General features: G+C 49.9%; 58 protein-coding genes (1 of these 58 cut by a window edge). 18 read left to right on the top strand and 40 right to left on the bottom strand.

What is annotated here, in order from left to right; genetic code table 11:
* The 3 genes in view from JOD20_RS05990 to JOD20_RS05980 are tightly spaced (at most 17 nt apart) and all read right to left on the bottom strand, a layout consistent with a single transcriptional unit that may run on beyond the window.
* Positions 1–400, bottom strand: partial view of a YigZ family protein gene (locus JOD20_RS05990; RefSeq protein WP_204754390.1) — the 5' portion only. The gene continues 218 nt to the left of window position 1, outside the view; the window shows 400 of its 618 coding nt (coding positions 1–400); the start codon lies at positions 398–400; the stop codon falls past the left edge of the window.
* 17 nt (positions 401–417) lie between these two features.
* Positions 418–1,038: a response regulator gene (locus tag JOD20_RS05985; RefSeq protein ID WP_204754389.1), complete on the bottom strand. Its 621-nt coding sequence runs from the start codon at positions 1,036–1,038 to the stop codon at positions 418–420.
* Between the two features lie 4 nt (positions 1,039–1,042).
* Entirely contained in the window at positions 1,043–2,185 is a 1,143-nt protein-coding gene (locus JOD20_RS05980; protein ID WP_204754388.1) for a GAF domain-containing sensor histidine kinase, read from the bottom strand.
* Between the two features lie 106 nt (positions 2,186–2,291).
* Here JOD20_RS05980 and radC point away from each other — a divergent pair, with 106 nt between their 5' ends.
* Positions 2,292–2,987 carry a RadC family protein gene (gene radC, locus JOD20_RS05975; RefSeq protein ID WP_204754387.1) on the top strand — a complete coding sequence of 232 codons (696 nt, stop codon included), beginning with the start codon at positions 2,292–2,294 and terminating at the stop codon, positions 2,985–2,987.
* Position 2,988: 1 nt separating this feature from the next.
* On the opposite strand, the gene JOD20_RS05970 is transcribed toward radC, so the two are convergent.
* The 9 genes from JOD20_RS05970 to JOD20_RS05930 form a co-directional block, all read right to left on the bottom strand.
* A complete protein-coding gene (locus JOD20_RS05970) occupies positions 2,989–4,218 on the bottom strand; it encodes a bifunctional 3,4-dihydroxy-2-butanone-4-phosphate synthase/GTP cyclohydrolase II (protein WP_204754386.1) in 1,230 nt (409 codons plus the stop codon).
* A 30-nt stretch (positions 4,219–4,248) separates the two neighbouring features.
* The gene (locus tag JOD20_RS05965; protein WP_204754385.1) at positions 4,249–4,995 is read right to left on the bottom strand and encodes a class I SAM-dependent DNA methyltransferase; all 747 of its coding nucleotides are present in this window, start codon (positions 4,993–4,995) and stop codon (positions 4,249–4,251) included.
* Positions 4,996–5,023: 28 nt separating this feature from the next.
* Positions 5,024–5,635 (bottom strand): riboflavin synthase, encoded by a 612-nt coding sequence (locus JOD20_RS05960; RefSeq protein WP_204754384.1) that lies wholly within the window; start codon positions 5,633–5,635, stop codon positions 5,024–5,026.
* 158 nt (positions 5,636–5,793) lie between these two features.
* Positions 5,794–7,803 carry a DEAD/DEAH box helicase gene (locus JOD20_RS05955; RefSeq protein ID WP_204754383.1) on the bottom strand — a complete coding sequence of 670 codons (2,010 nt, stop codon included), beginning with the start codon at positions 7,801–7,803 and terminating at the stop codon, positions 5,794–5,796.
* Positions 7,804–7,820: 17 nt separating this feature from the next.
* Positions 7,821–10,001, bottom strand: coding sequence for a hypothetical protein (locus JOD20_RS05950; protein WP_204754382.1), 2,181 nt, complete (start codon positions 9,999–10,001; stop codon positions 7,821–7,823).
* Positions 10,002–10,096: 95 nt separating this feature from the next.
* A complete protein-coding gene (locus JOD20_RS05945; RefSeq protein WP_204754381.1) occupies positions 10,097–10,765 on the bottom strand; it encodes a hypothetical protein in 669 nt (222 codons plus the stop codon).
* Between the two features lie 14 nt (positions 10,766–10,779).
* The gene (locus JOD20_RS05940) at positions 10,780–11,919 is read right to left on the bottom strand and encodes a WXG100 family type VII secretion target (protein WP_204754380.1); all 1,140 of its coding nucleotides are present in this window, start codon (positions 11,917–11,919) and stop codon (positions 10,780–10,782) included.
* Positions 11,920–12,031: 112 nt separating this feature from the next.
* Positions 12,032–13,291, bottom strand: coding sequence for a hypothetical protein (locus JOD20_RS05935; RefSeq protein WP_204754379.1), 1,260 nt, complete (start codon positions 13,289–13,291; stop codon positions 12,032–12,034).
* Between the two features lie 71 nt (positions 13,292–13,362).
* Positions 13,363–13,746 (bottom strand): cupin domain-containing protein, encoded by a 384-nt coding sequence (locus JOD20_RS05930; RefSeq protein WP_204754378.1) that lies wholly within the window; start codon positions 13,744–13,746, stop codon positions 13,363–13,365.
* A 56-nt stretch (positions 13,747–13,802) separates the two neighbouring features.
* Here JOD20_RS05930 and JOD20_RS05925 point away from each other — a divergent pair, with 56 nt between their 5' ends.
* Positions 13,803–14,471: a Crp/Fnr family transcriptional regulator gene (locus JOD20_RS05925; protein ID WP_204754377.1), complete on the top strand. Its 669-nt coding sequence runs from the start codon at positions 13,803–13,805 to the stop codon at positions 14,469–14,471.
* Here JOD20_RS05925 and JOD20_RS05920 read toward each other — a convergent pair.
* Positions 14,431–14,772, bottom strand: a complete 342-nt coding sequence (locus tag JOD20_RS05920; protein ID WP_239583745.1) for an ATP-binding protein — start codon at positions 14,770–14,772, stop codon at positions 14,431–14,433. The genes JOD20_RS05925 and JOD20_RS05920 overlap by 41 nt on opposite strands.
* Positions 14,753–16,141 carry a multicopper oxidase domain-containing protein gene (locus tag JOD20_RS05915; RefSeq protein WP_204754376.1) on the bottom strand — a complete coding sequence of 463 codons (1,389 nt, stop codon included), beginning with the start codon at positions 16,139–16,141 and terminating at the stop codon, positions 14,753–14,755. Before JOD20_RS05915 ends, JOD20_RS05920 begins: the two co-directional genes overlap by 20 nt.
* Positions 16,142–16,380: 239 nt before the next feature.
* Between JOD20_RS05915 and JOD20_RS05910 the strand changes: the two genes are divergently transcribed.
* The 4 genes from JOD20_RS05910 to nadA all read left to right on the top strand — a co-directional run bounded on the left by JOD20_RS05910 (position 16,381) and on the right by nadA (position 18,876).
* The gene (locus JOD20_RS05910) at positions 16,381–16,599 is read left to right on the top strand and encodes a DUF542 domain-containing protein (RefSeq protein WP_204754375.1); all 219 of its coding nucleotides are present in this window, start codon (positions 16,381–16,383) and stop codon (positions 16,597–16,599) included.
* Positions 16,600–16,619: 20 nt separating this feature from the next.
* Positions 16,620–17,057, top strand: a complete 438-nt coding sequence (locus tag JOD20_RS05905; protein WP_204754374.1) for a hypothetical protein — start codon at positions 16,620–16,622, stop codon at positions 17,055–17,057.
* A gap of 15 nt (positions 17,058–17,072) precedes the next feature.
* Entirely contained in the window at positions 17,073–17,501 is a 429-nt protein-coding gene (locus tag JOD20_RS05900; protein WP_204754373.1) for a heme-copper oxidase family protein, read from the top strand.
* Between the two features lie 247 nt (positions 17,502–17,748).
* Positions 17,749–18,876, top strand: coding sequence for a quinolinate synthase NadA (nadA, locus tag JOD20_RS05895; RefSeq protein WP_239583744.1), 1,128 nt, complete (start codon positions 17,749–17,751; stop codon positions 18,874–18,876).
* A gap of 131 nt (positions 18,877–19,007) precedes the next feature.
* Here nadA and JOD20_RS05890 read toward each other — a convergent pair whose 3' ends face one another.
* Positions 19,008–19,406, bottom strand: coding sequence for a hypothetical protein (locus tag JOD20_RS05890; protein WP_204754372.1), 399 nt, complete (start codon positions 19,404–19,406; stop codon positions 19,008–19,010).
* A 140-nt stretch (positions 19,407–19,546) separates the two neighbouring features.
* On the opposite strand from JOD20_RS05890, the gene JOD20_RS05885 reads away from it, so the two are divergent.
* Positions 19,547–20,350 (top strand): helix-turn-helix domain-containing protein, encoded by an 804-nt coding sequence (locus JOD20_RS05885; RefSeq protein ID WP_204754371.1) that lies wholly within the window; start codon positions 19,547–19,549, stop codon positions 20,348–20,350.
* A 13-nt stretch (positions 20,351–20,363) separates the two neighbouring features.
* Entirely contained in the window at positions 20,364–20,939 is a 576-nt protein-coding gene (locus JOD20_RS05880) for a protein-tyrosine phosphatase family protein (RefSeq protein WP_204754370.1), read from the top strand.
* Between the two features lies 1 nt (position 20,940).
* On the opposite strand, the gene JOD20_RS05875 is transcribed toward JOD20_RS05880, so the two are convergent.
* From JOD20_RS05875 to JOD20_RS05865, 3 genes are all read right to left on the bottom strand, one after another.
* Positions 20,941–21,354 carry a VOC family protein gene (locus tag JOD20_RS05875; protein ID WP_204754369.1) on the bottom strand — a complete coding sequence of 138 codons (414 nt, stop codon included), beginning with the start codon at positions 21,352–21,354 and terminating at the stop codon, positions 20,941–20,943.
* Between the two features lie 84 nt (positions 21,355–21,438).
* The gene (locus JOD20_RS05870; protein WP_204754368.1) at positions 21,439–21,858 is read right to left on the bottom strand and encodes a helix-turn-helix domain-containing protein; all 420 of its coding nucleotides are present in this window, start codon (positions 21,856–21,858) and stop codon (positions 21,439–21,441) included.
* A gap of 397 nt (positions 21,859–22,255) precedes the next feature.
* Positions 22,256–23,938 (bottom strand): alpha-amylase family glycosyl hydrolase, encoded by a 1,683-nt coding sequence (locus JOD20_RS05865; protein WP_204754367.1) that lies wholly within the window; start codon positions 23,936–23,938, stop codon positions 22,256–22,258.
* 221 nt (positions 23,939–24,159) lie between these two features.
* On the opposite strand from JOD20_RS05865, the gene JOD20_RS05860 reads away from it, so the two are divergent.
* The 4 genes from JOD20_RS05860 to JOD20_RS05845 all read left to right on the top strand — a co-directional run bounded on the left by JOD20_RS05860 (position 24,160) and on the right by JOD20_RS05845 (position 27,662).
* A complete protein-coding gene (locus JOD20_RS05860) occupies positions 24,160–25,071 on the top strand; it encodes a sigma-70 family RNA polymerase sigma factor (protein WP_204754561.1) in 912 nt (303 codons plus the stop codon).
* A 13-nt stretch (positions 25,072–25,084) separates the two neighbouring features.
* A complete protein-coding gene (locus tag JOD20_RS05855) occupies positions 25,085–25,462 on the top strand; it encodes a hypothetical protein (RefSeq protein WP_204754366.1) in 378 nt (125 codons plus the stop codon).
* 57 nt (positions 25,463–25,519) lie between these two features.
* Positions 25,520–26,185 carry a DNA-3-methyladenine glycosylase gene (locus tag JOD20_RS05850; protein ID WP_204754365.1) on the top strand — a complete coding sequence of 222 codons (666 nt, stop codon included), beginning with the start codon at positions 25,520–25,522 and terminating at the stop codon, positions 26,183–26,185.
* A gap of 175 nt (positions 26,186–26,360) precedes the next feature.
* Complete coding sequence (locus JOD20_RS05845) at positions 26,361–27,662, top strand: WXG100 family type VII secretion target (protein ID WP_204754364.1); 1,302 nt, start codon at positions 26,361–26,363, stop codon at positions 27,660–27,662.
* Between the two features lie 86 nt (positions 27,663–27,748).
* On the opposite strand, the gene JOD20_RS05840 is transcribed toward JOD20_RS05845, so the two are convergent.
* The 3 genes from JOD20_RS05840 to JOD20_RS05830 all read right to left on the bottom strand — a co-directional run bounded on the left by JOD20_RS05840 (position 27,749) and on the right by JOD20_RS05830 (position 29,906).
* Entirely contained in the window at positions 27,749–28,237 is a 489-nt protein-coding gene (locus tag JOD20_RS05840; RefSeq protein WP_204754363.1) for a hypothetical protein, read from the bottom strand.
* A gap of 65 nt (positions 28,238–28,302) precedes the next feature.
* On the bottom strand, positions 28,303–29,061 hold the full coding sequence (locus JOD20_RS05835; protein WP_204754362.1) for a hypothetical protein: 759 nt from the start codon (positions 29,059–29,061) through the stop codon (positions 28,303–28,305).
* Positions 29,062–29,111: 50 nt separating this feature from the next.
* A complete protein-coding gene (locus tag JOD20_RS05830; RefSeq protein ID WP_204754361.1) occupies positions 29,112–29,906 on the bottom strand; it encodes a DUF6602 domain-containing protein in 795 nt (264 codons plus the stop codon).
* 542 nt (positions 29,907–30,448) lie between these two features.
* Between JOD20_RS05830 and JOD20_RS05825 the strand changes: the two genes are divergently transcribed.
* Positions 30,449–30,865, top strand: coding sequence for a response regulator (locus tag JOD20_RS05825; protein WP_054537482.1), 417 nt, complete (start codon positions 30,449–30,451; stop codon positions 30,863–30,865).
* 63 nt (positions 30,866–30,928) lie between these two features.
* Here JOD20_RS05825 and JOD20_RS05820 read toward each other — a convergent pair whose 3' ends face one another.
* From JOD20_RS05820 to JOD20_RS05780, 9 genes are all read right to left on the bottom strand, one after another.
* Positions 30,929–31,906, bottom strand: coding sequence for an STAS domain-containing protein (locus JOD20_RS05820; RefSeq protein WP_204754360.1), 978 nt, complete (start codon positions 31,904–31,906; stop codon positions 30,929–30,931).
* Positions 31,907–31,927: 21 nt separating this feature from the next.
* Positions 31,928–33,091, bottom strand: coding sequence for an FIST signal transduction protein (locus JOD20_RS05815; protein WP_204754359.1), 1,164 nt, complete (start codon positions 33,089–33,091; stop codon positions 31,928–31,930).
* A gap of 189 nt (positions 33,092–33,280) precedes the next feature.
* Positions 33,281–34,519 carry a response regulator gene (locus JOD20_RS05810; protein WP_204754358.1) on the bottom strand — a complete coding sequence of 413 codons (1,239 nt, stop codon included), beginning with the start codon at positions 34,517–34,519 and terminating at the stop codon, positions 33,281–33,283.
* A 20-nt stretch (positions 34,520–34,539) separates the two neighbouring features.
* Entirely contained in the window at positions 34,540–36,168 is a 1,629-nt protein-coding gene (locus tag JOD20_RS05805) for a hybrid sensor histidine kinase/response regulator (protein ID WP_204754357.1), read from the bottom strand.
* Between the two features lie 38 nt (positions 36,169–36,206).
* Positions 36,207–37,358, bottom strand: a complete 1,152-nt coding sequence (locus JOD20_RS05800; RefSeq protein WP_204754356.1) for a hypothetical protein — start codon at positions 37,356–37,358, stop codon at positions 36,207–36,209.
* A gap of 451 nt (positions 37,359–37,809) precedes the next feature.
* Entirely contained in the window at positions 37,810–39,783 is a 1,974-nt protein-coding gene (locus tag JOD20_RS05795) for an amylo-alpha-1,6-glucosidase (RefSeq protein WP_204754355.1), read from the bottom strand.
* A gap of 39 nt (positions 39,784–39,822) precedes the next feature.
* Positions 39,823–40,287: a hypothetical protein gene (locus JOD20_RS05790; protein ID WP_204754354.1), complete on the bottom strand. Its 465-nt coding sequence runs from the start codon at positions 40,285–40,287 to the stop codon at positions 39,823–39,825.
* A gap of 154 nt (positions 40,288–40,441) precedes the next feature.
* The gene (locus JOD20_RS05785) at positions 40,442–40,855 is read right to left on the bottom strand and encodes a VOC family protein (RefSeq protein ID WP_204754353.1); all 414 of its coding nucleotides are present in this window, start codon (positions 40,853–40,855) and stop codon (positions 40,442–40,444) included.
* 29 nt (positions 40,856–40,884) lie between these two features.
* Entirely contained in the window at positions 40,885–41,112 is a 228-nt protein-coding gene (locus JOD20_RS05780; protein WP_204754352.1) for a helix-hairpin-helix domain-containing protein, read from the bottom strand.
* Between the two features lie 150 nt (positions 41,113–41,262).
* Between JOD20_RS05780 and pdxR the strand changes: the two genes are divergently transcribed.
* Positions 41,263–42,741: a MocR-like pyridoxine biosynthesis transcription factor PdxR gene (gene pdxR / locus JOD20_RS05775; protein ID WP_204754351.1), complete on the top strand. Its 1,479-nt coding sequence runs from the start codon at positions 41,263–41,265 to the stop codon at positions 42,739–42,741.
* 79 nt (positions 42,742–42,820) lie between these two features.
* Positions 42,821–43,309: a carboxymuconolactone decarboxylase family protein gene (locus JOD20_RS05770; RefSeq protein ID WP_204754350.1), complete on the top strand. Its 489-nt coding sequence runs from the start codon at positions 42,821–42,823 to the stop codon at positions 43,307–43,309.
* A 207-nt stretch (positions 43,310–43,516) separates the two neighbouring features.
* Here the strand turns inward: JOD20_RS05770 and JOD20_RS05765 are convergent, their stop codons facing one another.
* The 9 genes from JOD20_RS05765 to JOD20_RS05725 form a co-directional block, all read right to left on the bottom strand.
* Positions 43,517–43,924: a hypothetical protein gene (locus JOD20_RS05765; protein WP_204754349.1), complete on the bottom strand. Its 408-nt coding sequence runs from the start codon at positions 43,922–43,924 to the stop codon at positions 43,517–43,519.
* A gap of 29 nt (positions 43,925–43,953) precedes the next feature.
* Positions 43,954–45,024: a HAMP domain-containing protein gene (locus tag JOD20_RS05760; protein WP_204754348.1), complete on the bottom strand. Its 1,071-nt coding sequence runs from the start codon at positions 45,022–45,024 to the stop codon at positions 43,954–43,956.
* 13 nt (positions 45,025–45,037) lie between these two features.
* Complete coding sequence (locus tag JOD20_RS05755; protein WP_204754347.1) at positions 45,038–45,850, bottom strand: GNAT family N-acetyltransferase; 813 nt, start codon at positions 45,848–45,850, stop codon at positions 45,038–45,040.
* Complete coding sequence (locus JOD20_RS05750; RefSeq protein WP_204754346.1) at positions 45,834–47,186, bottom strand: MFS transporter; 1,353 nt, start codon at positions 47,184–47,186, stop codon at positions 45,834–45,836. The genes JOD20_RS05755 and JOD20_RS05750 overlap by 17 nt, the downstream gene beginning before the upstream one ends.
* A 43-nt stretch (positions 47,187–47,229) precedes the next feature.
* Positions 47,230–47,982, bottom strand: a complete 753-nt coding sequence (locus tag JOD20_RS05745; RefSeq protein ID WP_204754345.1) for a MinD/ParA family ATP-binding protein — start codon at positions 47,980–47,982, stop codon at positions 47,230–47,232.
* 24 nt (positions 47,983–48,006) lie between these two features.
* The gene (locus JOD20_RS05740) at positions 48,007–48,759 is read right to left on the bottom strand and encodes a MinD/ParA family ATP-binding protein (protein ID WP_204754344.1); all 753 of its coding nucleotides are present in this window, start codon (positions 48,757–48,759) and stop codon (positions 48,007–48,009) included.
* Positions 48,760–48,942: 183 nt separating this feature from the next.
* Positions 48,943–50,214, bottom strand: a complete 1,272-nt coding sequence (locus JOD20_RS05735; RefSeq protein WP_204754343.1) for a DNA cytosine methyltransferase — start codon at positions 50,212–50,214, stop codon at positions 48,943–48,945.
* The gene (locus tag JOD20_RS05730; protein ID WP_204754342.1) at positions 50,207–51,244 is read right to left on the bottom strand and encodes a hypothetical protein; all 1,038 of its coding nucleotides are present in this window, start codon (positions 51,242–51,244) and stop codon (positions 50,207–50,209) included. The genes JOD20_RS05735 and JOD20_RS05730 overlap by 8 nt, the downstream gene beginning before the upstream one ends.
* Positions 51,245–51,274: 30 nt before the next feature.
* Positions 51,275–51,541 carry a hypothetical protein gene (locus JOD20_RS05725; RefSeq protein ID WP_204754341.1) on the bottom strand — a complete coding sequence of 89 codons (267 nt, stop codon included), beginning with the start codon at positions 51,539–51,541 and terminating at the stop codon, positions 51,275–51,277.
* Positions 51,542–51,738: 197 nt separating this feature from the next.
* Here JOD20_RS05725 and JOD20_RS05720 point away from each other — a divergent pair, with 197 nt between their 5' ends.
* From JOD20_RS05720 to JOD20_RS05710, 3 genes are read left to right on the top strand one after another with little or no spacing between them, the layout of a single operon-like run.
* On the top strand, positions 51,739–52,749 hold the full coding sequence (locus tag JOD20_RS05720) for a DUF2157 domain-containing protein (protein ID WP_204754340.1): 1,011 nt from the start codon (positions 51,739–51,741) through the stop codon (positions 52,747–52,749).
* A complete protein-coding gene (locus JOD20_RS05715; RefSeq protein WP_204754339.1) occupies positions 52,746–53,810 on the top strand; it encodes a DUF4401 domain-containing protein in 1,065 nt (354 codons plus the stop codon). Before JOD20_RS05720 ends, JOD20_RS05715 begins: the two co-directional genes overlap by 4 nt.
* Positions 53,807–54,289, top strand: a complete 483-nt coding sequence (locus JOD20_RS05710) for a GDYXXLXY domain-containing protein (RefSeq protein ID WP_204754338.1) — start codon at positions 53,807–53,809, stop codon at positions 54,287–54,289. Before JOD20_RS05715 ends, JOD20_RS05710 begins: the two co-directional genes overlap by 4 nt.
* 221 nt (positions 54,290–54,510) lie before the next feature.
* Here JOD20_RS05710 and JOD20_RS05705 read toward each other — a convergent pair whose 3' ends face one another.
* Entirely contained in the window at positions 54,511–55,797 is a 1,287-nt protein-coding gene (locus JOD20_RS05705; protein ID WP_204754337.1) for an MFS transporter, read from the bottom strand.
* Between the last annotated feature and the right edge of the window lie 397 nt (positions 55,798–56,194).

Raw genomic sequence — 56,194 nt, 5'->3', positions numbered from 1 at the left:
GTTCTTTGGTTGGTAAATCGTTGAGCGCTTTTTGCAAGGTTCCGCTATAAGCGCGTACCAAGCCGCCAGTGCCTAATTTGATGCCGCCAAAATAACGGGTTACGACTGCTGCAATATCGCCAATGCCACTGCCCTGTAAGACTTGCAACATCGGGCGGCCAGCTGTGCCAGCAGGCTCACCATCGTCCGACGAGCCAATTTCAGCGTGTGGGCCAAGCCCAATCTGAAACGCCCAACAATTGTGGTTTGCATCGGGATAACGCGCGGCAATTGTGGAAATTGCTTGTTTAGCTTCAGCCAAGGTTGGTGCATGCACCACCGTAGCAATAAAGCGCGAGTGTTTAATATCTTGTTCAAATTCATGCTCGTTGGCAGGAATTTGATAACGAGTTGGAGTCATAACAAATATCAACCTAGCTAAATTAATTGGCGTTCATAGGCAATCGATACCGCTTCGGTACGATTATGTGCGCCAAGCTTTTGAAAAATGCTGTTAAGATGAAACTTAACCGTGCGTTCAGTAATATTCAATGTATAGGCAATCTGTTTATTAGCAAAGCCTTGGGCTAATTCTTGCAAAACTTCGTGCTCACGCGGAGTTAATTCAACCAAGCTGGTATCGCGCTGCACTTGGCGCAACAATTTCGAGGCAATCAACGGGTGCAAAGTAGAGCCACCAGCATGAATCAAACGAATTGCGGCAAATAATTCGTCGCGCGGCGCACCTTTAAGCAAATAGCCCTGTGCGCCAGCCCGCACCGCCCCAATAATCCGCTCGTCAGTATCAAACGCAGTAAAGACTAAAACTCGTAGCTCAGATGCCGCTAAATCGAGCTGTTCGAGCACCGCAACGCCATCTAATTCTGGCAATTCAAGGTCAAGCAGCAGCAAATCGGGCTGAAGTTGCTGGCACAATGCCAAGGCTTGACGGCCATCGCTGGCCTCGCCAATCACCGCAAAATCGGCTTGGGTGCTCAAAATAGCAACCAAGCCCTCGCGCACCACCGGATGATCGTCAACAACAAGCATTCGAATCATGGATTTAACTCCCTAATGGCACGGCAATACAAACCTCGGTACCAGCGCCAAGGGTGCTTTTGATTTCAAGGCTGCCGCCAAGCAAGCGGGTGCGTTCATTCATACCAATTAAGCCAAAATGCTGGGGTTTGGCAAGGGTTGGGTCGAAACCACAGCCATTGTCATGCACGCAAATTTCAATCTGGCTTGGCGTAGCATGATATTCGACCACCACCTGGCTGGCGTGGGCGTGCTGGCGCACATTATTCAAGGCTTCTTGCACAATTCGCAACAAACCAACCTCAATTCGTAAGGGCAACGGCTGCAAGCCACCAATTGTTTGCAATTCAAAGCTAAATGGATCATGTTCGTGGTTCAAAGTTGCCAATGCCTCGACCAAACTCCGGCCTTCCAAGGGCGCGGCCCGCAGATCAAGCACCGAACGCCGTGCCTCATCAAGATTATAGCGCGTCCATTGCAGGGCTTGATGAATTTTCGCGCGGCCCCGTTCAGTTGCACCAACCTCGAGCAGAGCATCGGCGGTTTCGAGTTGCAACAAAACCGCAGTCAGGCCTTGGGCCAAGGTATCATGGATTTCGCGGGCAATTCGGTTGCGCTCCTCGACCGCACCTAAGCTCAGCGAGCGTTCAAACAAACGGGTGCGCTCAATCGCCATGCTCAGCAAATCGCCGACGGTGTGCAATAAGCGCAAATCATCGGCGCTCAATTCGCACCAATCGGGGCTGGCCACATTAAAAACCCCTAGTTTGCGGCCATGGGCCATCAAGGGAATCGACGAATGGAAGCGTACCTCAGCAGTGCCTTGCGGCACATGGCGTAAACGACTACAACGAATCACGCTGATATTGGCCGCGCGTTCCAAATTATCGTCACGAAAACGCTCCAAACAATAACAATCATCTTCCAAGGCTTGGGGGTGGCACAACACCGGAGGCAAATGGTAAGCCGCCGCCAAATAATGGGTCGTTTGATCATCGCGCAGCAGCCAAACCCAACCCGTGTGCAAACCAAGCAACTCTGTCACCAATTCCAAAACGGTTTGTAACGCCTGATCAAGCTGATTGCTCCGGTTAAGGGCCTCGGCAACCTGATTCAAAATCGTCAATTCATGGTTTCGGCGCGCCAACACCGCTGGATCATTGCTCATTATCAACACCTTTTTGGCCAATTTTGCCAAATTCATAGCCAAGCATGCCAAATTTGCCACCGTTGTGGCTCTCCACTACCAACCATTTTAGTGCGAGTTCGATAGTATGAGCAACTATTTTATCTCAATTAAGGAATTACCATCCAGTGAACAGCCACGCGAACGCCTGCGCGACTTTGGGCCGCAAGCATTGTCTGATGCTGAGATTTTGGCGATTTTGCTGCGAGTGGGCGTGCAAGGCATGAATGTGATTCAACTTGCGCAATTATTGCTGCGCGAACATGGCGGTTGGCATGGCCTGCAAAAGATCGAGTTCAGCGATTTATGTCGAGTACGTGGAATGGGCGAGGCTAAAGCAGCCCATATCAAAGCCGCGCTAGAAATTGGGCGGCGTTTGCTGCTGGCAGCACCCAACCAGCCGCTGCAAATTACATCACCAGCCGATGTGGTGGGCTTGCTGCAAGTTGAGATGAGCCATTTGGATAAGGAGCATCTGCGAGTTGTCATTCTCAACACCAAAAACCATGTGCTGAAAATCGAAAACGTGACAATTGGCTCGTTGAATAGCGCCAGCGTGCGCATTGCCGAGGTGTTTCGCGAGCCGATTCGGCTGAATGCGGCGGCAATTATCGTTGTGCATAATCACCCAAGCGGCGACCCAACGCCCTCGCCCGACGATATTTTGGTGACCAAACAATTGATTCAGGCTGGGCAATTGCTCGATATTGACGTGCTTGACCATTTGGTGATCGGTCAAGCACGCTGGGTCAGTATGCGCGAACGGCGCTTGGCTTGGTTGTAAGTTATTCCGCTGAATTCAAATTCGACAAGGTATGGCCCATGCGTTCGCGCTTGGTACGCAAATAAGCTTGGTTTTCGCTATTTGGGTCGGTTTCTAGGGAAAGCTGTTCGACAACGTGCAAGCCATAGCCTTCAAAGCCAATAATCTTTTTGGGATTATTGGTTAACAAACGTAAATCGCGCAAGCCCAAATCGGCCAACATTTGAGCGCCCAAGCCATAATCGCGTAAATCAGCAGGGAAGCCCAAGCGTTCGTTGGCCTCAACCGTATCTAAGCCTTGATCTTGCAGCATATAGGCACGAATTTTGTTGGTCAGGCCAATGCCACGACCTTCTTGGCGCAAATAGAGCAATACGCCACGGCCTTCTTGGGCAATGCGTTGCATAGCTTTTTCCAGTTGCGGGCCACAATCGCAGCGCAACGAGCCAAAGGCATCGCCGGTTAAACATTCTGAGTGAACGCGCACCAGCACAGGCTCGTCGGTTGAAATATCGCCCATAATCAAGGCCACGGCTTCTTTGGCTTGTTGGTCAGGTGTATCGATTTTGCTTTCGTAGGAGATAATTTGAAATTCGCCATAGGCCGTTGGCAAGCGAGCCTCGGCGGTACGCGTCACCAAAAATTCACGTTCGCGGCGATAGCGAATCAATTGCTCGACGCTAATAATTTTCAGATCATGCTTTTCGCCAAAGACGGTGAGGTCGGGCATGCGCGCCATCGTGCCATCGTCATTCATAATTTCGCAGATAACCCCTGCTGGATACAAACCAGCCAAGCGGGCCAAATCAACCGAGGCTTCGGTTTGGCCAACCCGCCGCAATACGCCGCCCTCGGCAGCGCGCAACGGAAACACATGGCCAGGCCGCGAAATATCGCTTGGCTTGGAGTTGGGATTAATCACGGTTTGGATGGTATGCGCTCGATCATAGGCTGAAATGCCCGTGGTTACGCCTTGCGCTGCTTCGATTGAAACGGTGAAATTCGTACCAAATTTGGAATTATTCGAGGTCACCATCATAGGAATTTCCAACTCGTCGAGGCGCTGACCAGTGATGGCCAAACAGATCAGCCCACGGCCTTCTTTGGCCATAAAATTAATTGCCTGTGGCGTAACAAACTGGGCAGCACATGCCAGATCACCCTCGTTTTCGCGATCTTCATCGTCGACGATGATCACCATTTTTCCGGCTGCATAATCTTGCAGTGCTTCTTCGATGCTTGCCAACGGCATAGCTTGACTCCTTATGCGACAATCAAACACTCATTGTTTGGTACAGACCCAAAGCCAGCGATGGCTGATTGGGGTTGGTTCGGTCAGCACGAAACAATCGTACACGGCCTCTATTGTAAACCCGTTTGCCCGTAAAAGTTGCTCTAATGTGGCTTGGCTATAGCCGCGTTCAGCATGCTGCTCGCTAAATCGTTCAAACAAGCCATCATCGCGCTGAGCAAAACCAGTTAATTGCAACCACGAGATGCAGCGTTCTGGCTCGAATTGTGAATGCATAATATGCACGTAGCCATCGCGCTCGTCGATTTCGACTGGTTGCCAAACATGCTCCAAAAAATAGGGCGTGTTAATATCGAAAATCCAGCGCCCACCAGGCTCCAGCGCTGCCGCCACACAGCCAAAAGTAGCATTCAAATCGCTTGCTTCAAGCAAATAATTCAGGCTATCATAAAAACAGGTGACTAATTGCACTGGCTGGCTGACCTGCCAATCGCGCATATCGGCGCGGCGAAAGCGAATTGAGCGTTGCTGAGTAACATCGCCACGAGCCTTGCGTTGGGCAACGCGCAGCATCTCGCGCGAGGCATCAATGCCCAATACATCCCAGCCCAAATCGGCATGCATCAAGGCCAACGTGCCCGTGCCACACGCCAAATCGATCATCGAATGGCCAGGCACTGGGTGCAATTCCAGCACACGCTGCAAATAATCAAACATCAAGACGCTAAAATGGAGCTGCCCGTCATCATAGTAACGGGCATAATCGTTGTACATCATTCATTTATTCCATCTAGGCAAACGGCGCTTATTCTGCAAGCATTTTGCGATCAAAGCGCACGATATTTTCAACATACTTGGCCAAAATATCAACTTCGATATTGACCGTATCGCCAACCTGCTGCTGGCCAATAATCGCCCAAGCTTGGGTGTGGGCAATAATCGCCAAGCCAAAACTATCGTCAGTGGTGCGGGTAATCGTCAAGCTCGTGCCATCAACTGCAATAAAGCCTTTTTCGACGATATAGCGCATCAAACTTGGCGCAACCCGAATCGTAATTGCCTTGGATTCGCCCTCTGGCTCGATGGCGATAATTTCGCCAGTACCATCGACGTGGCCTTGCACATAATGGCCGCCCATCCGTCGCCCAGCGGCCAACGCGCGCTCTAAATTAACTGCGCTACCAACCTTGAGTTGGCCCAAATTGGTGCGGCGCAAGGTTTCAGGTGCTAAACCAACCTCAAACCAATCGGCTTCAAAGGCAGTTACGGTTAAACAAACGCCATTGACTGCAATGCTATCGCCCAATTGGGCATCGCTGGTTGCCACATTACAGCCGATGCGCAAGCTATTATCGCGCTCAAGGCCCGTATTCGCCACCAGAATTGTGCCAATTTCTTCGATAATACCTGTAAACATTGTATATTCCCTTTAGTAAGAACATAGAGCATAGAGCATAGAGCATAAATTTAATTATACTTCATCAATAATTTATAATCACTATGCATAGCATAATTATTAAATAGAGTAAAGAATATTTATAATTTAAGCAGATTCATTCTATGTTCTATGTTCTATCATCCCAATACACTATCCAACAAGGCGGCATTGGTTTTTTCGGCTTCGTTGAGCGTATCGTTGGCTTTGCGTAATTCTTCGCCAAGCAATTCCATTTGGGCACGAATTTCATCAAAGCTCTTCGAATGTAAAATAATATCGGTTATGCGCACTTCAAGGCTTTGTTGTTCGTGCATAAACGAAAGCATTGCATCAATTTCGCCAATCACGGTTTGGAACATATCGATTTTACCAGTCAGCACGTGCAGAATATATTCTTCGATTGTGCCGCGTAAAATCAAGGTATAAATTTCAACAGGCCGTTCTTGACCATAGCGATGCACCCGCCCAATCCGTTGCTCAATCCGCATTGGATTCCATGGCAAGTCGTAATTAACCAAGCGATGACAGAATTGTAAGTTAAGCCCTTGACCGCCACTCTCGGTTGATAAAAAGACTTGGGCTTTGCCATCGCGGAAACGCTCGACCGCACTGCGTTTTTGCATGCCGCTCAGGCCACCGTGAAAGAGCACCGATTCGACTCCGTGATCAGCCAAGAAATCGCGCAGGAATTCCAAGGTTGCCACAAACTCGGTATACACGATAATTTTGCTATCATCGTTTTTGACAATTTTCAATAAAGTGCGAGCTTTGGATGGAATCTGCATCTCATCAACGATTTTAAGTAAGCGATCCAATTCGCCGCTATCAGCACCATCCATTTTGCCCAAGCGTGCGGTCATTGCGCCACGTAACGTATGGCCAACAGCGCGCGGACTAGAAGTCATTTCTTTGAGCAACGTCATGAGCACTAAAACCAATTTTGAAACAACGACTTTGCCATCGATACTTTGCAATACAATTTCGCCTTCAACATAGCGTTGATAGATATGTTTGCAAAATCGCACCATTGCATCGTGAAAATCGTGCTCATCATCGGTTAATTCAATTTCATGATGATGAATTAAGCGTGGTGGTAATTCGGTGAGGGTATTTGAACGCCGATTACGAATCATCACTTCGTTAAGCAACGCCCGCAAATGATCAACATTACGTGCATGGCGACGATCTTCCATAAATAATTTTTGGAATTGACGAGGCCCTTTGAGGTGGCCAGGTCGCGCAACCGTAATCAAGTTATACAATTCGCGCAGCTCATTTTGAACTGGAGTTGCTGAGAGCAATAAACAATGTTTACGATTTAAGTTGAAAACAAATTTATAGCGCCCAGTTCGGTGATTTTTGAGCATATGACATTCATCAATCACCAACATATCCCACGTTCGATCGGTCAAAGCTTTACGATAGGCACCCTTGGCGCGATCAATTGAGCCAACGACCAACGGATATTGGGCAATATCAGTATCATCGCCTAAACGATGAAAATTCATGCCAAACTTATCGTGCATTTCTTCGAGCCATTGCTCAGAAAGCGGTGCTGGAGTCAAAATCAAACATGTGCGAATCATTTCGCGCAAGTGATATTCTTTGATGATCAAGCCAGCTTCGATGGTTTTCCCCAAACCAACTTCATCGGCCAAAATTGCGTTGCCATGCATTTCGCCCAAAACGCGTCGCACAGCGCGCAATTGATATTCCTTGGCATCAATCGCGGCGTATTCGAGCGAAAGCAAGTGATCGAAGCCACCTTTGAGCGTATAATGTTCAGCTTGTTCGCGCACAGCCCAACGATCAGCTGGCGTAACGTGGCCACTCAGCAAGCGCGCGCGTTCGCCATCGGTTGGCGGTCGAAAACGCAATTCATTCAAAATTGGCGGCAAGGCTTGCAAGCGCGGCGGCGCAGCCACCGGAATCTGCGGGCGAGTTGCCCGAGTATTGGGCGTTAATGCTGCTTCAAAATCGGCGCGGATCAAATATTCATCTACTTCAAAGCCCAAATGCAATACATCTGCTTCAATTTCAGGCTGATCAATCTCAGGCAGTGCTTGCACAAGTTGCGCTAGCTCAAAGGCTGGCTCAGGCAAGCTCGCCAAAATCTCAAGATAGCGCTGGCGGCGTAATTCTTCCATTGATATGAACCTATTTTCTACTGATTTGGCTTCTGGTCGTGAGCGGCTTCGCTTAAGCGTAAACGCGCTAAGGGCAACAATAAACTGGCATGGCTGCGTGGATCAAGCTCGGCTGCACGGCGCAAAAAGGCTACCGCTTCGGTTGGCCGCCCTTGATCGAGTGCGTCGGCTCCATAGGTCAAATAGAGTTCGACCAACTGCGGGTCGCTGGCCAATTGCACATAGATTGCCTCGGCTGGGCCATCGCCAGCGTTGGTTGGCAGTTCGGCCAACTCTGCTTGTTCGGCTTCGATTTCCTCGGCGCTCATACGGGCGGTGCGTGGAGCTGAGCGGCGTTGCGCCTTAATTTCTTCTTGGGCTTGACGCGCCACATCGGCAGCAACGCTGACCGCACTCACCACCCGTCGCTTGGAGCGGGTGTAGCTGAAATTCACAATTGGCAAATCGCTGAGCGGGCCATTATCCATTTCCCATTCGCTGAGCAATTGCTCGGCGCGTTCGGCAATTTGGTCGAAGCACTCGCGGGTCAAGGGCGTATGGTTGAAACCGCCAACCCGAGCCACATACAACAAGCCGCGGCCATCAACCACGCCACCTGCATTCCACAACAATTCGAGCAAGCGCGTGGCTTGATCGGGGTTCATCGGCGTGCGGTTGAAGGCAGCATTTGCTCGTTCAACATCACCAAAATCACTATACAACGGCATCAGCAGATCGAGGCCAGCTCGCATCAACGATTCATCGTTGGTCTGATCGAAAATGGTTTCGAGCATGCCTACAATGTTGTGCTTGAGCAAGCGCGGATCGCGCTCATCAAACCACGAATCGGTTTGTTCTTGGGCTTTTTGGGGAGTCAAACGGCTAAATGCTGCCTCTAAGCCTTTGAAACGCACCGACCAAAAAGCCTCCAAGGGCTTGACATCCTCGCCTGCCAGCCAATCCAAATACCACCAGCGTTGCTCTGGAGTTAAGGTTTTATAGGAAGCGACGGCATAGGTTGGCGGCGTTGGGGCATTCCATGGTTCGGGCGAGCTTGGTTGCTTAATCGGCAAACTGCGAATCAACACCGCATCGGGCGAGGTATTTTGGCGGCCACTCCAATAGGAAAAAACATCCCATTCGTTTTTGACGACTTTAACCCCAGGCACTTTTTGAATGCGATTCAACTTTTGCTCTAAGATCTCCTCTTCTTCCTCGGTCATCACATATTCAGCAGAGCCAGAGAGATCGAATTGAACCACACCACCATCGCCCTTGAGAATGCCATCGAGCAATTCGAGGCCATCGAGCGGCGTGCTGCCTTTTTTGTTGGAGCGCACTTGCTCTTGGGCAGCTGCGGCTAAACCGCGAATAAAGCTAGCGGCATCGGAGCGATCGAATAAAAAGACCCCTTGCGAAAGCTCCAAGGCACGGGCAACCCACATCACCAAGGTATCGCTATAGTTCAGTGCAACCGGCATGGTTGGCGTTTGCTCAACCATGGTGCGAATAACGGTGGTCTGATGGCGCTCGCCCCAACGATCAGCAATATCGCGCATAGCTTGTTCGATCGCAGCGCGTTTGCCGCCTAAACCACGGCCAAGCTTGAAATTACAACGTGAAGCAATATCAAAAAGCAACGGGCCACTGGCTTCGATCGAGGCCAAGGCAAAACAGCGAATCAACACATCGGCGGGAATTGCATTTGAGGGAGTAAAAATGGTCAACCACTCGCCTAATAAATCTGCTTGCGAAGCGGCATAGGCCAAGGTCAAAACATTGCCAATTGAGCTTTGGGCCACCGCATCGTTGGCGCTTGAATCGTACAACTGGCGCATGGCCGTAATCGCCTCATCGCGGCGCGTTGTGGTTAATTCGGCGCATAAGGCATACAGCCGCATAATGCGAAACAGTTGGATTGCGCAACTCTCGTCGCCCGCCAACCATGCAATATAATTCCAGCGTTGTTCTGGGGTTAATGAGGCATAGGTCGGCGAATAGGTAAAATAGCCGCCCCACGTTACCCGCCCGCCCGTTGGCCGCATCACCGGAAAACGCACCAAATCGAGCATAATCCGCGTATCCAACATGAAACGCCCAGGCTGTTGATTAATATGTACTCCAACCAACGAACGGATACTCTCAGCCATCCGCTCAAATGTAGCCCGATCTTCAGCAGAAAGTGTACGTTGTGGAATAGCGCGAGTAGTGCGTGCCATCGTGGATTATGTCACCTCAAATTTAAACATCAGCGCTTATTGTAGCATATTTCTAGCTGGCCGTCAGAATTCGCTCTCTCGGGGATTGAACAAATTTATTCAGGCTGCAAGCCAAGCGCAACCATTGGATAGGCTGCATTCGGCAGCCACAACACCCGCACGCGATAGCCTTCGTATTCGATAACTTGCCCAAGTGTTGCTGCTAGCTCAAGCGCTGGCACGCTGCTGCTAACCCAAAAACTTAATTCAACGCGCGCTGCTTGGCCAGCGCTGGCCGGATAATATTCACCAAGCGTAATCGTTAAATAGCCATCGCCAACGCTCGTCTTGGGCGGCGCAATCAAAAGTTGTTCATCAGTTAAAGAGGCAATTGGCAAGTTTGGCGCTTGCTCAGCGGTCAAACGAATTGCTACCTGAATTGATTGTTGCTCAATCGCCAGCAATTGCACTTGATAATTGGCGACATTAATTGTTTGATCAAGCCAGAGTTCGCTATGATAATTAAAGATCGCTGGCGTGGTTAAAAAGCGAATCCGCACGCCAATTGGTTGTTTTGGCTCAGTTGAACTATATAAAATTTGCAAAACCCCAAGGTTCAGGCCTGAGATTTGGAAATCGGTGCCTTCGCGTAAGGTCACAAGCGTCGCTTGATCAAGATTTAGCATCGTGGAGGGTTCCTCTTCTTGGTCGGCAAGCGGGTCTTGGGCACTTTGACAACCAACCATCAATACCATAAACAGACTCAATAGCCAGCAAAAACGCATGCAGCGTACTCCAATTAATCAATTGGATTGGTCACCACCGAATTAAACACCTGATCAAGATCAGCATAATTCACAATGATTGGAGGTTCGTTCCACGACCATGGATTGCGCAAGCTAACCCGATTGCGCTGTTGATCAACGTGGCTCACATAGTAGGCATGTTTGGGTTGCAAGTGTTTATTGACGAAGGCCGCTTGATTTACTAAGGGATTTTCAGGCTCGTGGGTGCCAAAAATAATCGCTTGGTTGCTGTTATGTAGCTCGGCGAGCTGGCGCATACTATAGGTTTGCGGATCAGCAAGCACGCTCGGCTGGCCAGTAATCGCCTCTAAAACATCGGCGGGGTTGCCACCCCGATTGAGCGTGCTATACAGCTCAATTGGATCGCTGCTTTGGCTCAAAAATTGGCCATAGGCTTTTTCCATAATTGCTGGCCACAATTCACGTTTGCCATTGAGCATTTCTTGATTTTCGTAAATATAGGGCTGCGTGCCATCGGCCAGCACTGGAAACTCAGCAGTAACCGTAATTTTGACTTGATCATAGCCATTATCGAGCCAATTATTCAAGCGATTGAAACGATTATTCGATTCGCGCTGGTAAAAAGTGACGGTGTAAGTGCCATCGCCGTTATCTTCAATCGCGTTGCGAATCACATCGGGGTTGTGTTGGGCAATTGCCGCCAGCGAAGCCACCACAAAACAATCGCCAATCTGGCCTTGATCAGCATCGCTGGGATGAATACCTTGGCGCATATCAGCGCCGCCAGCCACATACAATTGGCCTTCAACGCGGCGCATTTCGCTAATTTCAAGATAGGTCGTTTGATCAGTGGTTTGGTTGAGCACAAGCTGCGTGCGAAACAAACGCGCTGCTTCGTCCTCGGCAGTATGCATCAGGCCGCTTACTTCAAGGCTCAGCTGTTGAGCGGTGCGCAAAACGGTGCTTAAACGCTGGATGGCAGGCACAAGCTGGGTCTGATATTCGTTGGCAAATTTTACTACCGCCGCGCCCTGCCATGCGCCAGCAATCAAGCGCTCAGCAACCTGCTCCAATTGCTGGCGCAACCAGCTAACCCGCTCAGCCAAACGCTGAAACCGCAGGCTAATCTGCTGCATTCGATCATAATCAATTTGCACAATTGGGGCTGCCATCGCAGAATCCTTCTCGATGTGGGCCAATGCACAGAAAACCTGATTGCACCGCCCTCAATTCATCACAGCCCCACTATACCCCACAATCGCAGCCCCTGAATTAAAGGCTAGATTAAGATTTATGCGCCAAACGTCGCACCTGCGCTGGCTGATAGATCGTCGCCAGCATGCTCAGGCTAAACAGCAGGGCCGCCAAGCCATGCAGGCTTGCGCCAAACACCAGCAACCAACGTGCCAATGCCACGCCCGCCACCAAACCAGCCCAACCAAGATCAATCAGCAAGACCGCGCTAATTGCCAAAACGACTTGCCAATTGGCAACTCCGGCGAGGCCCAATGGCCGCCCCATAAAGCGCGGCAGCATAAAATAGGCCATGCCATAAATTAAAATCGTCGCAAAGCCAGCTAAATTCGATTCAACATGGATTGGACGAAGTTGCGCGCCCAAAGCCCGATCAAAGGCAAAGCTAATCCCAAAGCCGATGCCAACCGCCAAATAGAAAACCGCAGCTCGAATGCACCACATAGTCAAAGGCCCAATGCGGCGCGGTTGCACGATGCTCAATTGATTTGCTTGCTTGGCGGTGACGGTTGCTAAGGCTGGAATCAACAACCACACACAGCAACAAAGCGCACACAAAACCAAGCTCGCGCCAAGCGCAAACAAGGCTGGCAGATCAAAGCCCAAGCCAAGCACAATGCTCAGCAAGCCAACGTGATGCAAGCCCAAGCCCACCCGCAACCAGCCTGGATTGCGCGGCGCTTGGCCCGACCAACGCGGCAATACATGACAGCCAACCCCGATAATCATCAACATCATCCAGCCAAGGGTCAGCAAATGCTCGGCGCTCAACAGCCAGCGGGCATGAATTAAGCCAAATTCACGGGCAAGAATTAAGCTCAGGGCCAGCAGTAAACTTGCGCCAGAGGTTTTGGTCGCGAGGGTCGAGAGCCGATCGATCTGTTGTTGCTGTGGCGAAGCAGGCATGCTTGGGCGCAATTTGGGGCTGCGCAAGAGTTGGAGAATATTCGCCATAAACAACCAACTGCCCAGCCACTCCAAGCCCAAGCCAAGCCGATAGCTCAGTTGGCTATACCACACGAGGCCGCTACTGGCCAACACCACGCCCAAGCTCCAAACCAACCAGTGCAATTCAAGCCAGGCTGGTTTGGGGAAGTTGCGGCCACTAAATACCGGAGTTGTATGATAATTAACCGCAAAAATACTACAGCTGATCCAGCCATAGAGCAGCAGATGCACCCAAGCATCCCAGCGCTGCGGGCCAGCAGCCGTCAAAGCCAAATGCACAAGCGTAGCCAGCAACAACGCTGCGAGACCACTAAGCCAAAATAATTTACTATGCCGCGCCATACAAATTCTCCATAAACGAGCAAATCTAAGGCTAGTTTATGCAGAAAGCGTATTTAGCGCAGCGATATTTCTCACATGGCGTTATGCTTAGTGACCGTTGGAAACAGGCCAGCTCGGCGTTGATGACAGCTGAAATAAATCAATTCGCTACTGGTGGCTTGAATTGAACGGGCAGCACCCCGCGGGATACAGATAATCGAGCCAGCGCCAATCGGCTGCTGCACCTGATCGATCTCCAACATTCCTGTGCCTTCAAGCACCAACAGCAACACATCAACTTCGTTATTTTGATGCTTGGGAATGCCATCGCCAAGCCGAAAACGCAGCAAATTAAGGTTCAATTGCTCGGTCGTGTAGCTCCACAACGGCCCGTCAATTTCGGTTTGGCTGCGCAGTTGAGCCAAATCCAGCGGCGCAAACGTACCAACAATCAATTGCGAAAGTAATGCATGCATTGGGCAAATTCCTTGTACTATGATGTGAGCGTTCTAGTGCAACGAGGATACTACAGATGGATCGAAATGCCTTATTTGCCCATGTCAGTTTCACCCGCGATCTATCGCCACCAATTATTGCTGCGTTGAGCAGCCATGCCTATGAACAAACCGTCGAACGTGGCAGCATTATCACGCTTGAGGGTGAGCCAGCCAGCGCTATGTATTTGCTGTATAGCGGGCGCATCAAGGTTGTGCGCCATTCAATCGAAGGCCGAGAGCATATTTTACACTTGGTCGAGGCCAATGATCATTTTAATACGGTGCCGATGTTTCGTGAGCCGCGCTGCCCCGCCACCAGCGAAGCCCTAGTCAGCAGCCAATTATTAGCAATTCCACGTGAGCATATTCGCCAAGTTGCCCAACAATATCCTGAATTAGCCTTGGCGATCTTGGGCGAGTTTGCCAATCGTTTGCATAGTTTGGTTGGCTTGATTGAAAATTTGGCGCTGCATACAGTCAACGGGCGCTTAGCGCGTTTGTTGTTGCAACAGGCCAGCCTAGCCGAACACAACCCGCAGTTAGCGCCACTCACTCAGGCCGAAATGGCGGCTCACATTGGCTCAGTACGCGAGATGGTTGGGCGGGCGCTCAAGGCTTTTGATGCTCAAGGCTTGATTCGGCTTGATCGCGGCATGATCGAAATTATCGATCCCCAAGGTTTAGCTGCCCAAGCTGAGCTTTAGTCAATGGCTGGCTGCTTGGCGCAAAACGAATTGCAAACGAACGACTGATTGCCTCAGTTGGGCAGGCAGCTTCGCAACGATCGCAGAAGGTGCAGGCTTCGGGCTTGCTCAAAATTGCTTGCTGTTGCTCAAGCGTCACCGCGTTGGTTGGGCAAACAGTTTCACAAACTCCACAGGCAACACAGCGTTGCAAATTGATCACTGGCAAAAACATCATCAACTCCGATCGTTCGCTGGCAGCGCGAGCCAAAACCCGCGCTGCCAGCTCAATTGATGCTCGTTTAGTTTTTGGGGTCGCCATCGCCTGCTTGGAAGAGGCCTAAGGCTCCTCGGCCCACAAAGTTGAAAGCGTGGGTCACGATTGGATACAAGCCATCTTCAGCGGTACGAAATTCGACAATTGCGCCTTGGGCTGGGGCTAAATCGACAGCCTGCGAGCCATAGCCATTGGCAGTTTCAGGCCGTAATTGGACTCCTTCTTTGATCACGGTGTTGAAAATTGTGCCAACCACGTGGAATGAGCTATCGATACTTGGGCCTGCATTCAGCACAAACACCCGCACACTGCCACCAGTTTTGACTTCGATTGGATGATCTTTGTATTGGTTGGCAACGCCGTTGAACACAACGTACTCAGGCGCTGGCGCTGCCGAAGCAGCTTTTTCGAGGCTCACCAAATCGCCTTGCGGGCCGAGATACCATTCGCTTTGCACCAAGGCAACTTCGTGATCAACTGCGGGCAAGCCTTCCTTGGGTTCAACAATCACCATCCCATACATCCCATTGGCAATGTGATGCAGCGCTGGAGTTGTGCCACAGTGATACATCCAAACCCCAGCATAATTGGCTTTCCACTCGTAAACTTTATCTTCGCCAACATTGATCGAGGTCATTTCGTCGTTCCAAGCAACCTCGCTAGAGTGGAAGTCGATCGAGTGTGGCACTTCGTTCGAGCTTGGGTTTTTCAGATGAATCCGCACGGTATCGCCAACTTTGACCCGAATGACGGGGCCGGGCACGGTTCCCCCAAACGTCCACACATGCTGCACATAGCCAGGAGCCACGGTCATATCTTTTTCTTCAACCACCAAATCAATCTCGTGGACGGTGCCTTCGAGCACAGCTGGAGCTTTGGCATCGTACAACATATATTCTGGAGCCGACTCATCGGCGGCAATATCGCTCTCTGGCGCTGGCCCGCTATGGTCGTCCATCATGGTTGGCGTGACGGCAGCATTAGCCGAGGCAACCTGAATCGTGCCTTTCATGCCAGCGGCTTCGTGGCCAGGCACGGCGCAAATAAAGCTCAGACCTTCGGCGGGAACCGTCACGTCGGCAGTCACCGTTTCCTTGCTATTGGCACTAATTTTGGTGCCGTCAGGCAAGGTTATGTCGTGGGGAATCACGCCATCGTTGACTAATTTGATCGTATAGAGGCCAGCACTTGGCACGGTTAGATTCTGGGGCTTGAAGCCCATTTCAAATGAATGAATTTCGAGCACTACTTGGCTGGTTTGTGGACTCGTTTGCTGGCTCACCGCTTGGCTTTCTGGACTATGTGAAGCAGTTGGTGAGAGCGAATACGTGCGACTTACTTGGTCGCCACAGGCGGCAATACTGGTTAATAACAGGCTAAAAATCACTACCATAGTGAATGATCGGCGGTTCATTGCGACGCTCCTTGCTTGAAAGCGAACCATCAATCGATGCTGGGAATCGCCAGTGATCGATATGCAATTTGGATTGGGCCAGCCGTTGTAATTACATAGCGCTAGCTTAGAACCACCACAACGCCTTGGCTGTGACTTTTCTCGCATGGTCTGAAGATAGGCCGCTTGTGAGAAAAGTCGCTGCTGGGCAGCCAGCGATCGGCTATCGTAGGCTCAGCTTTATTTTTGCAAGGAGCAATATGATGCAAGCAACAAGCTTAACGCCCGATGTGATCGCCGAAACGACTTTAGCCAGTTTGGCCGATGCGAACCCCGATGTGATGGCCGTTTTACGTCAGCATGGCTTTGATTTATGTTGCGGTGGCGGCCTAAGCCTCAGCCAAGCAGCCCAAGCCCATAACGTCGAGCTTGCGCCAATCGTAGCCGATCTACGCGCGATTCTGGCCAAAGAAGCCTAGTTTGCAAAGGAGCCAAGACCATGCCAACCCTTGCTCGTTACTATATTCGCACCGCATTTGTCTGGCTGGTCTTGGCCTTCGCGATTGGCATCGCCATGCTCACCAGCCAGCTTTGGGCGCTGAAAACCAATCCCTTGGCGGCTTTACAAATTGTGTTTTATCACGCCTTGATGGTTGGCTGGGTCACTCAATTAATCGTTGGTGTGGCGATTTGGCTGTTTCCGGTGCATACCCGCGAGCAGCCACGAGGCAACGAAAAAGTAGCATGGGCCGCCTATGCTACGTTCAACCTTGGGCTTGGGCTGCGCAGTATTGTTGAACCAATGTTGCAATGGGCACCAAGCGGCCTCGTCAAATGGACGGTTGTCGGCGCGGCCTGCCTGCAAGTCGCCGCCTTGTGGTTAGTGTTGTTGATGCTTTGGCCACGAGTCAAAGCCAAAGTGAGCAAAGCCAAATAGTGCAGAGGTGCAATCATGCCAAAATTTAGTATCTTCAGCATTCGCGCCAGCTTGCTCTATTTGGTGATTGGTGGCAGCGTTGGCGGCATTATGTTGGTCAGCAAGGCAATTGGGTTTTTGCCTTGGATTTGGTATTGGCGCACGGCCCACATTCACGCCATGCTGGTGGGCTGGTTGCTCAACCTCATTTTTGGGGTGGCTTTTTGGATTTTGCCACGGCTTGATGCCCATGGCTGGCGTGGCTCGCCATGGTTGGTTTGGTTGGCCAGCGGTTTGTTGCATAGCGCGCTGGCAGTGCTAGTTTGGGCCAGTATTTGGCCGTGGTCGGCAGCAATCGCAATCGCCAGCAGCCTCGAATGCCTTGCAGCAATTGCCATTGCTTGGCATTGCTGGCCACGTTTACAGCCATTAATCATCGAACCAAGGCCAGCCCAAAACAAGTAAAGTTGATTAACCCAGCTTCGTGCGCTTCGTATCCTTCGTAGTTAAAAATGCATGATCCTATATTTAGCTACCAGACTGGCCGCTGAACCCTAGCCTCTGCTCCCTCATTTGAAATTGTCATCTTGACACTACTGATCATTGTGTTAGAATGACAATATTAGGGGCGTTTGCTGCGTCCCGCTCTTTTTCTCACGATTTATAGTGTCAAAATGACACTAATCGCATATTAACCCAATGGAGGGTCATCATGGCCGTCATCGCAGCCGAAGCAATTGGTGTGGCACACGAACGTGCCGAGGACTATGCAGGGCTATCAATCGCAGAATTGGATCAACGGATTGCTAAGGCTAAGGCCAAATTGGGCGAGCGGTTGGTCATTCTGGGCCATCACTATCAACGTGATGATGTGGTTAAGCATGCCGATTTGAGCGGCGATTCCTACGGGCTTTCGGTTGATGCCCGCAAAGCTGCCGCCGAATATATCGTCTTTTGTGGCGTTCACTTCATGGCCGAAAGCGCCGATATTCTTGGGCGCGACGACCAAACCGTGATTCTGCCCGACCATACTGCTGGCTGTTCGATGGCCGATATGGCCGACATCGAACAACTTGAAGAAGTTTGGGAGGAGCTTGACGAAATTTTGGGCGATGCAGAAGCTCAGGTCATGCCAATTACCTATGTCAATTCAACTGCCGCCGTCAAGGCCTTTGTTGGCGAACATGGCGGCGCATGCTGCACCTCATCCAACGCCGAGCCAATTGTGCGTTGGGCCAAAAGCTTGCGCCCCAAAATGCTGTTCCTGCCCGACCAGCACCTTGGCCGCTATACAGCTTTTGCCAAACTTGGCATTCCGCTCGATAAAATGTTGGTCTGGAATCCCAATTTGCGCTATGGTGGGCATACGCCAGAGGCAATTCGCGAGGCCGAAGTCTTGCTTTGGGCTGGTCACTGCTCAGTGCATGCGCAATTCCGCCCAGCCTATATCAAAGCATGGCGCGAAAAACACCCCGAAATTAATGTGATTGTGCACCCAGAATGCACCTTGGGTGTGACCAACGAAGCCGATTATGTTGGCTCAACTGCCTATATCATCAAAACGATCAACGAAGCTCCAGCAGGCAGTATGTGGGCAGTCGGAACCGAAATCAACCTTGTCAATCGTTTGCAAAGCAATAATCCCGATAAAACGATTGTCTCGGTTTCGCCATTTGCCTGTCTTTGCTCAACCATGTATCGGATCGATCCCGAGGAATTGTGCTGGGTTTTAGAGAATTTGGTCGAGGGCAAGGTGGTTAATCAAATTGCTGTGCCAACCGCGATCAAACAAAAAGCCCGCTTGGCCTTGGAACGTATGTTGGAAATCGCTGGCAATTAACATTCCCTCACCCCCTCGCCCGCGCCACGAGAGATTGGGAGCACCCGTTTTTACTGATGAATGCGAACGAACCACACACAAAAGCCCCTCGCCCGTTGGACGGGAGAGGGGTTAGGGTGAGGGGCTTTTGCTTAGGCATTAACCAGCTTGCGGCGCAGCGCAATAATCTCGGTCTCGGTAATCAGGGCCACCAAAATGGCTTGCGCAATCAAGAAGCCATAGCCCCAAACGGTTGGCTCGAAGGTTGGCCCAACAATCAGCCAAATGCTTTCAGCCAGCCACAATCCATTGACCACCACCACAAACCACGCTGCCGCACGGCTAATCGTTGGGCGAAACGATAACCAAACCAACCACGTCACCCAAGGAATCAAGCCCAAGCCGACATACCATAAAAAGCTGCTTGGCAAGCCAAAAAACTGAGCGAGCGGTTGATTCAGGCCAAGCAAGCCGAGCATCAAGGTTCCAGCGCTTACGCCATCAAATCGAATCGCATAGCGTAATAATTGAGGGTGTTGTAACCAACGCATAGCATCACTCCTTAGCAGAAACTCATATCCCAACAGTGTCAGGTTTCAAAACCTAGTTGCAGCATAGGCGCTGATAGTTGTTGGCACAATTACCTCAGAGGTAATCGTGGCAACTACCCAATTTGTGCTAAGATGCGGCTATGAAACAAGCAGCAATTGGTTCACTCATCCGTACGTGGCGGCAGCGTCGCCATCTGAGCCAGCTTGATCTGGCCAGCGATGCCAATATTTCGACCAAACACTTGAGTTTTTTGGAAACTGGGCGCTCGCAGCCAAGCCGAGATATGCTGTTGCACTTGGCCGAACACCTCGAAGTGCCGCTGCGCGAGCAAAATGTGCTGTTGGTGGCGGCAGGCTTTGCGCCGTTATTCAGTGAGCGCTCGCTTGATGATGATGATTTAGATCCTGCACGTGAGGCAATTCAGCATGTTTTACACGGCCACGAGCCATATCCGGCGATTGCGATTAATCGCCATTGGCAGATGGTTATGGCCAATAATTGTATTGATTATTTTCTGGCAGGGGTGGCAAGCGAATTGTTAACTCCGCCAGTTAATGTGCTGCGCTTGAGCTTACATCCTCAGGGCTTAGCGCCGCAAATCGTCAATTTGGCGGCCTGGAAAGCCCATTTATTGGCTCGTTTACGCCATCAAATCGAGCTAACCGCTGATGCCTCGTTGAGCGAACTCTACCAAGAATTGGCGGCTTATCCCACCAACCAAGCGCATTCCACGCCGATTCCGGCCTACCACGAAACCATGGATATTGCCTTGCCCTTTGCGTTGAGCACCCCACACGGCGTGCTCAGCTTTTTCAGCACAACTATGGTTTTTGGCACGCCAATCGATGTAACGGTTTCTGAATTGGCGATCGAGGCTTTTTTTCCCGCCAATGCTGCCAGCGCCGAACTGCTGCGCCAACTCCATGCCGCCAAAACCAGCTAACGAGGAGCAATTAATGGCAACGAAACATCCACGCCTAAGCCTAGCCAAATCCGAAAACACGCCTGCTGTACCAATTTCAGCTGCTTATTGGGTGCTGCCAGGTCGCTTACTTGCTGGCGAACATCCAATGTTGCAGGATCAAGAACCATTGCATGTGCGCTTGCAACGCTTCAGTGCAGCAAATATCAGCCTTTTTATTGACCTGACTGAGCAGGACGAAACCCATGAGCTTGGCGATTATCTGGCTGCATTCAACCAAGGGCAGTTGAATACGCAACCAGTGCCGGTTCGCTACCATGCGCCGATTCCCGATATGCAGATTCCATCAATCGCGCAGATGCAGGCGATTCTGGCGCGGATTATTGTTGCACTCGACCAGCAACAAACCGTGTATGTGCATTGCTGGGGTGGCTTGGGCCGTACTGGCACGGTGCTTGGCTGTTTGTTGGTGCACCATGGCTGGGAATATGCAGAAGCCTTGGCTCACATTGCTGCGTTACGCCAAGGCTCCCGTGATGAGCGTTATCCATCGCCCAGCAACGATCTCCAACGCCAGTTCGTCGCCGATTGGCGCAAGCAAATCGTTTAGGCTATTTGGGCTGGGTTAGGCTGAAAATATTGCCAAACGGATCTTTGAAGGTGGCTTCGATGCCATAAAATTGATCTTGTGGTGGAGCCACAAATTCAACGCCGCGCTCTTTGAATTCGTTATAGCTCGCATCGCAATCGTCAGTTTGGAAAACGCCCGGCCCAACCACGCCAGTGTGTAATAAGTCGCGCATTTGAGCCACAATTTCATTGCTCATCATCGTGCCGCCCTCTTTGACTTCAAACAGCACAATATCAAGCTCAGGCTGGTTTTTGGGGCCAACCGTCAACCAGCGAAAACCATTATCCAACTTCATATCCATACGCACATCAAAACCTAATTTATTTACGTAAAAATCATAGGCCAAATCATGGTCAAGCACGTAAATGGTGGCATGCGAAAGTTTGGTAATCATTGTTGCTCCTAACACATTCGAACATTCGTTCATAACCTGAGTATACAGGAAGCAGCAGCAGAAAACTTCTTGAAAATTGCGCAGCTAGTTGACGCGTTGCAAACCAAGCCCAAAAATCGTGCGATAGCAGCCAGGGATAAAATGGCGCGGCAGGCTCATGCCTTGAAAATGGCGGCGGCGATAGTGGCTCGGCGCATGGCCAGTGCTGCGTTGAAAGAGGCTACTAAACGAGCCAAGGCTTTGAAACCCAACTGCAAAGCAAACCTCAGTCACCGATAAATTGCTGTTAATCAGCAAATCGCGAGCGCGTTCAAGGCGGCGTTGAATTAAATATTGGTGCGGGGTAATTTCAAAGTTGCGCTGAAAGAGGCGTAAAAAATGATAGTGCGAAAAGCCAATCTGCTCGGCGATGTCAGGCAATTCTAATGGGGCTGCATACGCTCCATCGATATATTGGCGCGATTGCCAAACGAGCTGCGTTGTTGACGGTACAAGAACGTGCATAAGCCTCCCAAATATAGTTAGTATAGCAGATTGCAGCCCAAAATCAACACATTCGTTCTAGCATAACTGAATTAAGTCAAACGAAGAGGAGGTGCTTCCAAGAGTCGGTTGTTTATGATCCCCTCACCCCAACTCCTCTCCCGTGTGCGGGCGAGGGGCTTTAACGCGGTGGTTGTTGCATGATTTGGTGGTGAAAACGGGTGCTCCCCCTCGCCCGCGTTTTCGTGGGAGAGGGGGTTGGCTTTCAAGGGTCGGTTGGTAAGATCCCCTCACCCGTGTGCGGGCGAGGGGCTTTAACGCGGTGGTTGTTGCATGATTTGGTGGTGAAAACGGGTGCTCCCCCTCGCCCGCGTTTTCGTGGGAGAGGGGGCTGGGGGGTGAGGGAACAGCTCTTTTTCTAGCGCAATACAAAGACCTTGCCACCAGAGCCAGGCACTTCGATTGTGGCAACGCCTTCTGGCGTTTCGCGATCGTAGTTATAGACCCATTCGTGCCACAAACCACCAACTGGGAAATGCACATCGAGGTATTGCAGGGTAATGCCAAAATTGACCACCACAATCACATGCTCGCTGCCATCATCGGCCCAGCGGTAGTAGGCCAACAACTTGCGCTCTGCATCGACTGCAATTGGCTGAATATTGTTGCCAACCAAGGCCTTCGATGAGGTGCGCAATTGGATCATGCCCCGATAAAATGCGTGCAAATCGCTGCCTTCGGGCGTTTCCAAAAGCTCCCACTTCAGCACGTTCTTATCAATTGTGCGTTCGGTATCCATGCCAAATTCTTGGCCATGGTAGAGCATTGGCACGCCAGCAGCAGTAAACAGCACAATCGCACCCAAGCGCGATTTCAAGTAGGCAGTTTCGCGGCTAATATTGCCATTGGTTTGGGCTTCGTAAATAATCCGCTGCTCGTCATGCGATTCAAGATAATTGATCGCTTGCGCATTATCGCTATAGCCAGCATTACGAAAATCAATAATGCCCATCGTTGCTTCAACATTGCCATATTGATTGCCTTCGAAATCGCCCTCGCGCAAGTTAGCAAACATTTGCGAATGGAACGAGCGATGCCACGACGAATCCATATCGGTGTTGAGCACCATACCAGTGTAATCTTTGAGATTTTCGGCAATCAAATAGACATGCTGCTTGACTTGGCGTGCTTGCCAGCCCAAGAACGAAACCCCGTTCTCGCCATCGAAGCCAATGCCTTCTGCATGATCGTAGCGAAACCCATCGACATGCATATCGCTCAGCCAATATTGCTGCACATCGCTCATCAATTGCTTGACTGCTTCGTTCCAGTGGTTCAAATCGGGGAAGCCCCACGGGTTGCCATCGCTGCTGAAGAACGGGCTTTGATCGTAAGGATACAAATAATTAATTGGGCTTGAGTGATCGACATGATTAAACACCACATCCAAAATCACGCCAATGCCATGTTGGTGCGCCGTATCGATCAGTTCGCGCAAATCGGCGGGCGTGCCATAGGTTGATTCAGGCGCGAAAAAGTAGGCGGGATTGTAGCCCCACGAACGGTCGCCTGGAAACTCAAACAACGGCATCAGTTCAAGCGCATTCACGCCTAAATCCTGCAAATACGGAATGCGCTCAGTGACCGCTTTGAATGTTCCAGCCTCGCTAAAATCGCCAACGTGAATTTCGTAAATCACCAATTCATTGAGTGGACGAATGCCAAAATCAGCATCGTGCCATTCGTAGGCTGGCTCGCCAACGTGGATAATTGCTTGCGGTTGATCGCCGCCAGCCCAGCGCAATTCACGGGCATAGGGATCGCCGATGATCGTTTCGCCATCGACGACAAATTGATAGGCATGTTCGCCAGGCGTTAAATTCTCTTTGATAATCCACCAAACGCCACGATCCGAGATACTTAACGGGTCGGCGGTTTGGTCCCAATCGTTAAACGAGCCAATCAGGTGGACGCTCTGCTTCCACGGTGCATACAGGGCAAAGGCAACCTTGCCATTCCCTTGATCGTGCGCACCCATCCAAACCCCATCGGGCAAACTAGCAACAGTTGGTGAAGCGTCAGCATTGGCTTCGCTATGCATAAATGTGAACCTCATTGGCTACCTAAGGAGCTAGCTAATACTCTAGCTTATATTTCTGAACCCCATCTATAGCAGAGGCTATGCCACAAAACCACAACCAGGCAATCAATTAATTCCAATTTGCTGGCCTAAGATCAGGTCGCGACCTGATGCCAAGCAGCTTGATGATAGTTAGACTAGCTATACGCCCGCCACAGCATCGATTTAATAGGAGTGAACCAATGATGTTGCACGCCAGCAACGAACCAGCCCTTGACGACGGGCTGCAACGTTATCTTAATGAAATTGCTGAAACTCCACTCCTAGCAGCAGAAGAGGAGCAAAAGCTAACCCAGATTGTTCACGTGGCTCGTCAAGCCCAACCATCAGCAGCTTGTCGGATTGAACGCTGCCCAAGTTGCGCCCTTTTTGAGCAATGCGTCAGCAAGCTTCGCGAGCCTGCCCACGAACAACTGGTGCGCGCTAATTTGCGCTTAGTCGTCAGCATTGCCAAACGCTATCGCGGCTTTGGCCTGCCCTTCCAAGATTTAATCCAAGAGGGCAATATTGGCCTCATGAATGCGATTGAGCGTTTCGATGCCACCAAAGGCGTGCGCTTCTCGACCTATGCAACCTGGTGGATTCGCCAAGCGATTACCCGTTCGTTGGCCAATCAAGGCCGTCTGATTCGCTTGCCCGTCCATCGCTGGGAACTGTTGATCAAAGTGCGGCGGGTTGAAACCAAATTGCTGCAAGCCCTTGGCCGCGAGCCAAGCGCCCACGAAATTAGCACCGCCTTGGGCGTGCCAGAAGAGAAAATTTGCGATTTACTCAGCATCGCACAAGTGCCAATTTCGCTGGCAACCCCAAAAAATGAAGAAACCGATATGTTGCTTGGCGATAGTTTGCCCGACGAAGATTGGGAAGATGAGCTTGAATGTTTGCTGACCAGCATCGATGCCCAATATACACGGGCTATGCTCAACCAACTTTCTGAGCAAGAGCAAGAGGTATTGACCCTGCGCTATGGTCTGAACGATGGCAAAAGTCGTTCGCTCTCTGAAGTTGGCGCAGTTGTCGGGCGCACGCGGCAGCGCATTCAACAAATTGAGGCTGGCGCATTGCAAGTGTTGCGCACCCATTTATCGCAGTAAGCGAGCTTAATCGATGAACAGCTCTTTAATGGTCGCAGGATTCCTCACCGTGCTGATGGCCGTAGCCCACAGCGTTATGGGCGAGCGCTTAATCTTGCGTCCATTAGCGCGCCAAATCCAAACAACTCCCAATAAACTACTGCAATCGCGCTTGCCGACGCTACGCTTTACCTGGCACATCACCAGCATTTTAGGCTTGGCAATGGCATGGCTCTTTTTTGATTGCGCCCAGCAAACCAACCTTGCAGCAAGCCACATCACACTGCTGCGCACCAGTTCAATTGCCTTTTTGCTCTGTTTTGGCGTGGCCTTGATTGGCTCACGCGCCAAACATCCCTCGTGGCTGGTATTTTTAATTATTGCTGGCTTGACATGGCTTAGCACCACCTAACCTCCCAAAATCAGCTATACTTATCAGCACAATTGAGCTAGAGAATAGGTACGTTGTATGTCGCAGATCTTGAGTGCTGATTTTTATCAACGCCATTCGTTGCTGGTTGCGCGTGAGCTTTTGGGCTGTACGCTGGTACGGCGCTTGGCCAGTGGCGAAGAATTACGTGGGCGAATTGTTGAAACCGAAGCCTATACGCCTGATGATCCTTCGTGCCATGCCCACCGCCGCAACACCCCCCGCGCCCGTTCAATGTTCGCATTGGGTGGCATTAGTTATGTCTACATTATTTATGGCATCTATCATTGCTTAAATGTGGTAACCCAAGCGCTCGATGAAGGCGCGGCGGTGTTGATTCGGGCGGTTGAGCCAGTGGCGGGGATTGCAACCATGGCCGAACTTGCCCAAAAAGATCTGGCGAAACCATTGCGGATTGCCAGCGGGCCGGGCATGCTCTGTCGCGCCATGGCTATCGACAAGCGACTTGATGGCGTTGATGTCTGTTCAAGTGCGGCTGGGTTGTGGGTTGAACAAGGCCCAACGTTGGCTGATAGTGCAATTATCCAAACCCCACGGATTGGAATTAACAGCGATCCGCATACGGTTGCTGCGCCATGGCGTTTGATTGTAGCCGATTCATTGGCCCTGAGTGGCACACGGCGGCAAAATACTGGCCAAATCTATCAACCACAGCCGCATTGGTTCCAAAACGAAGCTATCTAGCTATTTTAAAAGCCATTTGACACAAATCGCCCTTTTATGTCATTATAAGGCAGTCGTGGTATAGCAACCAACACACTACCATGATTCCCCAGAGCAGGATACGGTTAAGATTTCTGGCGATAGCCTACCGTCGAGGGCTATTTCCATCTTTTAGCACGCGAGTGTTGGAGGATTCATGGCCGCACCAATCGTTCAAGCTGATTATGAAGTACTTGACCAAGTTGCCCAACGCCTAAGCAAAAATGCTGAAAGCGTTACGGCATTACAAAGCACGCTCAAACAAACCATTGAAAACTTACGTTCAACCTGGGTTGGCGATGCCTCGGTTGCCTTTCAAAACGAAATGCAAGCCGATCTGTTGCCAGCAGTCCAACGCTTGATCAACGCGTTCCAAGTGGCTCAAGGCACAACCTTAGAAATCAAAAAGGTTATGCAACAAGCCGAGCAAGAAGCCTCAGGTCTGTTTAAAGGCGACCTCACCGGTGGCGGTTCAGCAAGCACCCAAGGCGCTGGCGCTTCTGGTGGTGGTGCTGCAAGTGGTGGTGCTGCTGAAACAGCAACAACCAATGCAAGCGCTGGTGCTGGCGTTATGGCTGGCGGCAGTGGTGGCGGTGGCGGCGGTGGCGGCGGTAGTGGTGGCGGCGGTACTGCTAGTGCCTCAGCCCAACCAGCAGGCGGCGCTAAAGCTTCCGGTGGCGGTGGCGGTGGTGGCGGCGGTGGTGGCGGTGGTGGTGGCGGTGGTACTGCTAGTGCCTCAGCTCAACCAGCAGGCGGCGCTAAAGCTTCTGGCGGCGGCGGTGGCAGCTCAAGTGCAGCAGCCAGCGGCTCAAGCATTGGCAAACTTTCCGAAAAATACGAAACCGGCGGACGTGGCCCAGGCACCGTTTCATCGGGCAAGGGCGACCTTGGTGGAGCATCATACGGTTCATACCAAATGACCAGCCAAACCATGATCAAAAAAGATGGCAAACTGGTTGCCGTCAATGGCGGACGGGTCGCTGAATTTTTGCGCAACCCAGCTGGCCAACAATATGCTGAAGAATTCAAGGGCTTGCGCCCAGGTAGTGCAGAATTTACCGCCAAATGGAAACAAATCGCTGCTCGCGATCCAGAAGGCTTTAAAGCTGCCCAACATCAGTATATTGAAAACACCCACTATCAACCCCAAGTTAACAAACTCAATGCCGCAGGCCTCGATGTGAGCAAATACTCACCAGCCTTGCGCGATGTTGTTTGGTCAACATCAGTCCAACATGGCCCAGGCGCAAGCGTTATCACCAACGCACTCAAAGGCCAAAATATCAGTCAAATGAGCGAATCGCAAATTATTAATGCGATTTATACCGAACGCAGCAAAACGCTGCCAAACGGTCGCTTAGCCTACTTCAAAAACACCAGCGATACTGGCGTTATCCAAGGCCTGAAAAACCGCTTCGTCAGCGAACGCAAAGATGCCTTGAACATGTTAAACCACTAAATCTCGTTCTTTTTTTAATTAGTCAACGCCCCGCCGATCAATTGATCACGCGGGGCGTTGGCCTATCTGCGCATAGTTTGAGCTACTTAGGGAACGATGTACCAAACATTATCAACTTTTTTCAAGGTTGATTCATTGCTACTTGAACCTGGGGCAATGCCACCATCGGCTAAGTCGACTGAGGTAGATTCGTCCGCAACCGTCATGACCATGGTGCCACCGCTAATCTTGACAACAGCGGTATCGCCTGATTCAGAAACTTTTTCAAACTTGACATTTTCGAGCTTGGCTTCAATTTGGCCACCCATGGGAGCCATTTGTTGCAGTTGTTCAAGCAAGGCAGCTTTTTGGGTCGCGCGTTGATCGGGTGCAAAATAGCTGGCAAGCTTCGTAGCAATTTCTTCTTGTTTTGCAGCTTCACCTAAAGCAGGATCATTCATCCCAGCCACAAAATCTTTGAGAAAGTTTTCTGAACGCACTTCGGGGGTTTCTGCTGGCGAGCCACCACAAGCCACTAAAAGACCCATTACCAACAACAACATCAGACTCGATGCCAAACGACGAACTTGTTTCATACAGCGTTTCCTCACAGGCCCTATCGCTAGGAAAAATTTCCACAATCGCAAGCATAGCAGGCGTGTCAAGCAGTTAATAAGCTGATGGGATCAACCGCAGTTGCCTTAGTTGCCACCACAAGCCCAGCATAGGCTGGCAGCCCTAAACTTGGATACCCGACCGCTATAGCAATTTCATCGCCATAAAACGCTGCAAATTGGGTCGGTTGATCGTGTGAATTGAGATATTCTGCGATACGTTCGGCCATCGCAGCTAATTCATCCTCGTGATAATGCGGCAAAACTTGGCCCGCAAAGCGTGTAACCGCACCCTCTTGATGCAGCATTGCGCCCAAGGTTTGGGCCTCGCCATGCACCAAACGATAGCCAGCACGATAGATTGCCGCGCGAATTGCTTGGCGAACCAATTCTGGCGTTGGCACAACGCTCGTCCAACTATAGACTGGCAGCCAATTACTTTTCGCACTCAGGATTGGGCTAAAGCGATAGGCCCAATCGGTGAAGTTAGGCTGCGTCCAGCCACCCAATGCATCATCAACCACAACCAACGTTACACGGATTGAACAATCAAGCGCTGGCAACTCGGTTTGCAGCTCGCTCATTGTTTGTTGGGCAATTGCTTCAGCATCGAAGGCCAAGAGGGCATCGTAATGCACTGGCACATGGGCTTTACCCATTGGGTTGAGCGGTGCAAACGGCCACTCAAGCCCATCGCGTTTTTGATTGGTCATACTTGCAAGATAAGCCTCGAAGCGCGCTGGCCCAAGTGGCAAATCGTAAATCGCGCGCTGGCGCAGCAAACTTGGGATATATGCAAGTTGCATTAAATCTCCTTTCTGTACCACTAAAAAACTATCGAGAATATTTTGTTGTGTTACGAAAGCAGTAAATGCTGTTTAATATTCTGCCTAATTGATTCACCTAATGGAAAATAGGCTAGCCGACTCATTTGCGAACGTTGCTCAGTTAAATGCCATGCAAGATGGCTAATAAAATAGGCAGGTGCAAGGTTTTCGATCTCATAGCGATACCATGTATTGGCCTCCATCATTGCAGATCGAAATTGCGTATAGGAAAATTGAATAAAGGTAGATGCGCCAAAAGCAACAAAATCAATAACCCGATTGTAATCTCCTGCAACAACCTTATGTAACACCTCAAGGATTATGTTTAGCTTAATTTGAGGCGCTTCATAGATAAATAACCCAGCAAAACAGCGTGTATCATGTTCCCTGCTAGCGCGAATATTTGCAATATTATCAGCCATTTTAGTCAGTGTATTTTGCAATTGAGCCTTATTTTGACTAGTTTTCACTTCAATTATTGCGCGAACCGCATCAGGCGTAACAATCGTCAGATCATGATCTTTAAATAAGGTTGGTTTACGAATATCAGTAATTAAAATATCTTGTTGATTTGAGCCATTACCGTTGGGGAAACTCACAAAGCCCGTCCCAATCCGCATAATTTCTGGCACATGTTGGCGCAAAATTTTGCGCAGGATTGCTTCTTTATGTTCGCCATCGCTAAGCCAATGCTTTTGATGCCCCAATAATGAGCGAATCCGATCTTTAGTGCTCTCAAATTCAAGATAAATTGATTTATGATAATTCAATAATGATGATTCTGATTGCTGTACTGACACTTGATTAGATTTTTGTGTAGGCACAGATACCTCCTTAGCGCTAGAAAGGGCTTAAAATGGGCTGTGGTAGTCGCTCTTTCACCGTCACAACATACACATAGTCGCCAGACTGAATTCCGCGCTTACAAAATAGGTTACTCGCGATATGGTCGAGCAGTTGCTGTTGTTCAATTGATGCAGCAGCATCCCAAGTTTTGTTTGTCCAGTAATGGGTAAAGTAGCGTGACACTAGATTATTATTTCTCCCTATACCAATAGGATGAGTAAATACAAAGCCGCAATGGTGGATTAAACCAACAAATAATATACACATCCTATTAGATTACATTAATAATTATTAAACGATTGAGTGGGCTGCTTAGTGGCTAAGCTAGCCAGCTACAAGCAAAATTTATTAAAAACTACTTAAAATAACTGAATGTATGCGTTAATTGAAGTTCATGGCCTAGATGGATTCGTAGGGCTGTCGTAACGCTGCTAGTTGTACTTTTTTCAAGTGTCGCATACAATAGAGTGAGATCGCTACGCCATTATCGCGCTCCATATACCACAGAAAGGATGCAGCGATGCCCCCAATTCAAAAAGCGTTTGTTATGGTTGTCGAAGATAACGCCGACAACATGTGGATTATTACCGAAATGCTCAATGATGACCCACGCGTGCGCTATTGTAATGTTCGGCCATCAGGAAAGCAGCTTTTCGCATTTATGGCAAAAAATGACGTTCCACCAATTAATTTAGTCTTGCTTGATTTAAATTTGCCTGGTGATGACGGATATAGCATTCTCGAAAAGATTCGGGTTCATCCAAAATTACTGAATGCAATCGTGGTTGCAGTCAGTGCTGATAACACGGCAGAAGACGTTGCCAAAGTACGCGCTGCGGGGTTCGATGGGTTTATTGGCAAACCTTTACGTCACGATCGGTTTCCAGAACAATTACAACGGGTAATGGATGGCGAAGGTGTCTGGGAGCCAGATTAGGCCTAATTAAGTCGGGAGACAAACATGGGTGCACTCAATGGGTTGAGTTCACCCATTTGTTGGTTAAGCAAACAGTTTATAATCACGCGACCCAGCCAAGTGAAAGGCTAAACGCAAGGCATGCTGCAAATCGTTGGTTGTGCGCGTTCCAGCTAAATCCATGCTCAACGAGACCAAAATTTGGGCCACATCTGGCGAAATTCCACAGAGAATAATTTGGGTTCCGAGCAAGCGCGCCGATTGAGCCAGCTGCAATAGGCTATTGGCGGCAGTATAATCCAGCGCCGCAATTCCCGTAATATCAATAATACAAACCGTCGCATGCTGTTGGCTGATTGTTTGCAAGACGTTGGCAGTTATTTGGCTGGCTCGCTCTTGATCAACCGTGCCAATCAGCGGCAACAGCATCACTGCATCGGCAATTTGCAGCAATGGCGCAGAAAGCTCGCGAATGGTTTGCAGTAATTGCTCTTGCTGTTGATAAACATCGGTTAATCGGCTGAGGGTTTGCTCAAGCTGGGCATTGGCTTGGGCCAAATCACGCTGCTGTTGCTGATCGCGCAAACGCCCAAGCGTAATCGCCAACGCGCTGCCAATGCGGTTGGCAAAAATATTGAATAACGAGACCTCGACGGTGCTAAATGTCTGGCCTTTCAAGCGTCCAGCGTAGATCCAACCCAACAATTCGCCTTCATTCCAAATTGGCAGGCCCATGGCTGCTTGCATCGGGTATTGGCCTTGCAAGGGATCAATTGGCCATGGCAGCGCTTCGCCTGCCTGCCATGCTTGGCTATAGGTGCCAAGTTGGGCTGGCTCTGTTAGCTCAATCGTGGCCAATACTCGTTTGAGCCGCACGCCACGCGCCGCCTTGGCTACCAATTGCAATGGCGCTTCGAGCAGATAGCAAATCGCCACTTCGCAGGCAAATAATCTGGTTACTTTATCGAGGGCAACATCCAACGTGGCCTCAATCGTTGTTAACGTTAAAGGCAGCGACGATATTTCATAGAGAATGGCTAGTTCGATTTCACGATTGAGCATACAACGTCATCCGTTCAATGGTCAGGCCTGACCAATAGCGTACACAACAACGGTTTTATTGTGGAATAATGCGCCGCCAGTTTCCGCAGCAGCAATTTCGCCAAAACTAAACATCCCAACCACTGGCACATCTAAACCTGCGACCTCGCGAATGCGTTGAACTTCGGTTGCAGCCTCGTCGCCAAGCATTGCCAAGCGCGAAACACAATCGAAAATAATTAAGGCTGCTGGCGGCCCTTCAATCGCAGCTAAAGCGCGTTTGGTGGCCAGTTGAGCTGCATTAAACAAGGTTTCGGGCGAGCCATGCATAATGTGGGCAACCACGTTTTTGGGTACGCTGGCAATGCATTCAATCGAGCCATCGGGATGCGTGCGCAATGGATCGCGAATCAAAAACTCGCCATTAATTTGGGGCAAGCCAATGGGGTGGTCAATCACAAAGCGGCCAAAATTCTCGACGGTTAAATCGGGAAATAGCTCTTGGTAGACCGCAAAGGCAGGTCGGCCATCAAGCTCATAGATGATTGTGCCCTCGCTACGGGTGACAACTAAGCCGCGGGCCGCTGGCTCCCAGCCATGTTGCACCCCGATTCCCATGGGCGTGGGCGATTGCAAAACCCCAACCGCAGCTCCATCGCTAATCACCTGATCGTTGACAAATTGATAGGTCTGCTTGAACTGGAAACTATCGCCAGCGCCGCCGCCAACCATCGGGCAGAGCGGGCCAAACGCGGCAGTGGCATGTTGCACAAAATCGGTCAAGGTTCCGGCCAAACCATCGACTAGTACAAGCGCAGCCTGCGAACCAGCTGCCTGATCCAAGGCATCCTCTAATTGATCGGCCAATTGATCGGCAACCTTGCTGGGATCGGCTTTTACGCCAGCCACTAAGCCTAAATCGAGTTTCAGGGCATCGGATGTGAGCGCCAGCACCACCACGCCGTTGGTGTAGGTGCCAGCATTGCTAATAATGCCGCCTGCGCAGCAACCAATTAATGGTGCTTGCTTGCTGGCAGCGCGAATTCCTTGCACAACAGCTGCTTGATCGTAAGTATCGGTGGTAAAAGCGATTAAACAGGTGGGCGAATGGGGGGCCAGCTGCGAGCAAGCTTGCTCGGCGGCGGCAAAACCAGCGTTATAGCTGTGCTCAATCTGCGATGCACCGGTAGCTGCGTGGGTCGTCATGGTGGATACCTCACAACACAAAAGATGCAGAGACTTCATTGTCGCAAGTGCGGATTAGCTAGGCCTAGAATACGATGGCAAGTGGGATGTAGGCAATCAACAGAAGGGTGAGAATAGGCGTGAAAGATGAACCCAAACGAAGCTGTGTAGTTGCTGAGGCTTGGCTACACAGCTTCGCTCATTGGAGAATTAGCCCTCAAGCTCGTCGGCCAACTCGCGCACAGCACGTTTGGCATACAACCAAACCGTGCCCAGTTTGGGGGCGGCGATGGTTTTATCGAAGACCATAACCAACAAAAATTGCTTGCCAACATCAAAAATATAAAAATCGTAGATGTCGCCTTCGTGCATATACAGGCCGCTGCCAGGATCGTTATGCAGTTGGCGGGTATAATCGACCATTGTCGAAAAGCTGGTGGCCAACAAGGGCAAAAATGGCGGCAATGGCAGCGAGGTGTGGCCTTCTTCAACCAAAGGCACGCCCCAGCGGTCGGTCAAAATGGTTGATTGAGCGCCGAGCTGCACCCCAAGATCCTTGAGTTTCGCCACCAAAGGAGCCAAGGTTTCAGCAGTCAAGACCAACGAACCACCGCTGCGCAACTTCGAGCCAAACACATCATCAGCATTAGTTGCTGGTGGCGGCGTTTGCTGAGCTGGCGGCGGCGTTTGCTGGGTTGGGGCAGCAGGGCGCGCCGGAGTTGTTGCTGGCCGCGTTGGTTGTTGGGCCGTAGGCCGTGGGCTAACTGGTGGTGGCGCTGAACGCGTCGCTGGCGCTGGGCGCGCACTCACCGGCGGAGGCGCAGTGCGCGAGCGCTGAGGTGGTGCAGTTGGGCGCGGGCTGACTGGTGGCGGCCCTTTGCTGATGCTGGATGGGGCTGGTGCTGGCGCAGTTGTGCGTGCTACCGGAGTTGGCGCTTTAGAAACTGGTGGCGGGCCACCCATTTTGGCAGGCGCAGGCGCTTTGGAAACGCTTGGCGGTGGGGCAAAGCGCGAAGGAGCTTGAGGCTGTGGTTCTGGCTCTGGCTCTGGTTCGTAGACTGGTTCTGGCTCGACCGGACGTGGCGGCGGCGCTGCTTGCAATGCTTCATCTAAAGCATCAAGCACCAAAACTGCCGTCAAATTGCGGTCAATGAACCGAAATACGCCGCGCTGCGCTGCTTGCTCGGCAACCTCAGGGTTAGCCGAACGAGCGACCAAAATCACCCGCGTGTCGGGCGCAAAATTTGGCACAAGATCAGCCAAATCTAAGCCACTAAACCCGGGCAAATCATAATCGGCAATCAAGACATCGGGGGCAATTTGCTGCAATTCCCACAATGCCTCGTTGGACGATTGCAGCATCGAAAGCTCAATTTCGCCTGTGACAGCCGTACTCAGCGATTGAAGCACCGTATTATCACCAGCTACCACAAAGACCCTGTAGCCCATACAAACTCCTACTTGTGAGGCTAAAGCCCCCGCTGTGGCAGTGCAACCGTGAACGTACTGCCGCGACCTTCTTCGCTTTGAACCCAAACATGACCATTATGCAATGCAACCAAGCCTTGCACAAGGGCTAAACCTACCCCAGTACCCCCATACTCACGGGTGAGTGATTGGGCTACTTGGTAAAACCGATCAAAAATTCGTTGCAACTGCGATTCAGGAATGCCAATGCCCGAATCGCTGATGCTGACAAAAACCCATGGCCCAGGTTGCAGCGTGCCTTTGAAATAGTTGTGTTCATAGGGCACAGCTTGCACCGTTTCGCACCAAGCCCGCAACGTAATAATGCCTTCTGCTGGGGTAAATTTCATGGCGTTTGAGAGCAAACTCATCAACACCAAGGCAATTTTGGCCCGATCTGCATACAAGGTACAGAGTGCATCGGGCGGCGTGGCCAATGAGATCGTTTGGGCTTTCTTTTGGGCCAGCCCTTGCATTTGCTCGATAACTTCATAGAGCAATTCATCAAGCACAATTGGCTCAACCTGCAACTCGGTTTGGCGCGTATCCAAGCGCCGCAGGTGCGTCATATCGTCGATAATTTCCTTCATGCGCTGAGCACTCTCGACCAAGCGATCAAGATAGGTACGAATTGGCTGCTCGCTGCGTTCTTGAATCACGATGCCATAGCCAAGCACCACCGCCAGCGGCGTGCGCAACTCGTGCGAGGTGATCGAAATAAACTCGCTTTTTAGCCGATCAAGCTCTTGCAAACGCCCGTTGGCCTCTTGCACCCGCGTAAAAAGTTGGGCATTATTCAAGGCAGATGCTGCTTGATTCAGCAACAGCATCATGCCTTCGATTTGGGCGCTGGGCAAGGCTTCAGTATAATCAAACAAAGCGCTGCCGATCATCGCCCCGCCAACCCGCAAAGGAAACGTAATGACATTATGGTCAATATTCGCCAAATTGAGCGTGGTTTGAATTGGCTGTTGCTGGTGATAGGTTTCTTGCAATAACTGCCAACCAGCCTCATTTAATTGGGGATGATTGGCTTGGCCCATCAGCAAGCGTGGCGCTTCCTCAGGCTGTTGCAACAAGAAGTAGCCAAATTGACAGCCAATTTCGCTATTGGTAACCCGCACAATCTCGCCGCACAACTCGCTCAGCGAAAGCGTGCGATTAAAGGCACTGCTTAATTCAAGTTGATGCACAATTGCTTCAAGCTTAACCTTTTGCAGCACCGTTGCTCGTTGATGCAGCACTTGCGCCACCGTCAAGCGCATTTCTTCAATCTCAAAGGGCTTGCTAAGATAGCTGGTTACACCCTGTTGCACCGCCTCGCGCAGCGTTTCCAAGGTAGTTTGGCCAGTCATGATAATCACGGCCAAGCCTGGATTTAAGGCCCGCGCCTGCCGAGCCAACTCAAGGCCGCTCATCTCAGGCATTTTAATATCGGTCAACAACAAATCGAACACTTGATGGCGCATATAATCTAGCGCGACCAAGCCCGACGTTGTATCAACAACCTGATAGCCGACATTGCGCAGCGCTTTCGAGCAATAGCGGCAAATCGTCGTATCATCATCAACAACAAGAATAGTCGGAGCACGACTATACTCAGAGGCTTCGTTGGGTTGGCGTTCGGTCATGGCCAACTACACTCCTCGATCAACCTAGCTTGGTAGGATCAGGGTGACAGGGGTTCAAGTGCTGCTGCCGGTAGCAGCGTTTGCTTCCCATCACTAAGGGTTATTTCAACGACATGCGAACGAACACCAGAAGGCAAGAGTTGGGGCAAGGCAGGGAAACTGCGCACAGTGCCAACCGTGCCGCGATGGGGGCCAGCCACAATCCGCGCTGGACTGCCAACCGCCAAACTTGCTTTAATGACAGCTGCTTGCTCAATATTGCGTACCCGCGAGAGTGGAATCACCACCCGTGGGCGGCGTTGAGGGCTACGGAGTTGGGTAACGCCTTCGATCAAGGCCTCTTGTTGATCATACAACGATAGCGTTTTGAACAACGCTTCGTTCATGGGATGCACCCCAAAACCTTCGGTGATCATTAAGGTTAGGCCGGGATCACGATTGTAGGGCGGGGCTGGCAAGCGCCATGTATTATAGCCTGTGCGCCAAGCATCAAAGCCATCATCGCCAAGGAAATCACGCAATTCGTGTTCTTCGATGCCACCAACAATCACGCCACGCACTTGCTCATCGATTGCTCTGCGCAAGGCTGCTGCCGTGATGCTCGCGCCGCCAATCAAAATTGCATAGGCCGAACGGGCATCAATCGAGCTAATATCAACTTGCTCTTTGGGATCTGTCACCAACAAGCGCAGCACCCCAAAACGCTCGCCGCCAAGGCCAAAAATGCCTTGTACATACGAGGCTGGCGTTTCGATAATCACCGTGCGCGAATCAGGCACTTCCATCACAATCCCGCGAACTTGCGCTTTAAGTTCGATTGGTAGTGGATTAGGAGTGAGGGTGACATAGCCTGTGCTGCGATCAATCGTTGTTATTGTACCAGCAACCGGAGCCAACACGGAAGAGCCAGCAATTAACCCAGCCCGCGCCAACACTTCACCCTTGGCGACTTTATTGCCCTCTTCTTTTTTCATTTTCGAATAGACTTGGGTCGGCAATACGCCAAGATCGCGCGCAATATTAATAATTTGTGGATCAAGTGGATATTGCGCCCGCAACACGATATCATCTGGCTCCACCCGACTGCCAACCCGCACCAGCACTTCTCCTTCAACTGGCAGTTGGCGTTCGATGCGTGCAACCGTATGCATGACGACCGGGGCAGCACCATCAGGGTAGTAGTGCGTCATTGGTTGGGTCTCCTACAGGCAGTGGCAACAGGCTGCATTATAGCATAGCCCGGCTCGCTCTATATAGTGGTTTTTTGGGCCATAGCAAGCCTGAATTCAGGTTCGCTTGGAGCAAAAAATAGCTCCTTCGCCACCCTTCCGTCCCTCCGCCGGAGGGAAACGCAGGAGGTTTTCATCCCCCTGCACCCCCTAATAGTTGCGTTGTGGATTATTATTAAGCTTACTTCGCCCCAATCTTCGCGATCTTCGCGCCCTTCGCGGTTTCTTAGCCCTAATGCCTAACTGTAAAGGTTCATTACGTTAACCTTCGATTGCCCCCTCTCCCGCCCGCGAGGCGAGGGGGAACCGCTGACTCCGTACTCCCCTCGCCCGCGTTCAGTGGGAGAAGGGTTGGGGGTGAGGGCATGCCGCTGGTTGTCAATCCAATGAACCTTTACACCTAACCGCTTGCTTAGCGACTATTCATCTCAACACTACAGCGCAGCAACTCGGCTACGCTCCAAGCCTGCCATGGGCAGCCACGCGGTGTAATTGGCGTATCGCCATCAAAAATCTCGCTCACCGAGCCAATCCCCGCATCGCGGAGATGATCAGCGAACGGTTGCAAATAGCTCCGCGCTTGCTCGACCCCATAAACTTTGCTCACCGCGCTAATAAATGGCCCAATCAGCCAGCCCCACGTAATGCCTTGGTGATACGAAGCATCGCGAGTTTTTAAATCGCCGCCATAGAGGCCAAGATATTGTTGATCGTGCGGAGCTAACGAGCGCAAGCCATACGAGGTCACCAGATAGCGCGCGCAACTATCCACCACCGCCTTGGCTTTGGCATCGTCAAGCGGCGAGTGCGCAACCGAAACCGCGAATAATTGGTTGGGACGCAACGCCGGGTCAGCACCATGCGGGCCGTCAATCACATCGTAGAGATAGCCATGTTCAGCCGACCAAAAGCGTTCGTAGCCAGTTGCCACTTGTTCAGCAGCCAACCGAAAGCGCTCAACATCGCGATCGTAGCCCAACAAGGTGGCAAATTCGCCCAAGGTGCGCAAGGCGCTATACCACAAGGCGTTAATTTCAACTGCTTTGCCTTCACGCGGCGTAACCACCCAATCCTCAAACTTAGCATCCATCCATGTTAATTGGACATTGGGTTCGCCAGCAGTCAACAGATAATCATCGGCCACTTTGATCGAGTAGCGCGTGCCGCGTTCATGCCAGTCGATAATCTCAACCAGTTTGGGATACAAATCGGCAACCAATTGAATATCGCCAGTCGCTTGATAGACCGTGCGCAGCGCTTGAAAAAACCAGAGCGTGGCATCAACGGTGTTGTATTCTGGCTCAGCGCCAACATCAGGAAAGCGATTGGGCAACATGCCTTGGCTTAAAAAATGGCTCCACGTGCGCAATACATCAGCCGCCAAATTGGCCCGCCCAGTTGCCATCAACAAGCCAGGCAAGGCAATCATCGTATCGCGGCCCCAATCGCTGAACCATGGATAGCCAGCAATCACGCTCCAGCCTTGCCATGTGCTGCCATCGGGTAATTGCACCGCCCGCCGCACCATAAATTGATCGGCTGCATATACCAGTTGCTTGATAAAATCGGGAGCTTTTTGCAAGAGCCGCGCTTGCTCCAAGAGTTCGGCTTGGCGGGCTTGCTCACGCGCCAAAGCTTGAAGCCCATCGGTGCTTGGCTCGGCCTCGGTCGAAAAGACCAAAGTCAGGCTTTGGCCTGGTTGCAAAGTTGCGCTAAATTCGCCAGCCTGCAACAAACGTGCTGTGTCGGGGTAGCCACGCTCAAGTTCTTCACGGTAGTAAATATCTTCGACCCAGGTTGCTGACTCACTTTGCCACGTTGCATGGCTGCTCAACAGGCGCACGGTGGTTCCAGCAGGAGTCGTCATCAGCACACCATTGGCTAACTCGCCAAAACTTGGCTGCCAATCGGCCTCAACTGTTGTATCGTGATGATCACGCTCGCACAGCAAAGGCCGTAGGTTAAGGCTTATGGGAGCGTTGCCACGCTCGTGGGTCAATAGCACATAGGTTGTATTCGCGCCATCTTCCATCCAAATACGCTGGCTAAGCACTGCTTCGGCCAAGGCATAGCGCGCAGTTGGAATCGTGCCATCCAAGTGCCATGTTTCAAGGTTGCGATAGCCATCGCTTAATCGGCCATCGCTATATTCAAAGCTGCTTAATGCGTAGGTTTCGCTGCCATACTCTGCGCTTGCTTGCAAACCACCAACCAACAAGGTTCGGCCCAAGGGCGGCTCCAAGGCGGCAATCAACAAGCCATGATATTTACGAATTGGCGCATTTGCCAAGAGCGAACCCATGGCATAAGCTCCAGCGCCATTGGTCACAATCCACTCGCGGCGCAAGGCGGCAGCGGGATGCCCAAGAATTTCACGTCCAAACATAGTGTTATGTCCTGCTAAAATGGTCGGCTTTGGCTGCGATTATAGCAGAGCAGCCGGCTCAATTTGAATTTGCTCAGCTCGATAGATTAAGCGTGCCCGCGCTCCATAGCTGATCGTCGCAATCCATGGCAGAAATAATTCCAGCATACTTGGCGATTGAAAATGTTGCATTTTGGTTGCTGGATGCGGATAATAGATGTAGCCCGCGTAGCTTTGGGCTTGCCAAAGCAGCTGGATGCGGATAAATGAAAAATCTTCTGGCGGGTGTAGATCAGTCCAGCGCAGCGCGCGAAACGTATAATCTGCTTGCAGTAAACGCCACTTGGCTGGCTGAATATCAAGATTAATTGTTGCCAAATGCAAGCCCGCCAAATCAAGCCCGAGTGCGGCAAAATAGGGCTGTTGCATGGCAATTGTGCCTGCTGGATAGGGCGAATCGCTGGCTTGGCCCGAAGCCACGCCATGGCCACGCATAACGGTTCCATCAACCCACGTTTGCATCATAGCTCCACCGTTCGCTGAATTGCCAGCTAAGTGTAAAACAAAACCGCAGGAATACAAACAGCACCATGAATTCATGGTGCTGTTGCAAAGTAACTTATTTGCTGGGCGTTATTGGTTCATTGGATTGGCAACAATGAAGCATTACAGCTAAGCGTTATTGGGGTGGCGCAGCGTTCATATCCATATAAAAGAATTCCCAAATATGGCCATCAAAATCTTGAATGCTGCGGCTGTACATTGCACCCATTTCAATTGGCTCGCTGAAGCTGGTAGCACCAAGCGAAAGCGCCTTGTCATACATTTTGTCGACGGCTTCGCGGCTGTCCATCGTCAACGAAACCAGCACTTCGGTTGCACTGCGGGCATCGCTAATCCCAGCATTTTTGGGAATAAACTCTTTGAACTTGGGATGGGTCAGCAGCATCACATAAATCGTTTCGCTAATCACAATGCTGGCAGCAGTTTCATCGCTAAATTGCAAATCTTGTTCGTAGCCGAGGCCTTTGAAAAATTCAATTGATTTGGGGAGGTCTTGCACTGCGAGATTAATAAACACTTGAGTACTCATGTTAGTCACTCCTTACATTCAACACAAACTCAATCCTGAACACTGGTTTCATCAGCAAATGTTAGGCCCTTGGCGGCCAACGCCTCGCGCAACTGGTGGATGCCTTTTGGCCCCATGCCATGCAGTTTGCCAAGCTCACGGGTGGTCACTTCAGTCAACTGGGCCAAACTCGTGTAGCCAGCATGCAGCAAGGCTCTATAGGCAGGTCGGCTCAGCTTAGCTGGAAAGTCATCGCTCGGTTGATCAGCTGCGTTCATCGGCCAAGTTCCTCCATTGCCAATAAAACAAATGTTCTATTTCAGTATACTCGCTTACTTCAAAAAGTCAAGTAGCAATTGCATAAAAACAAGCGAATATTTGAGCTACATTTGGCTATACTAGCAATAGATTCTTGCGTGGAGTGAAGTATGATCAAGCCATTATTGTTAAGTGTCGATAGCCAGCCACTCTATCAACAACTCTATCAACATTTGCGCCAAGCGATTTTAACTGGCGAGCTTAAGCGCGGCATGCAATTGCCCTCAAGCCGCAGCCTCGCTAGCCAACTCAGCCTTTCGCGTAATACGGTGCTGAATGCCTACGAACAATTAATCGCTGAAGGCTATCTCGAAAGTTATAGTGGCCAAGGCACATTTGTATCGAGCAACGTACCTGAGCTTGATTTACCAACGCTGCAATCAAATAGCCCAGCAAATCCTAGCCAAACCCAACATCGCTTAGCTGACCATGCCTTAGACCAAATTTACGCGCCGCAGATGACCGACAACGCAACCAGCGCGCGCTTAATCGGCCAACCACTCAGCTCGGGCATTCCAGCGATCGCCGATTTCCCGAGCGGCTTATGGCAACGGCTGCAACATCAACAAATTCGTCATTTAGGCAAAGCGAGCCTAGGCTATCAAGATGCCAAAGGCTATGCGCCGTTACGCGAGGCCATCGCCAAGCACATTGCACTAACCCGCCAAGTGCAATGCAGCCCTGAGCAGATTTTGATTACAAATGGGGCGCAAGCAGCGCTCAATTTAGCCATTCATGGCTTGCTCAACCGCGGCGAACAGGTTTGGATGGAAGATCCTGGTTATTTGGGCGTGCGCGGGGTCTTATTGGGGGCTGGGGCGAGCATTGTGCCAGTGCCAGTCGATCACGAGGGCTTGCAGGTGGCCAGCGGCATTGCGCTTGCGCCCCATGCCCGCTTGGTGTATGTCACGCCCTCACACCAATTTCCGCTTGGCAGCACGCTGAGCCTCAGCCGCAGGTTGCAGCTTTTGGAGTGGGCCGCCCAGCAACAAGCCTACATTCTTGAAGATGATTATGATAGCGAATATCGTTACGCTGGCCGCCCGATTGCCTCGCTCTATAGCCTTGATCAAGCAGAACGAGTACTCTACGTTGGCACATTCAGCAAAGTGCTGTTCCCTGCTTTGCGAATTGGCTACCTGGTTATGCCGCCAAATTTGGTCGAGCCGTTCACGCTGTTGCGGCGCTTGGCCGATGTGCATACGCCATTGATTAATCAAGCTACCTTGGCCGAATTTATCAATGCAGGCCATTTCAGCCGCCATCTTCATCGCATGTGCCAACTCTATGCTCAGCGCCGCGATTATATGCTGCAATTGCTGCGCGAACTTGGCTTAGAAGTGAATGCACCGCCTGCGGGAATGTATTGCACGGCGTGGCTCCCAGAAGGCATAAATGCGCAAATGGTAACAAGTTTAGCGGCACAACGCGGCCTGATGATCGAGAACGTCAATCATTTTGCGTTGCGGCCACTCAGTCGCCAAGGAATTTTGCTTGGCTATGCAGGCTTTAGCTTCGAAGTTATGCGGGCTGGAATCGAGCAGCTTGGCCAGATTTTGCAGCAATTGCAAACTGGTACCATTAACTGATCAACAATTGGCACTGGTAGCAATCACAGCCATTGCTAGAATAGAGCTATCGAATTTCTTTTGTGTGAGGTTTCTAGCAATGACAGCTCGCTTAGATTATATGGCAACCGTTCCTGAAGCCTTTAAACCGTTATTAAAATTGAGTGACCTTGCGCACAACAGCGGCTTAGAGCCAGCGATTGTCAACTTAATTGAAATTCGCGCTTCGCAAATTAATCGTTGTGGCTACTGCCTCGACATGCATACCAAAGATGCCCGCAGCGCTGGCGAAACCGAGCAACGCATCTATGGGCTGAATGCATGGCGCGATACGCCCTACTACAATCAGCGCGAACGCTTGGCGCTTGAATTAACCGAAGTGCTGACTCAAATTGCCCAAAACCACGTTGCCGACGAATTCTATCAACGCTTGCTTGGCGCATTTAGCGAAAGCGAATTGGTCAAATTGGTGACGGCAATTAGCACAATCAATATGTGGAACCGCTTTGCAATTACCTTCCAAAGCGACCCTGGCAGCTATAAGCCAGAGCATTTTGTGGCCCAAGCAGCCTTAGAAAAAACCCATTAGATTTAATTCCCCCCGACCCCCTCTCCCACTGAACGCGGGCGAGGGGGAGCAGCCGTGTTTACCGACGCATTGCCGAAGAACCACCGTAAGCTCTGGAGATGCTCCAGCAGCGGCTCAAAACGACGTTTTTACCAACGAATCAGGCCAGAACCACGATATTAAAGCCCCTCGCCCGCCGCGTGGGAGAGGGGTTGGGGTGAGGGGATCTTAAACTTGATCGTCAAAACTTGGCAGATCGCTCTGGGCTGTTGCTTGATCGAGCGCATCCCAAAGCACATCGATAGTGCGCCGAGCCTGAGGCTGATCGTTGGGCGAAACAGAGGTGTTTGAACGCGGCAGATTGCTGGCTTTTGCGCGTAAATTAACTTTATAGCGCCGTGGTTCGCCAGCAAGCAACAACAAATATTGCTGTTCAAGCAGCGCTGTGAGTGCTTGCTGAATTTCAAGGCTGCTGAAGGCTTGCGCATCGGGCAATGCAGCCAGTGCCTCGCCAAGCTTCGCCTCATCAACCTCGCGCTGGCGCAAAATTGCTCGAATCAGGCTGCGTTCGGCCAAGCTCAAATCCTGAAGCTCCAAGATGCTCAGGCCAGCATGGATTTCGTCGGAATGCTCCATACTCACTCCACGGTGATCGCTGATTCCAATTAGTTCGTTTGGTCAGGCGGGCGACGATCGCGACGTTGGCGGGCTTCCCGTGCTTTTTCTTGCAAATTACGGAAGAAATCGCTATCAACAATTTCATCAACTTGCTGCTTGCGCTTGCCCTCATCAACAATAATTTGCAATTCGGCAACCTGTTGGCGCAATTTGTTCTCCCGTTCGCGCACTTTATCGACCATCATGGCAAAGACGCTGGCAAGCGTCGCAACCTCGTCGCGCAAGCCGCTGCTGCTTTCGGGCACTTCCGAGCTATAATCGCCATTGCTAATTTGGGTGGCAACCGCAGTTAAGCCAATAATCGGGCGCGTCAGGCGGTGAGCAATCAAATAAACCGCAATCGCCAAGAGCGCAGTCACAATCAAAAAGCCTGGAATTAACGTTTGGCTAATTCGATTGCGCACAGCAGCAACTTCGGCCACACACATATCAACCCCAACCGCGCCAACCGTCTCGCCTTTGGCATTGTAAATCGGCGCAGCACCGGCAATCCATTCGCCCCATTGATCGGTCGATGGATTGGGATCGATGCTTGGTTCGCGCAAGCCACGCGCCATATCGGGCGTAAAACCGCCAGCCGCCGTGAATGCAGCATTAATCAGCGGGCGGGTATCGGGCCGAATTGTACAGCCAGCGCTTGATTCGCTGGCCAACGCTTGTTCGCGGGCGGTTGGCGCTTGGCCAGGTGGAATCGCCGCGCTCACCACAAAGCGCGCTTGTTCTGGCTCGTTGGGCAATTGCACAAAGCTATAAATACCCGAAGCCTTGGGATTGATCGTTTTGACTTCGCGCAAATAGGCATTAATTTTGAGATAGGTTGGATCATCGATTTGGCCTTGGGTATACAGCGCGCTATGTTCATCACCATCGATGCCAGCGGCGGCAGTTTTGGCAATCGCCATCAAATCGGCTTCAAGCTCTGCTTGGGCATTGTTGGTGGCATAATTCAAAAACCAGATGAAAACTCCGGTTAAAACACTTAAAAACAACAGCGTAAAAATGGCCAACAAACGCCAACGCAGGCTCAAAAAACGGCTTTTGGGTGCTACGGCTGTCATAGAATGCTATTCCTCACCGCAACGACGCAAGCGCGTGCTGCACAAAAGGATTATCGTGATCTAAATAGTAAATATCATGGTAAATCGCTTGCACAATTGCTTGAATTGTCGTCAGCTTCAACGGCTGCTGCTGGCTGGGATAAAAGACTAAGTGCATTGGTTGCGGCGCAATCATCAATTGGCGCGCTGCCTGCTCATCGCTATTTTTAATCACTGGCGGCTCGATATACTCAACTGGCAGGAGCACAGCGCCATTATTAAGATGAAAGCGCAAGCGGGCCTCGCGCTCTTGGCGATCACCTTCATGCAGCCCATCCTCAACCCGCGTAACTTCAGCGCTATAGCCCAAAACCGCAGGGTTGCCGCTATACAAGGCATCGAGCGCCAATTGTTGATGGGTTGCTTGCACCAGCCAACGGCCAATACCCGTGCCGCGCACTTGCTGATCGATGCCAATAAATGCGCCGTGGCCAAAATTGCGCCGATACAGATAGCTGAACATGCGCACCCCAACAGGCTTGCCGTTGTGCTCAATCAGCCACAAATGGTCGAGCGTGGCTGGGTGGCTGCGCGAAAATGGCTCTGCATACATCGCCAAAAATGGCTCATAATGGGCCAAATGCGGGAAAATCGTGGCAAATAAGGCTTGAACTAGCCCTATTTCGCTGGCTTCAGATCCCAAAATAGCTCGTAGCTGCATGCCCTTGGGCGCATCGCGATTGGCTTGCGGAGGAATCATTGGCCAACGCACGCTATCTTGCAACTTATGCCACAATGGCTCTAATTCGCCAAACTGAGCTAAGCGCGCCTCAGAACTCGATGCCATCGAGGACGCTCCTTCGCCGAGAGCGCGACAGTCGCCAGTTCAGCAGACTTTTATCGTAGACATGGCGGATGCGCCAAGCGGCCCACAAGCCAACAGCCGTGGCCAGCACTGCAAAACCAAGATACAGCAGCGTGCTCAACGAAGCGGCTAGCCCACCAAGCCAGCTTGGCAACAAAATGAGGCTGATCGCCCCGCAGCCAACGATTGTCGCGAATGAATAACAATAGCTATCAAGAAAAACGCTGACACGCCCGCGCCGCTCGTCGGGAACAATACTCTGCACCGATTTGCGCAAGGGTTCGTCCCAGCCAGTTTGGGCCAAACGCGCCCCAAAACGGCCAATCAACCCGCCAATCAGTGGTTGCGCCAAAGCTCCCAGAATGCAAAGCAACAGAACGATGGGCAGCGCGATAAAGGCCTGTTTGGGGCTAGTTTTGCTGAGCAACCGCCCAGCCAACAGCCATTGAAACAACAAAAGCACCAGCACAAACCCCAATTTGTAGAAGCCATACAGTTGCTGAAAGCGCAACGGATCGGCGGCCACAATCTGGTCAATGCTGCGCAAAAAGTGAAATTCGATCACCGTCAAGGCCAAGCCAGTTGTAAATAATACCAGCGCGAGCAAGCGAAACAATGGCACATGGCGAATCACATCCAACCCAGTATTAAAGGTCGCACGAATCGATTCGCGTTCACTTTTGCTTTGGCGCGCGCGCAATTCATAGCGCCGAAAAACCAGCCAAACGAAGCTAATCGCTAAAAAGCATAAGCCAGCGCATACGCCCAAAACCAAACTCGTGTTGTCTTGGTCGTTGCCAACCAGCCATGTGGCGATCAGCGCTGCCAGGCCGTTGCCCAAAAGGCTGCCGATGGTCGCGCCTGCACCAAGCAAGGGAAACAAACGCTTCGCCTCAGAAGTAGCATAAATATCATTGGCTAAGGCCCAAAAGGCCAAGGGGAAAATGGCATATTGCTGTTCGTTGAGGATCGATAAGGCTGGATAAAGCAGCCAGGCAGGAGCTTTGAACCAAAATAGCGCCAACAGCCCCAGATAGCAAGCCCCAAAGCCAGCCAATAAGCGTTGAATCAATTTGACCCGCTCAGTTCGATCAACAATCAGCGCATAGCTGCCAGCAGCAACAATCGTCAGCAACATGCCAACTGGCCAAAGCCACAGGAGTTGTTCGGTGCCAAGGCTGCTAATAAAGCCCGCCATGGCCACCACATCGGCCAGTTCGAGCACCAAGGTATTCAAGGCCAACAAGCCCATGAGCGCAAGCACCAAGCGCCATTCTTGCGGTTGGACTTTTAAGCCCTGTTCCAAGCGTTTTAGCATGTAGCTCGCATCCTTTGCGCAAGTACAACAATGTCCGCAGCGATTAAGCGGTCAGGGTTGCAGCCACATTAGTCAACAGTAGGGAGATAGGATGGTCGGGATGGTCGACAACAAAAATATGGGCGTTAGTATCGGTTGCTGGCTGATACTCGGCCAACAATTCGGCGTAGGGCAAAGCTGCCAAAACTGGGCGTTGATAAATTTGTTCGATTTTTTGCTGGACTTCGCGCAAATTATAATGCTCAGGAATTTGGTTGACAACCAGCACCATCTCATCAATGCCAAGCTGCTCGGAAATATCGATTACCACGCCAGTGCCTTGCAGATCTTGCTCGCGCAATTGCAACACAAGCAGCTGAATATCGGAAAAAGCAATTGAAGGCAAGGCGGCAAATTGCACACCCGGCTGGGTATCAATCAACAACACATCCAAGCCCAAAGTATTGATCAATAACTCGAAACTATCGCTAAGCAAGCGAATATCGTAATCGATTGTGCTGTTGCGGGTGGCAAATGGCACAAGATAGAGCTGGCCTTTGAGTGCATGGCGAATGCTCGGGTTAAGCTCAACGGCGGTTGCTTCGATGCCACACTTGCCCCAGAGAAAATCATTTAGGCTATGGGTCATTGCGCTGTCAGCCACGCCAAAAATCGCTTGAATCGAGGGCGAGCTAACATCGCTATCAATAATTGCGACCCGTTGGCCAGCTGCCGCCAAAATCGTCGCAATATTGGCAGTTAATTGCGATTTACCAGTGCCTGGGCGAAACGAATGGATCGAAATAATCTTGGGCATGGATGCCTCGCCATCATTTCACAATTAGACTAAGCGATTGGCGACCGCGCGTAACGATTGGCTTAATGGATGGTCGGGATATTGCAGCACAAAAATGCCAGAGCTTGCCAGCGTCATCATCTCATCGGAGTGCGGCAAGACGGCGGCAACCTCGGCGTTGTAGGTTTTTTCGACTCGGGCCTTGACCTCAGCAAAGTTGAACGAGGTTGGCACTTTATTGACCAATAAAAAGAGCTGCGGCACATCCAATTTATGCGCCACATCAACCGTCACCCCAGTCCCTTGATAATCTTGCGCGTCTGGGCGCAAAATAATAATCAACGCATCGGAGATCGCAATTGAGAGCAAGGTTTCTTCATTCAAGCCAGGGTGCGTATCGATCAACAACACATCGAGATTTAGCTCCTCGACCAAGCGATGAAAGCCATCGTTGAGCAAGCCCACATCGTAGCCTTCGCGCAGCACGCGGGCAATTTCGCCAGCCTTAATGCTCGAAGGAATCAGAAAAATTTGGCCTGCATTCAAGCCCTTGACCTTGGAGCTAACATCGTAGGCCGCTTGCTTGATTTCGCATTTGCCCCACAAATAATCGTTGAGCGAATATTTCATGCTGGCATCGTCCATGCCAAAGAGCACGTGAATGCCAGGCGACATGATGTCGGTATCGATCACGCCAACGCGCCGCCCAGTAGCAGCAATCAGGCTGGCGAGATTAGCAGTTGTGTTTGATTTACCCGTGCCACCCCGAAACGAGTGGATTGAAAGAATCTTCGACATGCGGGTGCTCCTGTAAAATGGCAAGTGCTGGTGTACACGGAGAGGTAATCACATCATAGCCCATGGCAAGCCAATAAGCAACGCGCTTAATAGCTCCTGATATAGTATCTTTTGCCTATATCAAGAGCTTCAAATACTAAATCCCATAAGAGTGATGATAACGGTTATAAGGCTATGATGTTTTTACGCTCTAAAAAATGTAGCTAAATTAGCAGATCTAAATAGATCAAGGATGACAGACTTGACTACAGGAACCGATACGGAGTTACCGAATTGTCGATAGGCTAGGCTATCTTTGGGGTGAAGTTTAAAGGAATCAGGAAACCCTTGTAAACGAGCACATTCGCGTGGGGTGATCCGACGAATACGATTCTTATGCACCACGCCTATTTTATGCGCATCACTACTAACCAACGTAATAGAAACACTGTCAGGATCTAAGAATTTAAAAACCTCAAACGACATATTTCCTGCTACTGGGTTAAAACGACCATTAACCTCTTGCAAATAGCGCTTACTTATGAGCGATTGTATAATTGTTTCGAGATTCTCATGATCAAAAAAAGTTTTAATTTGCTCAATTGTTAATTTTTTACCATCCTGGGTAGCGCCAAATTGTTTTTTTCTACGATTTGCAATTAATGCATTCATAAATTCAATCTCTTCTAAACTACATTCGCCTTTAATTCCAATTTCCCAAGAATGAATGGAATTACCATTACGATAATCGATTAATCTCTTACCATTGAGATCAGATGGGTAATTAACAAATTTTAATAATTTATTAATAAAATCAGTAGAGCAGTCATATTTATCAATTGGATTATCTTCTAAAATATCTTTTACTAGCATTACCTTCTGTGTTTCAAATAAATTAGCTTGGGTTGATAATTTTTTAAACTTATGTGAATCAGTAGCTCCAATATGAGAATTAATCGTCAATACTGGCTGATCTTGATCAATCCCAACAATATATACTCGTAGACGATTTTGAGGAACCTGAAAATTTGAGCTATTTAAAATCAAATAAGTTACACCATAATTTAATTGATGAAGTTTTTGTAAAATAGTTTTAAAAGTTCTTCCTTTATCATGGGTTGTCAATCCGCGCACATTCTCTAGCAAAAAGCCTTTAGGTCTATAGGCTTTTAATATTCGCTCAATCTCAAAGAAAAGCGTGCCACGCGTGTCGCCAAAACCTTTTTGCTTACCTGCATAAGAAAATGGCTGACAAGGAAAGCCTGCTAATAAAAAATCAAAACTTGGAAAATCTTGAATTTGGGCTATATCACCTTCAGGTTGTTCGTCAAAATTCATAACATAGGTAGTTTGAGCATGTTTATCAATTTCTGAAGCTAAAACACATTTAGTATCAATCCCTAATTCTTGCATTGCTTGCTCAAAGCCAAGCCGCATTCCACCAATACCAGCGAATAAATCGATAAAATTAAGCATTGAATTTCTCTTGAATAAATTTTGCCAGCACTGCTATTTCGCCTTCTGAGTAAGCTACAGTACAATCACTATAACGGCAAATAGTTCGAACTGCTGCCGATCGTTCAAAATTACCAGCCCCATCGATAACATAGGCAATCCAATAGTTTTGAGCATGCATACGATTTTGTCGATCGCGCGCTTGACCTGCTTTACGTTCAATTGTACTATTTGTCGTTACCTGAAAACTAACTTCTATTCCTACTTTTTTATCCGCTAACTCTACTAAAATATCAAAAGATGTTTTAGTAGAATCTTGATTACCCAAATCACTTAATAAAATTTTCCCATTACGTGTAATGATATATTCTTTAGGTAGATATTTGGATAAAATACCACAAACGTATGTCTGTGCAATTTGACCAAGGGAATTTGTATTTGCTCCATTCGTAATTCTACTAACGTATAAATATTTTTGTGTAATGTAGGTATCAATAATCTCATTTTTACCTAAGATAGTACCAATTTCGCATTTTTCTAAACCTGCTAAATTGAATTGTTCTGTTGTTGAGCCATAGAGTAAAATCATAATCATATCATAATATAAATTTGATAAGGATTTCTTTTCAACAATTGCTTTTCCATCAATCGCTAATTTTGAATTATCAAGACCTTTAATTGGAAGATTTTTAAATGTATAGGTATATTGTTCCCCTTTGAAGGTATAATTCATATAATATTCTAAAGTAGAATCATCTTGAGGAAAAATTTCTTGAAATTCTTTACCTAGACGTTTAATCATTTCGCCGCCATAATCAGCTAAAACAACAAGATGTTTTAAAAATAGATTAATGGGTATTTTTGCAGCACTGATAACGTCAAATATTTGCTCTGGATGATTTCCTGACAGTTTCAGAGCACTAATAAATAAATCCTGTGATGAGATCAATATAGGCAGTACACTAGCTTCTGCAACAGTAGCAGATAATTCCTGAGGCCACCATTTAATAGCATTGAACTCTAAATCTTCAAAACTGCGTTGATAGTTCAAAACATTCCTCTTTTCAAGAGTAAACCGTGCTTACTCAGAATCTGACGTGTTAGAGATAGCTATATCACTAGATTTATCTTTTAAAGCCACTTGTAGTTTTGGACTAATCAATTGCTGTTTAATAATTAATCGATCTTCCTGCTCTAATTGGGCTAATGCGCATTTTACGGCGGTAAGTGATAAATTACTTTCTCTCGCAATAATGTGTGGGCTTGCAAAATCTTTTTGAGCAAGAACCTTCAAAACACCTTCTAAATGCTCTGGCTTTGGCTTTAACTTAAATGTACCAAACGTCATTTAATCCTCCAGAATAGCGTAATTAGGCCATATTCATTCCATTTGTAAGCTCTTACTATAAACTACTAAATATATTTTAGTCAAACTTTGCCTCCTAAAATCATCCCACAACTGTATCTTTGGTTACATTCGATAGTAGCGCTGTGGGCCTAGAATATGCTGAACACCTCGGTAGAGTGATAGAAAGAAAGGCTGCTATGCTTGAACTTCCTGATCCGCTGGATCAAGCCCCTACCCGTGAATCAATTCAACATTACGTCAATCAAGGCATTATTGATCGTTCGCTGCGGCAACGAGCCTTACAGCTGAGCGGGTTTACGCCCAATGCTCAAGCCTGGGTCAAATTTTTGAATCTGATGTTGTTGGTACTTGGGGCGGGCTTGGCCGTCTGCGGTGTCTTTTTCTTCTTTGCCTTTAATTGGCAAACGATGCATCGCTTTGTCAAACTTGGTTTAGTGCAAGGCGGCTTGCTGATCAGCACGGTTGCGGCCTTGTGGTATGGGCTTGAGCGCATCGAAGGCAAAATTTTGCTGACCGTCAGTGCGTGTTTGGTTGGCGCGCTGATGGCCCTGTTTGGCCAAATCTACCAAACCGGAGCCGATGCGTACACCCTGTTTTTGAATTGGGCCTTGGTTATCACTGGCTTTGCAATTGCTGGTAATTTTGCCCCGTTGTGGCTGCTCTGGTGGGGACTGTGGAACACCACAATTCTGCTTTACTACGAGCAAACGGGCAGCTATCGCGATTATAACGAGCTATTGCCATTACTCAGCTTCAATGGATTAAGTTTTGCCGTGGTTGAATTTTTGCGTCAACGCAAGCTTGCTTGGCTGCAAACGAATTGGTTTCATCGGGTGCTTGGGCTAGGCTTACTCTGGGTTACGCTGCTGATCAGCCTCAACTTTAGCGAACTCCTTTTCTGGCGCTATGGAAACGAACCAAGCAACAGCTTGCTTTTGCCCTATATTTTGGCAGTTGTGGTGATAGCTGCAATGAGTGCCTATCACTATTTTATTAAATTTGATGGGCTACTCGCCCTGGCCAGTATTGGCACAGTCTGGTTTTTTGTTGATCGCTGGCTGATCGAATGGCTTTCCGATGATTTTGCAATCAGTTTCTTGTTTTTAGGCATGATCATTTTGGGCCAAACAATCGGCTCAATTATTTGGGTGCGTCAACGGCAGCAACTGCAAGGAGGCCAGGCATGAGCACAGCACGTTATAGTATTCGCCAATTATTTGCCGACCTTGCGCTTGATCCACCAGGCTTTGTGCCCGCCGCGCAACCACCAAGCGAATATCCTTGGTATATGCGAATTTTTGCTGGCATTGGCGCATGGTTTGCGGCCTTGCTGTTTATTGGCTTTTTGGTCATTACCCGCATCATCATTAATGAAGTTGGGGCGTTAATTGTTGGCTTGATTCTGTGCACAGTCGCGGTTGGCTTGCATCGCGTCAAAAGTTCATCAACGTTCGTTCATCAATTTGCGCTCGCAACCAGCATTGCAGGCCAAAGTTTAGCGATTATTGGCTGGGTAGTGATGCTTGATGGGTCATACATTGGCTCGGCGCTTGGCGTAATCGTGCTCGAAATCGTTCTGTTTGCAGTGCAACGCGAGTTCATTCAACGCTTGATTTCGACGTTGGCAATTATCAGCGCCATCCATGTGATTGTTGGCGATCTTAGTGGTTGGAGCGAAAATTTCAATTATATCTATTTGCTGTTGAGTTGCTTAATTATCATGTTTGCGGGCTTTCTATGGCTCGACCCAAAAATTCATGCTGATCAGCTTTGGCCAAGTGCCGCACCAATAGGCTATGGCATATTGCTGTTTATGGGCGCATCAAGCATCTTTACCAATGTTGATTGGGATGATCTCGCGCTACGAAGCAATTTTTTTATGCTGCCAGCGCTGGTAGGGATCATCTGCTTAGGCATCAGCATCTGGATGATTATAAATGAATTTGCCTATCAGTTAAACCCAATTGAACTTGGGTCGATCGGCATTGGCTTATTATTTAGCGCCTTTATTGGCTTCAACACCCCAGCAATCATTATTGCTTTACTGATCCTGGTGCTCAGCTATTGGCGCGGTTATTGGGTGATGTTTGGGTTTGGCTGCTTGGTATTGATTAGTGCATTGAGCTTGTATTATTACAATCTTAATATCTCGTTGCTTTACAAATCAATTATTTTATTTGCTAGTGGCTTAACGTTATTGGCAATTCGCGCTGTGGTGCTCAAATTAAATCAAAAGGAAGCGTTATGAGTATTCGGATTGGATTAATTATTCTTAGCTTGCTTGCATGTCTCGGTTTGGTCAATTATAGCGTTGTGCAACGCGAAGAATTAGCGAGCACAGGTCGGGTGGTCTATCTCGAATTAGCGCCTGTTGATCCACGTTCGTTGTTGCAAGGCGATTATATGCGCTTGAATTACGAAACATTTCCGCGCTCGTATGATCAAGCCTTTTCGCCGCGTGGCATCTTGGTGATTACGCTTGATGAGCAGAACATTGGCAGATTCAGCCATTTTGAATATGGTGAGCAACCCTTAGCTGCCAACCAACAGCGGCTTAAATATCGCTCGAATGGCTATGATGTGCAGATTGCAGGCGAATCGTTTTTCTTTGAGGAAGGCACTGGCGAGCGCTTTAACGCTGGCAAGTATGCTGAGTTTCGAGTTAATGCAGCTGGGGATATGGCATTGGTTGGCTTGCGGGATAAAGATTTGCAGCTGATCAAATAATTTTTGCCACCCTTCCGTCCCGCCAGCGGGAGACGCAGGGGGTTTTCAGCCCCCTGCACCCCCAAATATTTACTTAATGGACTGTTGCTGTGATTCTATAACTCCCACACTTCTTACTCTTCGTACTTTCGGTTAACCTAACCTTAGCTCTTCTTCGTGCTCTTTGTGGTTGCCGTTTCTCATCCTTCAGTCCCCAATCCCCAACAACCGATCCCTCAGATTTACATCGCTTCGGCTGGGGCTTGGCTGAGGCTTGGCTCATTGATAGTTGGCGCAGATTCTTGGGTTTGATGGCTTTCCATGGTCATAACTGAGCGCAGACCAAAGCCCAAAACACCCATCGCAACCGTGACAACCCCACCAAGAATGTACCAAATCCGTAGCCCAAACGCATCGGCGATTGGCCCAGCGAGCAATAAGCCAATTGGAGCCATGGCCGTAGCAAAACTTCCCACCAAGGAAAAGACCCGACCCTGCAATTCAGGAGCAATCACGCCTTGGATCATCGCGCCAAACGAGCCATTGACGATTGGCAAACTCAGGCCAACCAAGCCGTTCATCACAATCGCACCCCAAATCAACGAATTTGGCATGATGCCCAGGAACAGCGTAAATGCCCCAAGCAATACAAGACCAAACAAGGCGGTGACGATGCGGCGCTTGAATCCGCCCCAGACGCTGAGCAAAACCCCACCCAGAATAATCCCAATCGAGAGCGCTGCTTCCATCCAGCCCAACTCGCTGGCTCCACCACCAAAAATTTTGGTCACCAAGAGCGGCAACAATGAACCAACAGGCGTGATAACCAAATTGATCACGCTAACCATGATTAAGCTAATCAACAAGCCGCGCCAGCCAATCACATAGGCAAAGCCTTCGCGCATATCTTGCCAAAAAGTGACAGTCCGGTTGGCATCGCGTTGGGGCTGAGGAATCCGCACAAACAGCAAGGGCAAAATGGCCAACAACGCCGTAATTACGTCAATTGACAAGACTGCTTGCAAGGGAAATGTGGCAACCAGCCATGCTCCTAACGGCGCAGCGACAATATTCATGCCGCCATACAAGGCTTGGTTCATGCCTTGAACGCGAGCTAAATGGGTTTTTGGCACCAACAGCACCGTTGAAGCACCCATCGCGGTGGAGTGGAAACGCTCACAGACTGAGCGTAGCAATAAAGCAACATAAATCTGCCAAATTGCATCCGAGCCTTGCCAGAAGAGCAACGCCAAGCCAATCGTCACCAACATCGAGCAGGCATCGGCTACCAGCATAATAACTTGGCGATTCATGCGGTCAACCCATGTGCCAATAAATGGCGAGAGCAGAACCGCTGGCAACATGGCCATCAATGAGGCAAATGCCAAGGTGGTGGCCGAGCCTGTGCGTAAGGTCAAATTCCAAATAATCGCGAATTGAACCAATTGACTGCCAATTAATGAACAAACTTGGCCCAGCCAAATACTAAGAAAGCGCCCGAGCCAAGGTGATGATGATTGATCGTGCATTGCTAGCTCCTGTGGTTGAAACTAGCCACACTATAGTTGGCTCAGGCCACAATCGGCAGCCCGCAAAAGGTGTATCTTGGATATGTAGCCAGAATCGGGCTGATGATGGGTCATTTGCCAAGCCCTACACCTTTTGGCGTGGAGCAAGCCAATGCCCTTTGATCGAGCTGATCAAAGGGCGTTTATAAATGCTTTCTTGCATGCACTTGGCATTCGTTAGGGATAACCTGTTGAATCGAAGGGCTAGATTTACCATGGTTCGCCACCCTTCCGTCCCTCCGCCGGAGGGAAACGCAGGGGGTTTTCAGCCCTTTCGGGGGTAGGTTTTTAAGCATTAAGGAATGACGCATCAGCGAACCTGCGGTATGATCGGGGTGTCAAGAACCAATCAAGCACC

The sequence above is a fragment of the Herpetosiphon giganteus genome, assembly GCF_016907925.1.
GTDB classification, from domain to species: Bacteria; Chloroflexota; Chloroflexia; order Chloroflexales; family Herpetosiphonaceae; genus Herpetosiphon; species Herpetosiphon giganteus.
The sequence above is the reverse complement of the archived record's forward strand: the minus strand, read 5'-3'. Positions and strand labels throughout refer to the sequence as shown.

Excerpts from the sequence above, each read along its gene's own strand:
- JOD20_RS05805 (WP_204754357.1), bottom strand. The coding sequence starts at position 36,168 with ATGACCGAACGCCAACCCAACGAAGCCTCTGAGTATAGTCGTGCTCCG.
- JOD20_RS05915 (WP_204754376.1), bottom strand. The coding sequence starts at position 16,141 with ATGAACCGCCGATCATTCACTATGGTAGTGATTTTTAGCCTGTTATTA.
- JOD20_RS05705 (WP_204754337.1), bottom strand. The coding sequence starts at position 55,797 with ATGCACGATCAATCATCATCACCTTGGCTCGGGCGCTTTCTTAGTATT.
- JOD20_RS05715 (WP_204754339.1), top strand. The coding sequence starts at position 52,746 with ATGAGCACAGCACGTTATAGTATTCGCCAATTATTTGCCGACCTTGCG.
- radC (WP_204754387.1), top strand. The coding sequence starts at position 2,292 with ATGAGCAACTATTTTATCTCAATTAAGGAATTACCATCCAGTGAACAG.
- JOD20_RS05790 (WP_204754354.1), bottom strand. The coding sequence starts at position 40,287 with ATGATGCAAACGTGGGTTGATGGAACCGTTATGCGTGGCCATGGCGTG.
- JOD20_RS05900 (WP_204754373.1), top strand. The coding sequence starts at position 17,073 with ATGCCAAAATTTAGTATCTTCAGCATTCGCGCCAGCTTGCTCTATTTG.
- JOD20_RS05955 (WP_204754383.1), bottom strand. The coding sequence starts at position 7,803 with ATGGAAGAATTACGCCGCCAGCGCTATCTTGAGATTTTGGCGAGCTTG.
- JOD20_RS05980 (WP_204754388.1), bottom strand. The coding sequence starts at position 2,185 with ATGAGCAATGATCCAGCGGTGTTGGCGCGCCGAAACCATGAATTGACG.
- JOD20_RS05970 (WP_204754386.1), bottom strand. The coding sequence starts at position 4,218 with ATGCCGTTGGCAAGCATCGAAGAAGCACTGCAAGATTATGCAGCCGGA.
- JOD20_RS05815 (WP_204754359.1), bottom strand. The coding sequence starts at position 33,091 with ATGACGACCCACGCAGCTACCGGTGCATCGCAGATTGAGCACAGCTAT.
- JOD20_RS05745 (WP_204754345.1), bottom strand. The coding sequence starts at position 47,982 with ATGCCCAAGATTATTTCGATCCATTCGTTTCGCCCAGGCACTGGTAAA.
- pdxR (WP_204754351.1), top strand. The coding sequence starts at position 41,263 with ATGATCAAGCCATTATTGTTAAGTGTCGATAGCCAGCCACTCTATCAA.
- JOD20_RS05950 (WP_204754382.1), bottom strand. The coding sequence starts at position 10,001 with ATGGCACGCACTACTCGCGCTATTCCACAACGTACACTTTCTGCTGAA.
- JOD20_RS05760 (WP_204754348.1), bottom strand. The coding sequence starts at position 45,024 with ATGACAGCCGTAGCACCCAAAAGCCGTTTTTTGAGCCTGCGTTGGCGT.
- JOD20_RS05845 (WP_204754364.1), top strand. The coding sequence starts at position 26,361 with ATGGCCGCACCAATCGTTCAAGCTGATTATGAAGTACTTGACCAAGTT.
- JOD20_RS05910 (WP_204754375.1), top strand. The coding sequence starts at position 16,381 with ATGATGCAAGCAACAAGCTTAACGCCCGATGTGATCGCCGAAACGACT.
- JOD20_RS05880 (WP_204754370.1), top strand. The coding sequence starts at position 20,364 with ATGGCAACGAAACATCCACGCCTAAGCCTAGCCAAATCCGAAAACACG.
- JOD20_RS05710 (WP_204754338.1), top strand. The coding sequence starts at position 53,807 with ATGAGTATTCGGATTGGATTAATTATTCTTAGCTTGCTTGCATGTCTC.
- JOD20_RS05945 (WP_204754381.1), bottom strand. The coding sequence starts at position 10,765 with ATGCGTTTTTGCTGGCTATTGAGTCTGTTTATGGTATTGATGGTTGGT.
- JOD20_RS05840 (WP_204754363.1), bottom strand. The coding sequence starts at position 28,237 with ATGAAACAAGTTCGTCGTTTGGCATCGAGTCTGATGTTGTTGTTGGTA.
- JOD20_RS05770 (WP_204754350.1), top strand. The coding sequence starts at position 42,821 with ATGACAGCTCGCTTAGATTATATGGCAACCGTTCCTGAAGCCTTTAAA.
- JOD20_RS05925 (WP_204754377.1), top strand. The coding sequence starts at position 13,803 with ATGGATCGAAATGCCTTATTTGCCCATGTCAGTTTCACCCGCGATCTA.
- JOD20_RS05940 (WP_204754380.1), bottom strand. The coding sequence starts at position 11,919 with ATGGCAGCCCCAATTGTGCAAATTGATTATGATCGAATGCAGCAGATT.
- nadA (WP_239583744.1), top strand. The coding sequence starts at position 17,749 with ATGGCCGTCATCGCAGCCGAAGCAATTGGTGTGGCACACGAACGTGCC.
- JOD20_RS05800 (WP_204754356.1), bottom strand. The coding sequence starts at position 37,358 with ATGACGCACTACTACCCTGATGGTGCTGCCCCGGTCGTCATGCATACG.
- JOD20_RS05825 (WP_054537482.1), top strand. The coding sequence starts at position 30,449 with ATGCCCCCAATTCAAAAAGCGTTTGTTATGGTTGTCGAAGATAACGCC.
- JOD20_RS05905 (WP_204754374.1), top strand. The coding sequence starts at position 16,620 with ATGCCAACCCTTGCTCGTTACTATATTCGCACCGCATTTGTCTGGCTG.
- JOD20_RS05875 (WP_204754369.1), bottom strand. The coding sequence starts at position 21,354 with ATGATTACCAAACTTTCGCATGCCACCATTTACGTGCTTGACCATGAT.
- JOD20_RS05735 (WP_204754343.1), bottom strand. The coding sequence starts at position 50,214 with ATGCTTAATTTTATCGATTTATTCGCTGGTATTGGTGGAATGCGGCTT.
- JOD20_RS05785 (WP_204754353.1), bottom strand. The coding sequence starts at position 40,855 with ATGAGTACTCAAGTGTTTATTAATCTCGCAGTGCAAGACCTCCCCAAA.
- JOD20_RS05885 (WP_204754371.1), top strand. The coding sequence starts at position 19,547 with ATGAAACAAGCAGCAATTGGTTCACTCATCCGTACGTGGCGGCAGCGT.
- JOD20_RS05750 (WP_204754346.1), bottom strand. The coding sequence starts at position 47,186 with ATGCTAAAACGCTTGGAACAGGGCTTAAAAGTCCAACCGCAAGAATGG.
- JOD20_RS05865 (WP_204754367.1), bottom strand. The coding sequence starts at position 23,938 with ATGCATAGCGAAGCCAATGCTGACGCTTCACCAACTGTTGCTAGTTTG.
- JOD20_RS05920 (WP_239583745.1), bottom strand. The coding sequence starts at position 14,772 with ATGGCGACCCCAAAAACTAAACGAGCATCAATTGAGCTGGCAGCGCGG.
- JOD20_RS05965 (WP_204754385.1), bottom strand. The coding sequence starts at position 4,995 with ATGATGTACAACGATTATGCCCGTTACTATGATGACGGGCAGCTCCAT.
- JOD20_RS05740 (WP_204754344.1), bottom strand. The coding sequence starts at position 48,759 with ATGTCGAAGATTCTTTCAATCCACTCGTTTCGGGGTGGCACGGGTAAA.
- JOD20_RS05855 (WP_204754366.1), top strand. The coding sequence starts at position 25,085 with ATGAACAGCTCTTTAATGGTCGCAGGATTCCTCACCGTGCTGATGGCC.
- JOD20_RS05890 (WP_204754372.1), bottom strand. The coding sequence starts at position 19,406 with ATGCGTTGGTTACAACACCCTCAATTATTACGCTATGCGATTCGATTT.
- JOD20_RS05930 (WP_204754378.1), bottom strand. The coding sequence starts at position 13,746 with ATGCATGCATTACTTTCGCAATTGATTGTTGGTACGTTTGCGCCGCTG.
- JOD20_RS05780 (WP_204754352.1), bottom strand. The coding sequence starts at position 41,112 with ATGAACGCAGCTGATCAACCGAGCGATGACTTTCCAGCTAAGCTGAGC.
- JOD20_RS05870 (WP_204754368.1), bottom strand. The coding sequence starts at position 21,858 with ATGCACGTTCTTGTACCGTCAACAACGCAGCTCGTTTGGCAATCGCGC.
- JOD20_RS05835 (WP_204754362.1), bottom strand. The coding sequence starts at position 29,061 with ATGCAACTTGCATATATCCCAAGTTTGCTGCGCCAGCGCGCGATTTAC.
- JOD20_RS05820 (WP_204754360.1), bottom strand. The coding sequence starts at position 31,906 with ATGCTCAATCGTGAAATCGAACTAGCCATTCTCTATGAAATATCGTCG.
- JOD20_RS05860 (WP_204754561.1), top strand. The coding sequence starts at position 24,160 with ATGATGTTGCACGCCAGCAACGAACCAGCCCTTGACGACGGGCTGCAA.
- JOD20_RS05725 (WP_204754341.1), bottom strand. The coding sequence starts at position 51,541 with ATGACGTTTGGTACATTTAAGTTAAAGCCAAAGCCAGAGCATTTAGAA.
- JOD20_RS05720 (WP_204754340.1), top strand. The coding sequence starts at position 51,739 with ATGCTTGAACTTCCTGATCCGCTGGATCAAGCCCCTACCCGTGAATCA.
- JOD20_RS05985 (WP_204754389.1), bottom strand. The coding sequence starts at position 1,038 with ATGATTCGAATGCTTGTTGTTGACGATCATCCGGTGGTGCGCGAGGGC.
- JOD20_RS05810 (WP_204754358.1), bottom strand. The coding sequence starts at position 34,519 with ATGGGCTACAGGGTCTTTGTGGTAGCTGGTGATAATACGGTGCTTCAA.
- JOD20_RS05960 (WP_204754384.1), bottom strand. The coding sequence starts at position 5,635 with ATGTTTACAGGTATTATCGAAGAAATTGGCACAATTCTGGTGGCGAAT.
- JOD20_RS05765 (WP_204754349.1), bottom strand. The coding sequence starts at position 43,924 with ATGGAGCATTCCGACGAAATCCATGCTGGCCTGAGCATCTTGGAGCTT.
- JOD20_RS05795 (WP_204754355.1), bottom strand. The coding sequence starts at position 39,783 with ATGTTTGGACGTGAAATTCTTGGGCATCCCGCTGCCGCCTTGCGCCGC.
- JOD20_RS05850 (WP_204754365.1), top strand. The coding sequence starts at position 25,520 with ATGTCGCAGATCTTGAGTGCTGATTTTTATCAACGCCATTCGTTGCTG.
- JOD20_RS05935 (WP_204754379.1), bottom strand. The coding sequence starts at position 13,291 with ATGGCGCGGCATAGTAAATTATTTTGGCTTAGTGGTCTCGCAGCGTTG.
- JOD20_RS05755 (WP_204754347.1), bottom strand. The coding sequence starts at position 45,850 with ATGGCATCGAGTTCTGAGGCGCGCTTAGCTCAGTTTGGCGAATTAGAG.